Consider the following 57,671-nt stretch of genomic DNA (forward strand, 5'->3'; position numbering starts at 1 on the left):
GGCTTTTGCTACTGCTGGTGGAACTTCTGTAATTAATCTGTTATCAAATGGTTTAGGAATTATATACTCTCTACCAAATTGAATATTTTTTTCGTTATAAGTAATATTAACGTGTTCTGGAACGGATTCTTTAGCTAAATCTGCTAAAGCATGAACCGCAGCCATTTTCATTTCTTCATTAATTTTAGTTGCTCTAACATCTAAAGCTCCTCTAAAAATAAATGGAAACCCTAAAACGTTATTTACCTGATTTGGATGATCTGATCTTCCAGTAGCCATTATAACATCCTTCCTGGTTTGTACAGCCAAATCATAACCAATTTCCGGATTTGGGTTTGCCATTGCAAAAACAATTGGATCATTTGCCATTGTTAATAACATTTTAGGCGTAAAAACATCGGCAATAGATAAACCTATAAAAACATCTGCACCAGTAACCGCTTCTTCTAAAGTGTAAATGTCTCTATTTGTAGCAAATTCGGCTTTTTGTGAAGATAAATTTTCAATATCTTTTCTAATAACTCCCTTACTATCACACATTACAACATTTTCTTTTTTAGCGCCTAATGCCAAATATAGTCGCGTACAAGAAATTGCTGCTGCTCCTGCTCCGTTTACAACTATTTTTACTTTTGAAATATCTTTTTCAGCAATTTCAATAGCATTTTTTAAAGCAGCTGCAGAAATTATTGCTGTTCCATGTTGATCGTCATGCATAACAGGAATATCCAACTCATCTTTTAACCTTCTTTCTATTTCAAATGCCTCAGGAGCTTTAATATCTTCTAAATTTATTCCTCCAAAAGTTGGAGCAATATTTTTTACGGTTTCAATAAATTTATCAACATCTTTAGTATCAACTTCAATATCAAAAACATCAATATCTGCGAATATTTTAAACAATAAGCCTTTGCCTTCCATTACTGGTTTTCCTGCTAAAGCTCCAATATCTCCTAATCCCAAAACAGCGGTTCCGTTAGAAATAACTGCAACCAAATTACCTTTACTTGTATATTTATAAGCATTGTTTGGATCTTTTTCAATCTCTAAACAAGGTTCTGCAACACCCGGAGAGTAGGCTAATGATAAATCTTTTTGTGTTGCATATTTTTTTGTAGGAACTACTTGTATTTTACCAGGAGTTGGCGTTGAATGGTAAAGCAACGCTTCACTTTTTTTTCTTGAATCGCTCATAAAAATTGTTTTAACAATTGAGTAAACAAATTTACTAATTAATTATAAAAACAATCTTTATTTATACTATTTACTACGAAAACGTAATAAAGGTTACATATTAGTAATTATTGTGATATTTTGATTTAAAATAAATAATTTTCTGTTGATTTATCTATTTTTAAGTAAATTAAAAAAAATACAGTTTTTAAAGGTATATTTTTGAAGAAAGTTAAATTTTAAATTTGAAACCCTTTTAAAAATTGAGCTATTACATTTTCTGAAATTTCAGGATTTGCTCCTTCATTTTGTGCTACAATAGCTCCAATTGCACAGGCAAAGTTTATTGCCTTTTGCGGTTGTTTCTCAGTAAATAATTTAATAACTAAAGATGCTAAAAATGAGTCGCCAGAACCAACTGTATCAACTACTTTCACTTTAAAACCACTATTGTAATAAAACTTATTTTCTGTATATAAAACTGCTCCGTGCGAACCTAATGTAACGCAAATAGTATTTGTATTTGTTGTTTTAGCAATAAACTTAATGTTTTGTTCTAAAGATTTATAGTCCGACTTTAAATATGCTGCAATTTCAAAAAGTTCATCATCATTAAATTTAATAAAATCTGCTTCATTCATTAAGTCCTTCAAAGTATTTTCAGCATAATGAGGTGCTCTTAAATTCACATCAAAAATTTTATACTTTGCAACTTTTAACAATTGCTTTAATGTATTTCTTGAAACAGCATCTCTAGATGACAAACTGCCGTATACAAAAAAATCAGCTTCTTCTACTTCTGAAATACTATTTGCTGAAGCTTCAATTTTATCCCAGGCCGAAGGGTAATTTATATTATATGACGCATTTCCTTTTTCATTTAAAATAACATTTACAATACCAGTAGGGTAGTTTTCCTTTACTTGAATTGAAGCTGTTTTAACACCTCTTTTTTGAATATAATTTACTAAAGTTTTACCATCACTATCGTTTCCAACTGCAGAAATCATAGAAACTTCAGTTCCAAAAGAATTTAATCGAGCTGCAACATTCAATGGCGCTCCTCCTATTTTTTTATGCCCTTGAAAAACATCAAAAAGGATTTCTCCAAAACATACCGCATGTAGCTTTTTACCTGTCATTTTACCTAACTTTACTTCATTCAAAACTAAGACTTATTTGAAGTTATTTTTAATCTCATTGCTAAAAATGCTGCAATCATAAAAAACACTCCGCCAAACATAATGGCATTAACGGCACTGTTTCCTAATAAGTGCTTTACAATTGGGCCAAAAGATAATGTTTGAATAAACATTGGTATTACAATCATCATATTAACTATACCCATATAAACTCCACGTCTTTTTTCAGGAATTACTTTTGAAACCATTGCATAAGGAATACCCATCATAGCAGCCCAACCCACTCCTAATAAAATCATAGGTAAAAGCAATAAATATTGATCTTTAATATATGGTAAACTAAGCATGGCCATTCCGGTTAAAAACAAACTCCCAACATATACTTTTTTATTACCAAATTTTGAAGCAACTGGAACTAATAAAAGAGCAACAATCATGGTTACAAAATTATATGTTCCATTCATTAAACCTGTTTGAGCCAATGCTTGTTCTGAAAGTAATTGAATGTTTTGTACAAATGATGTATCTTCTACACTTATTTGAGCGCCTGTTTTACAGGCATCCATTATAGTATCAAACTTTTCTGTATCACTTTCACTAATGCCAAACATACTTGTTCTTAACATTGGTGTAATAAATTGCCAATATACAAATAACGCATACCATTGAAAAAGGTAAACAGCTGATAATCTCCATAATAATTTTGGCATACTACCAATTGCTTGAAATATTTCAACAAAAGGCTCAAAAACACGACTCATAAAAGCTGAATTCTTTTTCCGCTCTTCCATTTCTTGAATTTCCTCGTTTGAAGGTGGAATTTCAGGAGTTTTTAAAACCGACCATAAAATGGTACCTATTGAAGCAACTGCACCTAAAAAGAATGAATAATAAACCCATTTTGGTATTGCAGATATAACTTCAGTATCTGTAGTACATAAACTTGTGGCTTCTGTAACTGGAACACTAAACCAATCTTGAAACAAAAACAACGAAAAATTAGCAAGGGTAATTCCTGCTCCAACAAATAAACTTTGCATTTGAAAACCATAAGTTAATTGATTGTCTGGCAGTTTATCACCCACAAATGCTCTATAAGGCTCCATAGCAGTATTATTTGCAGCATCTAAAATCCAAAGTAAACCTACTGCAAACCACAACTCTGAACTAAAAGGAAATATAAATAAACATAAACTTGCAACAATAGCTCCAATTAAGAAAAAAGGTTTTCTTCTTCCCCAACGTGGCGACCATGTTTTATCTGAAATTGCACCAATTATTGGTTGAATTAATAAACCTGTTACCGGACCGGCAAGATTTAATAAAGGTAAATCCTCATGGTGTGCACCTAAAAAAGAAAAAATAGGATTTATGGCTGTTTGTTGCAATCCAAAACTGAACTGAATGCCAAAAAATCCAACATTCATATTCCAAATTTGCCAAAATGATAAATTGGGTTTTCTAATTTTCATGAGTATTCTTTTTTAGTGTTTAACTATTTTTAAACAATTATTTGATTAAGATGAGTACTTAATTTTTATCGACATTTTATTTAGGTCAATAAATAATTCTGCCCAATCATTTATATTAATCCATTTTATATGCAATAAATTTTCAGCAGTTTCTATAAGTTTAAAATCTCCATTAAAAGCTTTATGAGTATTTCTTAACATCATTAATTCCTTTAGCTTTTTAAATAATGGTTTATCTACGTTTTGTGTTATTTCTTCTTTTGAATAATAATGCCTATTAATATCTCTTCCAACATTTGTTTTTACCAACAAGTCCATATCATTTTCACCTGCAAATAAACCAACATAATAAACTTGTGGTATTCCTGGAACAAAAAACTGAATAGCTCTTGCAATAAAATATGCATTTTCGTCTCGTCCTAACGCATCAAAATAGGTGCAATTTACCTGGTATAAATCTAAATTAGAAGCTGCTGAACCAGTTGCTTTTAAGCTATTCCCTAAACTATTTTTATGCATTTGATTCACAATTTCATTTAAAATAACATCTTCAATTAGTCCTTTTTTTTCACCTTCGCGAGCTACATCTACAATTCCAATACCATCATGTGTATCCAACACTGTAATAGCATTTCTTGGACTAACCGCTAACCAATTTTTAAGGCTCTTTGCATTTTTATTAAACAATGTATCTAAAACCAATACTGGTAAGGCAAAATCATATACATAATCTACTCTTTTAGCAATTTCAATTTGTGTTTTATAATGGGAATGAATTTCCACTAAAACTTCTATACCTTTTTCTTTTGCTTTTTCGGTTAGTTGTCCTATAAAATCGTAAGTTTCATCAATCATAAAACAAGATGTTCCCTTTTGTTTAATAGCATAACCTGCTGCATCTAAGCGAATCATTTTAACTCCTCCTTTTTCAAAAGTATTTAATATTCCTTCCAAATATTTAATTCCAGCATCACTTTTTACATCAATGTCAATTTGATTGGTAGTAAAGGTGGTCCAAATTAACTTACTTGATCCATCGTTTAATTTAAACTTTGTAAAAGGGAATCCGGGACGTGGCCTGTAAATACTTAATAAATCTGCTCCCGTTGCTCCATTTGGGAAAACGGTATCAAAAGTTAAGAATAATGAAGCATATTTAGATGCTTTTCCATTTTTAAGATAATCTTGAAATTGAACAGACTTTGCTGATACATGATTCACAATTAAATCGGCCATAATATCTACTTCTTCACTCAACGCATTCAAATCGCTCCAATCACCTAATCTTGGATCAATTAATTCGTGATCTATAGGATCAAAACCGGCATCTTCCCCATCAATTGGGTAATAAAAAGGTAAAATATGTAAGCCTCCAAAAAGTCCTTTAAGTTCATTATTAAATAATGAATTTAAATCTTGAATATTTTCACACCCTAATCTATCTATATATGTAATTAATTGTATTTTATTTTTCATTTAATCTTTTTTATAACTAATAAAATCAGCCATTTTAACTATTAATTTTAATAGTTGTAATTTCAATTTAGTATTAAAATTTTAACCGATTCAAATGTAAAGATATTGTGATTCTGAAATCTTAATTTAATGCTGAAATCGATTAAAATTGAGCCGAAAACGGTTTCGATTTATTCAATAATTTAAAACAATTCATCTGGATCTACTAAATCATCCAATTTATTTATTAATCTCTTGGAAAGAATTGAAATTCCATATTGGTAAGAGGCATTCATCCAACCAAAACCACCATCTGGAATATAGGCGAAATTGGTGCCTACATTTCCATATTCCGTATCCACTTTATGTGTACAATTAACTACATCGTACTTTTCAGCAATAGTACCATTATAATTAACTGCATTTTTGGTAATTACCCACAACCACCTGTAAACCAACTCTTGAGCTTCCTCTTTAAAGTTATAGTGCAATAAACCTTTCCAAATCATTATTTGATGTGGTGCCCATCCGTATGGATAATCCCATTGTCTTCCTGGATTATTTGCATCAATTACACCGCGCGATTTTTCTGTACAACTTACAACTCCTCCTTTGCAGGTTAATAATGGTAATAAATTTTTGACTAATAATTGAGCTTGTTCTATAGAAGCTGACTTTGCCCAAAGTGGGTAAAATGAAGTTGCAGACTCAAAATTTGTGAAATTATTTAATTTAAAATCGTAATCAAAATACATACCTTTTTCTTGATTCCACAAATTTTCATTCATTCTTTTTTTACGAACTTCAGCCTTGTCTAACCAATATTTTTTGGTGTATTTTTTATTATTTATACTTGTAAATTCTCCCTTAAAATAGGTTTCAATCATTTCTGCAAAATCCACTTCATATTTATACAATAATGCATTTAAATCTACCGTATTTAAATGTGCACATTTATTAACCAACCTGTTTGAAGTATCATGCCCACTTTCTCTTAAACTTCTATCGTGTAAAAAATATTCATCTAATTCTGGACAATCAATTTCACGATTTTTATATTTGGTTTCAAATGCTTCGTACGAAATTTGAAATTTCTTTGCATACTCTCCAATTATTTCTTTAAAATGCCCTTCTTCAGTTTCAAAAACAAAACCAACTCCTTCAGCATAATACCTATTTAAACCATTTGAGGTCAGCCTTTTTCCTTCAACCATCCATACATTTTCATACTCGTTAATGGCTGTACTTAACTTTTCAGAAATCCAAGAAATAGTAGGATTTACAGCTTCAACATATTCTTTAATCATTGAAGAATAAAAAGGCGGTTGTGTACGTGTTAAATAATAGCTTCTGTTGGCATTTAAAATTTTACCATAATGATTGATTTGATATTCAAAATTTTCAATCATTCCTTTAGCTAAATCATATTTTTTGTCAATTAACAAACCAACAGATTCAAAATAGCTATCCCAGCCGTACATTTCATTAAATCTTCCGCCTGGAACTACAAAAGGCTCCCCAACTATTTCATTGTTATTTTCAGTTAAAGCTAATGCTAATAAACCAGGTTTGTTATTTATTGTTAGCGCAAATTGTGGAGTTATATTTTGCGGTAATTTAACAACCTTTATTTTAGTTATTTCCTTGGCAAAATTTGTATAATAATCAAAAGCTTTTTTATCGTTACTCGGAACATAAATATAAAAGAAATCCTGTTCCACTTTTTCATCAAGGAGCACTTTTAGCAATCCCTTTTTATCCATATTTCGGGTTAAACTATCCCAATATACTTCCCTTATTAAACGCGAAATTCTATGCGAAGGTTTTTCATAAATATAATCTAAAGAAATTAATGCAGATGAAGTATTTCCCTTTCTAATTGACAATGCCAACTCTTGTAATAAATTAGATAAAAAATAAGTATCCTCAATACAAAATATTTTTCCATTAACTTGTTCAACCTCAAAAACCTTATCACTTAAATCATCAACTGTAATTCTCTTGTCTCCATCAATATCTTCTTGAGCCAACAATTTTTTTAACGTTGCTGTCGGATTAATTTGTAAAACCATATTTTGTCTGTTTTGTTAATTTATATAGTATTACAATTGAAATAAGTAACAATACCATTGGAATTAATGTGTAAAAGAAAGCTTTTTCAGCGCCTAAATTTTTGAATAACCAACCAATAATTGTTGAACCAGTTGTGCCGCCTAATGCTGAAAAAACAACAATTAAACCAGTCATTGGGCTGTGTAATTTTTTAGGTAACGCACTTAAAACTGAAGAATTTAATAAAGGATAAATTGGCGCAATAAAAAGCCCAACTATTGGAAATGCAAAACCAATTAACGGAATATCAAAAATAGATTCAATAGCTGAAACTTCAACTTCAATGGTTTTTGGAAGCACAAAAATTACCATTATCATGGCTATAATTATGCAAAAAATTAAAATATATACCCATTTAATGTGTTTTGAAATTATTCCTGCTCCTATTCTTCCAACTGCTAAAGACAGTGCAAAAATGCTCGACATCATAATACTTACATTAGGAGGTAATTCTAAAACTCGCTTATAAAATGTTGGTAACCAAGTCATTATTCCTTGTTCAACCATTACAAATAAAAAGGCACAACAAATAAAAATTAGAATTAATAATTTTGCACATAGCAACATCATTTGTTTTACATCATCAATTAAATCTACCCCGGGAATTTCGTGACCTTCATCAAATTTTGTAAAATATAATAATGCAAATGAAACTAGGGTAAGAATTGCTAACAGAATATATACATTTATCCAGGCATCTGGGTTGGAATTTGAATTAAAAGCTGGAAATAAAAAATAGGCAAGTGCAATTCCAACCATAAAAACACCTTCAATAGAGCTCATAAAACTATTATGTTCTTGGGTACTGTTTGTTACTAAACCTATTACGGAATATACAGAAACTTTTATAAGCGCAAATGATACACCTACAGAAGCAAATAATATTTTAGCAGACCAAAATGAATTTCCAAAGTACATTACCAAACAGGCCAAAGTTGATAAAAACAAGCCAATTAACATGGTTTTTTTATACCCAATTCGTGGCAAAAAAGATGCAATTACAAAAGAAACAATAGCAATAGGAATATCTTTAAACCATTCTAAAGAACTTGCCTGAACTTCATCTACACCAAAATTTTCTAATGATTTTAAAATTACAATTCCTACACTATTTAGCAGAATAGCAAACACAAAGTAATTTAAATACAGTGATATTTTAATACCAATATTTTTCATTTATTTGAAATTAGTTGATTGATTTTAAAAAAGAAATTCATAAAAAAGTATACAAAAATATGAGGTACTATTTTACTATGAATCATTTTTCAATTGTAATTTAGTTAGACAGGTTATTGAATTTCTTTTCTTTTTAAACGAAATCGTTTTCGAAATATTCGAAAACGATTTCGTTGTATTTTTAAGATAGCGCTTTATAATTTTAAATTTTATTTCATTTTTACATTTAAAATGTTTTATTTTAGATAAAAACTTATAACTTTAGAAGATTAATTAACCCTTTTAATGAAGCCAATTACTCTTAAAGATATTGCACACGAATTAAACATTTCTGTCACTACTGTTTCAAAAGCACTTAAAGGATACAGTGATGTAAGTCGTGTAACCAAAAAAGCCGTAAAAAAAATGGCTAAAAAGCTGAATTACACTCCCAATTCAGTTGCGGTAAATTTAAGAACTCAAGAAACTAAAACAATTGGTGTAATTATCCCTGCAATTGTTCATCACTTTTTTTCAAATGTTATTGATGGTATTATTAAAGAAGCAAAAAAACAAGGGTATTTAGTAATTACACTTCAATCTAACGAAAAATTAGAATTTGAAAAAAAACAACTAAAGCTATTGCAACAACATAGAGTAGATGGAATTTTAATTTCTTTATCAAACGAAACTTACCAATTTGACCACATAAATGCTATTCTACAAAAGAATATTCCATTAGTAATGTTTGATAAAATTGGAAAACTTGTTAATTGTTCTAAAATATTAATTGATGATAAACAAGCAGCTTATGAGGCTGTAAGTTATTTAATTGATAAAGGTTATAAAAAAATAGCACATTTTAGAGGAGCTCTTAAACCTCAAAATTCTATCGACCGCTTTTTAGGGTATAAAAAAGCATTACAAGATAATGGGATTGAATATGATCAATCTTTAGTTTATATATGTGATAATAATGATGATTTTAATAACGGTTATAAATATGCTAAAAAAATGTTTGAACAACACAAAAATGTTGATGCCGTTTTCACAGTTACAGATGTTGTAGCTTATGGAATTCTTAAATATTGTAATGAAAACAATATTAAAATACCAGATGACATTGCAATTTTTGGTTTTAGTAACTGGTTTATGTCTTCTATAGTAACCCCAAAAATATCATCTGTAATTCAACCTAGTTTTGAAATGGGGAAAAAAGCCACCAAGTTGTTAATTAAAGAAATAAAAAACAAAAAAAGTAAAACCCCTGTAACCTTTAAAAAAGTAGTTTTACCAACATCTTTAGCAATACGAGAATCTACCTAATTAATAATATACGTTTTCTTTTCTTTTCCAATTCCTTTTAAAGTTAAGGATTTCCATTGTTTTGGAAGAATTGCATTTTTTTGAATAATTCCATCTTCAGTAATATGCAAACCACCAAAACCAAATAAAACCGTTTGTAACATTCCACCTGCACCTGTTACAAAATAAGGATTATTACTTGTTGCAGCCTCAGAAAGAGCTCCAAAAGGTTGGCGTTTATTAGCTTCATAACTTTCCTTAAATAAACGAAATGCATTATCAACATCTCCCATACGAGCATAAATTACAGCAAAAACAGATTTTCCCATAGCTGGACCCTCTACTGCAATTTTAGGTTCATAATATTTTAAATCTTTTAAGAGCGTTTCTTTATCCGCTACAATACTTAAAGGATATGCTAATAAATTTACGTCGGCTTGTTTTATAATTTCACCATTATAAGTACTATGCTCTTTTGTAGTGCCATCAGAAAATTTATGAATTTTAATATTATCTGCTACATTTTTCCAAGTTGTATTTTCTTCAATTCCCAATTCTTTAGCAGCTAAATTTGCAAATTGTAAAGCCGTTATTGCAGAACCATTTGTAAATGCGTTATCATCAATATTTTGAGCAAACTCATTTGCTCCAACTACATTTTTAATAGAATAGGATTCATCTTCATTTTTAGTAACTCTGCTCACCCAATAATCTGCTACTTCTTTTAACATTGGATAACCTCTTTCAACCAACCATTGTTTGTTTTTAGTAACTCGGTAATAATTCCAAAATGCAATGGCAACATCGGCAGTTATATGATGTTCAAATGTTCCCGTTAATGCCCATGCCGGAGTTGCTTCTTCACCAGTATCGTCACTTTCCCAAGGAAACATAGCTCCTTTAAAACCAAAGTTTATTGCTTTCTTTTTAGCAACTGCCAACCTATCTGATCTATAATTCACCAAAGATCTTGCAATATCTTGATTTAGAGCTAATAATGGCGGATACATCCACAATTCTGTATCCCAAAAAATATGGCCGTTATACCCTTGTGAAGATAATCCCATTGGAGAAATACTTAAATCTGAATCTCCTCTTGCAAAGGAATACAAATGATACAGCCCTAAACGTATGTCTTGTTGCGATTGTAAATCGCCCTCAATAATAATATCTCCTTCCCAAAGTGTTTTCCATAAAGCTTTGTGTTGCTTTAATAAATCTTCTTTTGGAGTTAATAAATTAAAAATTACAAAACGCTCCGATTCTGATTGTGGATCAAAAAAATCTTGTGTAGAACATGCTGCTGCAGTCCAAGCAAAATCTAAAGAAGTTCCTTTTTTAATTTCTTTTTCAAAAGAAAGTCTGTTATCGTATTCCGATACTTTTGTATGTGTTAATTCAGGTCGTTGATTTATTCTGGAAGAATTTATAGCGTGCCAAATAAATGTTGCTGAAGTACCAACCGTATGCCTTCCTTGTCTACTTTTTGCAACCGTTTGCAGCATGGGCATAGTTGTTTCTAAATCTTGTAAAACCCTAAAAGTACTCATCGGATTTTGATATTCTTCTGGAGTAATAATTTTACCTGTAACCTTGGTTTTTATAGTTTTTTTAGCATTTATTTTAACATCAATATATCCAGTATAAGGTACATTTCGTAACGCGTAAAGGGTATATGAAATGGTTGCTTTATCCTTAAAATTGAATGAAGTAGTAAATGCTGCTTCTTTCATATTTAATGTTTGCTTCCAGTTAGTAATAGTTGCTTCTGTTATTTTTTCACCATCAATTTCAACTTCTAAATTGCCAAAATTCATACCTAATAAAATTTTGCTAACACCTAATGGAGATTCTTTATCAAACACATTATTTAAAATAATTTGTTCAATTTCAAAAGGTTTTTCTGAAGGCAACATTCCTATTCTACCATTTGCAACAACAATTCCTGTATAGTTCTTGTTATTTGTTGTTGAAATATTCCATCCATCATTTTGACCTATAATTGAACTTGAAATTAAAAAAAGTACTATGAATAAATTATTTTTCATTTTTTGATGATTTTTAGGTTCTTTATTAAAAGAATTCAATTTTTGTTTGATTAATAACTTCTAAAATACAGCATTTAAAAAACTAATTAAACTAATAAATTTAATTTTGCTTTTTACAATACCGAAATCGATTTTGATTATAAATTGTGTTTAAGAAAATGATTTTTGAAATAAAATTACCAAATAGAATTAAAACCGTTTTTAATTGCTTGGTTGTAATTTTCCATATCAAACTCATATAATATAGGTGCTTTGTGCTTCACACCCATTCTGCGCTTATTGGTATCTTTTAAAATATTGTAATTCAACATTTTACGACTAAAATTTCTGCGATCCAGTTTTTTCTCCAAAACAGTCTCATACAAGGCTTGCAGCTCTGGCATAGTAAATTGTTTTGGTAATAAATTTAAACCAATAGGTTCTGTATTTAATTCCTTCTTTAAGGTTTGATGTGCTTTTAAAATAATTTCTTTATGATCAATAATCATTTTTGGAAGGTTATGTATGGAATGCCATTCACACGCTTCAGAAATAAAATCAACAGTAGTTTCTTTCACTTTAGAATATTCAACCAACGCATAATAACCTACAGTAATAAATCGCTGTTTAAAAAATGCTATTCTTTTTGTTGAAATAATTCCGTTTTTTATAAGCTCAGGGGTATGGGTATTTAAATTTCTTTCAAGATTACCAAATAAGTAAAACTGCTTTAAAAAAACATTTTCAAGCCCAATTCTATTTTTTAAAACTGCATGGGCTTCTGCATTTACATCTTTATCAACATTCACAAAACCACCAGGAAGTGCCCATTTTTCTATACTTTTTAGTTTTAAAAGTAAAATTTTAAGTTCGTTATTATCAAATCCAAAAAGCACACAATCTACTGATAAGCCTGGTTGTAAATTAGTATCATTAAAATCTTCTAAATCTCTCATTTGAAGCAAATTTAAGTTAAATACATTTTTTTAAGCACTAATTAAAGAAATTTATTTTATATTTGTGTCATATTAACACAATGAAAATAACCATAATGAAAACTTACCAAAAAATTATAGTAGTATTACTTGTTGTTTTTAGCCTAAACATACAAGCGCAAACAACATTTATTGATTTAAATAAAAATGGCGAAAAAGAAATTTATGAAGACCACAATGCTTCTTTAAACGATAGAGTTAACGATTTACTTCCAAGAATTTCTTTAGAAGATAAAGTAAACTTAGTAGTAGGAACTGGAATGAATGTTCCAGGAATATCTACAGCTGAAGCAGAAGAAAAAGTAAAAGGAGCAGCAGGAAACACCTACTCTTTAAAAGACTTAGGGATTCCAGCAATTGTATTAGCTGACGGTCCAGCTGGTTTAAGAATAGAACCCATTAGAGATTCTTTAAGTTCTAAAAAGTTTTATTGCACAGCATTTCCAATTGCCACTTTATTAGCTTCAACTTGGGACACTCAATTGGTTGAAAGTATTGGAGTTGCTATGGGACAAGAAGTAAAAGAATACGGAGCAGATGTTTTATTAGCTCCTGCTATGAATATTCATAGAAACCCTTTAGCTGGTCGTAATTTTGAATACTTTTCTGAAGACCCATATTTAAGCGGGTTTATGAGTGCATCAATTGTGAAAGGAATTGAATCTAATGGTGTTGGTACATCAGTAAAACATTTTGTTGCCAATAATCAAGAAACCAATAGAATGCAAGTAAATACAATTGTAAGTGAACGCGCTTTAAGAGAAATTTATTTAAGAGGTTTTGAAATGGTTGTAAAAAATACACAACCTTGGACAATCATGAGTTCATACAATAAGGTTAATGGAATATATGCTTCTGAAAATAAAGAATTACTTACTACTATCCTTAGAGATGAATGGGGTTTTAAAGGTTTAGTAATGACCGATTGGTTTGCAGGTTCTGATGCAGTTGCCCAAATGAAAGCTGGAAATGATTTATTAATGCCAGGTGTCCCAGCACAAAAAACTGCAATTTTAAATGCAGTAAAAAATGGAACTTTAGATGAAAGCATATTAGATGAAAATGTAAAAAGAATTTTAAATATTGTTTTACAATCACAAGCAATAAAAGCATATAAATATTCAGATTTACCAAATTTAGAAGCGCACGCAAAAATTGCAAGACAAGCAGCCAGTGAAGGTGCTATTTTATTAAAAAATGAGAATACCTTACCCTTAAATAAAGAAGTTAAAAAAATAGCAGCTTTTGGAAATGGTTCCTACAATTTTATTGCAGGTGGTACAGGAAGTGGTGATGTTAATGAAGCGTACACTGTTTCTTTAGTTGAAGGATTAGCAAACGCTAACTACATAGTAGACCAAGATTTAAAAAATATTTACGAAAAATATATTTCAATTGAAGAAGCAAAATTACCTAAAAAGAAATTTTTCTTTGAATTATTACCTCCAATAAATGAAATGACGCTTAGTAAAGCTGAAGTTATTGAAAAAGCAACAGAAACAGACATTGCATTTATAACTATTGGAAGAAATTCTGGTGAATTTCAAGATAGAAAATTAGAAGGTGATTTCTATTTAACTGCTGCTGAAAAAGAAATGATAAAAGTAGTTTCAGAAGTGTATCATTCACAAAATAAAAAAGTAGTAATGCTTTTAAATATTGGAAATGTAATTGAAACTGCAAGTTGGAGAAATCAAGTTGATGCCGTGGTATTAGCTTGGCAAGGCGGACAAGAAGCTGGAAATGCTTTGGTTGATGTTATTTTAGGAAATGTAAATCCTTCTGGTAAATTACCTACAACATTTCCAATAGATTATACAGATATTGAAAGCGGAAAAAATTTCCCAGGTAAAGAACTTCCAAATACAGAAGAAGTAAAAATGGGAGCGATGTCTATGGGAAAACCGTCAGAAGTTATTTATGAAGAAGGCATTTATGTTGGCTACAGATATTTTAATACGTTTAATGTAAAAACTGCATATCCATTTGGTTTTGGACTTTCATATACCAATTTTTCATATGAAAATATTTCAATAAATACAGGTGCTGAAAATAATGCCGCAAATGTATCAATTACCATAACAAATACAGGAAAAGTAAGTGGTAAAGAAGTAGTACAATTGTATGTTGATGCTCCAAAAAGCATTTTAGACAAACCAACAATGGAACTAAAAGCTTTTGCTAAAACCAAACTACTAGCTCCTGGAGAAAGTGAAACATTACAATTTGTTTTAACTAATAAAGATTTAGCATCTTTTAACACAAAAAGAAATAGTTGGATTGTAGATGCAGGAACCTATACCGTTAAAATTGGAAGCTCAAGCGAAACAATTAACGCTTCTTCAACATTTATGTTAAGCAATGAAATTATGGTAGAAAAAGTGCATAAATCATTGACTCCACAAGTAGAAATTAAAGAATTAACTTCAAAAAAATTATAAATAAAATAGTAATTAAGTTTTTAATAAACTGCATCTTTTGTTAGGTGCAGTTTATTATTTTAAACCCTTTTTAAAATGAATATTATTCAGTTTTTTCGAGAACTAAATCTGTATTAATATTATTATATGCTAATTTTAAGTTAAGTAGCACGCTGATTATAATAACATTTTTAACTATATACTGCCCAACAATAGAAAATGATGTTAAGGAAGTATTAAAGGTTAGTTCTGGAAAAAATATAAACGGTAAAAATGTACAAATCATATGAAAAAGTGCTAATTGGATGACTACCTTTTTCTTAATTTGAAAAATGAAAGCAACGCCTATAATTGTTTCCATAATTGCTAATGAAATTAGTGCAAATTTACCGCTTAATAACCCAAACGTAAGATTATTTATTGTTCGCTCAGCCAAATCTTCAGCTGGACTTAAACTTGGAAAAAACTTTAAAACACCAAAGGCAAAATAAACAATACCTATAGTAATTGAAAGTGATTTAAAAGTTGTACTTTTTTGATTCATTAATTAACTTTTGAACAAAACTAAATATATTTAACATATATAAAATTCAATGTAAAGTAAAAAAGATTAATGAAAAGTTAATGTTATTAATAAAAAGAAAATAAAGGGCTTTTGCGCAAGTTCTTTAGTAGTTTTATACCTTTAAAAACTGTATTTTAAATTCAATTATTAATAAATAACATCATTTTGAAAAAAAAGAGTATTTATATTGTCATTTTTATGGTTTCTGTAATAGGGCTAATAGTTATTCAATACAACTACCTAAAAATTGGTTTAAATCTGGCTCAAGTTAAATTCAACCAAAATATTGGAAAAACAATAAAAACTGTAAAAAGTGAACTAACAAACAACAATAAACTTACATTTTTATTAGGAACAGCACTTACAAATGATGACACCTATTTTAATACTGAATTAGATAGCGTAAAAAATGCAGCAGGATATTTTTTAAGCAGCTTTTTAGAGGATCGACTTTTAGAAAATGGCATTAAAACCGACTTTTCATATAAACTGTTTGTTAAAGATTCTGATTTAAAAATACAGTCTATCAACTACATTGAAAATGAGGACAAATTAAAAAAATACACTATTGATCTTCTAGGGTATTTACCAAATTTAGCTGATAAAAATGTAGTTTTAGAATTGAAATTTAACAATATTAACGAGTATTTTTTATTTCAATTAAATGGGTTAAATATACCAAGTGTTATCTTTTTAATAGCCATTATTTTTGTAGTTATTTGGGTTTTAAAATCGCTTTATTGGCAACAAAGTATTATTACAATGACCAACGATTTTATAAATAACCTTACACACGAACTTAAAACTCCAGTTTTTTCAATTGGTTTGGCAACAAAAATGCTTCAAGAAAAAGAAACTGAGGAAACAAAAACCTATTTAGAAATTATTAAAAGTCAAAATGATAGATTAAAACAACATATAGATAAAGTATTACAATTGGCTAGTTTAGACAAAAAAACTAATGCATTACAATTTACTGAAACCAATTTTAAGCCTCATCTAAAAAAATTATGTGAGGAATTTAGTAACATTTCAAAAATGGAAAATGTATCATTTACTTACAAACTTACCGATATAGATTATACGTTAAATTGTGAACCAATACATTTAATAAATGCCATTAATAATTTATTAGATAATTCAAAAAAATATAAAGCCGAATCACCAAAAATTGAACTTAAAAGCATTGTAAAAAACAACAAATTACACATTTCAATTAAAGATAATGGAATTGGTATTCAAAAAAAAGATCAAAAAAACATATTTAAAAAGCATTTTAGAGTTTCATCGGGCGATTTATATACCGTAAAAGGATATGGATTGGGTTTAAATTATGTAAAAAAAATTGTAACCTTGCATAAAGGAACCATTGATTTAGAAAGTGAATTACACAAGGGAACATTAATTACCATAAAATTACCCATTGTTAAAACTTAATTAAGGTATGAAAATGTATAAATTACTTTTAGTAGAAGACGATGCTTCACTAGGATATTTGCTTAATGAATATCTTAAAATGAAGAATTTTACTGTAATTTGGGTAAAAAATGGGAACGATGCTTTAAAAGTTTTGGAAGAACAACAATTCGATTTATGTATTTTAGATGTTATGATGCCAGATATGGATGGCTTTAAATTGGCTGAAAACATCAATCAAAAAAATATTTCTATTCCGTTTTTATTTTTAACTGCCAGATCTTTAAAAATTGATGTTTTAAAAGGTTTTTCTTTAGGAGCTGTAGACTATATTAGAAAACCAATTGATGAAGAAGAACTTGTAGTTAGATTAAATAATTTACTTCATATTTTAGCTAAAAAAAACACCTCCCAAAAAGAACTTTATAAAATTGGCTTCTACACCTATAATCCTCTTGACTTTGAGTTAAGTTTTGAAAGTGAAAAATGGCAGCTAACCTCACGAGAAAGTGAACTTTTGGTATATTTACTAAAAAACAAAAACCATATTTGTAAACATAAAGATATTTTAAATACTATTTGGGGTAAAAATGATTATTTTAATAGAAAAAGCTTAAATGTATTTGTAACAAGGCTAAGAAAACTATTAAAAAACGACCCTTCAATTAAAATTGAAAATATTCACAACCAAGGTTTTAAATTAATGAGTGAATAAAAATCAGCTATTTTAAAGAAAAAATAATTGATTGATATGGTTGTAATAAAACAGTTTGATCTTTAGTATTATAATTTGGATAATTATTAATTGCTACATTTTTAATTAAAAATGTAGCAGGTATTTCTAAGCTTGCTTCTTTATCAGAAAAATTTAAAATCACCAACATTTTTTGATTATCCAAAATTCTAGTATACGCATAAACCTGCTCATTCTCGGGTTCAATTAAAGTATAATCACCATAAATTAAAACCGGATTTTCCTTTCGCAGATTTACCATTTTTTTGAAATAGCTAAGCACTGAATCTGGATTTTGCTCTTCCGCTTCAACATTAATTTCTTTATAATTTTCGTTTACTGGCAACCAAGGCTTCCCAATTGTAAAATTTGCATTTTCGGTAGTATCCCATTGCATTGGTGTTCTTCCATTATCACGTGAACTAAACTTTAAGTTTTTCATAAAAACTGTCATATCTTCCCCTTCTTTTAATGCCTTTTTATAACCGTTAATTGCCGCAATATCTTGGTATTCCTCAATAGTTTCAAATCCAATATTTGTCATTCCTAATTCATCTCCATAATAGCAATATGGTGTACCGCGCATACTTAAAATAAAGGTATTTAACATTTTAGCTGAAGTAGCACGAAACTCATTACTATCATTTGCAAACCTGCTTACTAACCTTGCTTGGTCATGATTTGAAAGAAATATAGATAACCACCCTTTTTTAGCAAAAGCGCTATCCCATTTAGAAAAAACATCTTTAAAATGCTTTAAACTGTATCCTTCAGGTTTTGCAATATCTACGCCATCAAAAGCATAAGCCATGTTTAATTCTTTTCTATCTTCATCAACTAAGTTGTGTGCATCTTCAAAATTTCTACCTGCGCCTTCAGCAACGCTCATAACATCATATTTGCTAAAAACCTCCTCATTCATTTCTTTTAAATAACCATGTAAATTACCTTGCATTGCATAATATTTTATAAAGTTTTTTTGAAGGTCTTCCTTAGGAAACGCAGGAAATGTAGTGTCTTTAGCAGCAAATTGAAAAGCATCTAATCGAAAGCCATCTACACCTTTTTCCGCCCAAAATTTCATAATATCATATACTTCTTGTCTAACTTTTGGGTTTTCCCAGTTTAAATCCGGTTGTTTTTGAGAGAAATAATGCAGGTAATAAGCATCTGTTTGCGCATCGTATTTCCAAGCATCACCATTTTCATCAAACAAGCTGTATCTATAATTTGGTTTCCCTTTTTCCGCTGGCCACCAATGGTAATAATCTCGGTATGGGTTTTCTCTTGAACTTCTTGATTGTTTAAACCATTCGTGTTCATCACTACTATGATTAACTACAACATCCATTATTAATTTTATACCTCTTTCATGCATTCCTTTCAACATTAAATCAAAATCTTCCATAGTACCAAAATCAGTCATTATATTTCTATAATCACTTACATCATACCCATTATCATCGTTTGGAGAACTATAAATAGGGTTTAGCCAAACTGCATTTACACCAAGGCTTTTTATATAATCTAACTTTTCAACAATTCCTTTTAAATCACCAACTCCATCCCCATCAGTATCTTTAAAACTTCTTGGATAAATTTGATATACAATAGCTTCTTTCCACCACTTTTTATTAATTGAAGTATCTTCCGCCATTATTTCAGTTTTTGTTTCATTGCAGCCAATTATCAGCAACATAATTAGAGTAAAATATAGATTTTTCATGGTGTCCAAATACAGTTTAAATTATTGAATACTCTAAGTTATAATATTTTAATTTTTATATGAAATTGAAATTAACAAATGTGTTGTATAATTAGCCGAAATCGTTATCGATTTAACTTAAAAACAAACCCTTTATTTAAATAATATAGATTGTTAAATGAACTCCTGTAAACAAAAAAACTCCCATTTTTAGAATATAAAATGGGAGTTTTTTAGTTAGTTTTAAACTTAATTATTACTTAGTGTCTTTTAACTTTTCAACAACAAAATGTCCAACTTTTTTACCTTGATCTAAACCATTATCTATAGCAGCTCTATAATGAATACCACCATATAACCTACTTATTGCTGCTTCAGCTGAAGCAGCATAAAACGATTTAAAACTTCTAACTGGCAAACCAAAAGGCACCTCAACATCATCATCAAAATTAAAATTATCACCAAAAAGCTCGGTTAACATCACCGATGCGGATCCAGAAGCAACTGAGTGCCCGCTAGTATATTCAGGAAAAGGTGGTGTTTGTAAAATTGGCAACCAATCTGGATCAATATTCTGATTTATTAATGTTTCTGGCCTAATAAGATTGGATCTAAATTTTTCATCCCAACAGCTAATAAAAGCATCAGCAATTGCGATAGAGGTTTTTGTGTAAGCATTTACAGTTTGTGCTACATTTGAATTCGCTTTTTTTGAAGCAATTTGGGTAATACCAATCCAGTGTGCACCTGGAGATATTTTTTTGGTAGCAAACATAAAATGACCCCTGGTTACAGATACAAAAGGATTACAATCCCAAAACTGTGCTATTTCAATTTCTTCAGTTTTATCACCTCTTTTAGTTATATCCTGGCTCACATTATATACTTCCATAAGTTCTTCATAAAATTTAGAACCTTTTTCCAGCGAAAATTCAGGATGTCTTTCTGGTTTAAATTGTGCTGCGGAATCTAATAAAAATGGTCTAATTTTATTCCAATGCGGCTCAATGCCATCCATATAACTTGGCGGTGTTGGTTGCCAACGTGATGGATCATCCGTATCAACTGTAAACTTAGGCATAGTTCTGGTTTGGTTGTAATTGTCCTTATCCATCCACCCCTTTATATGTTTTACAACATTTAGCGCATAAGTTTTAGATTTGTTATATTCTACTTCATTTACAGTTTCCCATTGCGCATATAAACTATCTTGTAATACAGCCATGCGATCTTCAGAAAAAATTAATTTTTTACTTATTTCCATATGTGCAATAAGTGCTGCCAATTCTAAATTTACTTCTTTTAAATCTGCTGGTGTAGGAATAGGTGTAAACTCATTTAGTTTTCCATTTAACGATTGAAATTCGGAACTATTTTGAGCTAAAATTTCATAGGCTGCAATATTTGGATATGCGTAAACTCTACTTGCTACAGGAGGTGAAAAAATATCATGAATCATAATATTTGTAACCTTATTAACAGATTCGTGAAAAAGTTCAGGAGTTACTGTTATGTGCTCAGCTGGTTTACCACAACTAATTAATACAGCAAAAGCAACGAATATTAGCTGAATTTTTGTGTTTAAATATTTCATTATTAATTTATTATTTTTCTGAATTTACAATTATTGATTTACCGTTATTTGATACAATTAAAAAAGTATTTTCTTTTAATTTCACAATTTTTCTACCGCTAAAATCTTTCGGCAGATTTAATGATTTTACATTATTTAACATGTTGTTTTCAGAAAGTGTAATTACACCACCTGAATTTGATGAACATTCGCCCAACTCTGTTACAAAACCATAATAGTTCCCTGTAAAAAGGATTTCATTATTAGCTATTAAAACATCTTCAATAGTACTTAACTGAGCCTCTTTTGGCAATGGTTTTGGTGTAAATATAGTTCCATTATTTACATATATCATAGAGCGTAACTCATAAATATATTTGGTTTCTAAAATTTCTGAAGCTGGTTTTTCTGTAAGATCTTCAAGCTTTTCTACATTTGAAAACTTACTATAATTAGTAAATCTCTTTTTTAATGAAGGTAATTGCTGCACCAATTTATCTTTTGAAGCAAATGGTACATATTTTCCAAAATAGTTGTAAAAAATAAGTTGATCTAGTTGCTCGTTGTTATCAAAATCATCTAAATATATTTTTACTGGAGCTGTTTCAGATGCCTTCCATTTAAAGTTTAAACCTGTATTTCCTGCAATTATATCTAGTTTTCCATCATTATTAAAATCAGAAACTTTGATTACGTTCCACATTCCATTGGTTTTATCTAAACCAAATTGTGTTGTTTTGTTCTCAAATTTTCCTTCTGTTGTGTACGATAAAACTGTTATTGGCATCCAATCTCCAGCCATAATCAACTCAACAAATCCATCATTATCTATATCTACAAATTCACTGGAAGTTATCATTCCAAACCTCCTTTTTTCAACAATTTCAAAGCTGTTATTTCCTTTATTTTTTAAAATAAAACTAAATGGAGACAATCCATAGGCGCCTGGAATTGAACGATTTCCAATAAATAAATCTTGCAATCCATCTTTATCAAAATCGAAGCTTGAAACCGAACCTCCATTAGTTGTTAAAAGATTTGAATTTAGCCTGGTAAAGTTTCCTTTTCCATCGTTTATATATACTCTATCTTCTAACATTGGATCGCCTTCTTTAAAGTCGTTTCCACCACTTAATGCATAAATATCTAAATCGTTATCCGCATCAATATCAAAAGCAATTGCATCAACATCTTCATACTTATTATCCTTTAAAAAATCGGGCGTTTCTTTAATTGTATAACCTCCATTTTTATTTTGAATATATAAAACGGACGTTTGATTTCTTGCACCACCAATAAATAAATCACTTAAACCATCGGCATTAAAATCTGCCTGAACCACAGAAGGTCCTTCAATAGAAAGATTTTCAGGAATTAACCCTTCTCTTTCATAATCTAAATACTTGTTCTCTTTGTGCGTATAATTAAATGTTGTAAACTCCTTTTTGGGTTGGATTTTATAATTATATTTTGAAGTATTTTCTTTTGAAATAGTAATAACTGAATTTAGCTTTACATTACTATTTACTGTTTGTGTACCATTGTTCCAAATAACTTTTATAGAATCTACAGCTGTTAAGTTATTTAAACCAAAATGAACTTGCCTGGTTGAGCTAGATAAAAACCCTTTTACAGTTGTTTGCTCTTTATAAAATTGCTTTCCATTAGCATACACATATACTTTTGCTCCGTTAGTATTTAAACTTTTATTTGCCTCTAAAAGATTAACGGTTATATAATTATGCTTTTCTAACTGCGCTTCCTTATTTTCTAAAACTGTTGCTTTTTCATTTAAATTATTTACAACAATATCTATATCACCATCCAAATCTAAATCGGAATATGCAGCACCATTTGAATATGAACTTGTATTATTTGGATCAACTATTGTTTTTTTAAATGCTAAATCACCATTATTTTGAAATAAAACATTTGGCAAATTTATCATTGGCATAGTATTAATTAACTTTTGCTCTAAAGTATCTTGTGAAGTTTTATTGTATTTAGCAAAATCTAAATTACTTAAGTAGTTTATATAATCTAAATCGTTAGGTCTTTTATAAATACCGTTTGTGATATAAATATCATTTAAACCATCATTATTAAAATCAAAAATTAGTGGAGACCAACTCCAGTCTGTTGCATGTGTTTCAGCAATTAAAGCGGCATCAACAAAATGATCTCCGTTGTTTATTTGCAAATGATTTCTGGCATATTGCTGTTGAAATCCAAATGATTTTTTAATTTGATTTACTTTATCGGTATCTTCTCCACCTGATTTTAAAAATACATCGGTTTTATAAGGCATCATATCTAAACTCACTACATCTAAATTTCCATCATTTGTTATATCTGCAATATCTACACCCATAGTAAATCTTGAAGTGTGATTAAAAAATTCTGCACTAGATTCTGTAAATGTTTTATCGCCGTTATTTATGTACAGGTAATCATTTTCATGAAAATCATTTCCAATATAAATATCTATAAAACCATCATTATTAACATCAGATGTTGCTATAGCAAGTCCATAACCTAAAGGGCTATTGTAAATATTAGCTTTTTTAGTAATATCAATAAATTTTATATTCCCATTTTCTGAAATATTTTCATATAAAATGTCACCAGAAAGTGTATCTGATTTCATTCTTAACTCTGAATTTCCATAGGAATGTGTTGAGTGTACCGAATGGTTTAATAAATACATATCCATATCTCCGTCATTATCATAGTCAAAAAATGAAGCTTGGGTTGAAAATCCAGAAAAATTAAGTCCGTAATCGGCTGCTTTTTCATTAAATGTATTATCTCCGTTATTTATAAATAATTGGTTAGTTGCTTTTAAGCCTTTATATTTACCAACTTTACAAACATAAATATCTAAAAACCCATCATTATTTATATCAACCATTGTTACACCGGTTGACCAAGTAGCATCCTGACTTATTTTGCTACTTAATGAAATATCTTTAAATTTTAAATTCCCTAAGTTTAGGTATAACTTATCAGGTTTTTGATTTCCTGAAAGGTAAATATCATCCAATCCATCATTATTAATATCTCCCAGCGCAACTCCTCCTCCGTTATAATAATACAGATATTCTATAATATTTAAGTCGCCACTTGGTATTAAATCATTTGAAAAATCAATTCCTGAAACACTAGCATCAATAGTTAAAAACGGTGCATTTTCTGCTATATTTTTTTCTACAAGTGTTTTGTCTTGCTTTTTTGAGCAACTTACAATTAATAGAAAAATAAAGACTATTCTTTTCGCCATATTAATAATTATAAACCTCTAATGAGTCGTTATTTTTAGTTATAAATAGTTTGTTTTTAATATTTTTAATAGCTCTTACCTGACCTCTAATATTTAATCCTTTTCCAGTTTTATGAGACTTGAAATTAGCATTTCCAATATTTTCTAAATAGGTTCCAAAAGAAGCATCGTATCTTCCAAACTCAGGCATTACTCCATCTAGATTTCCACCTAAAATAATATCCTGATCCCCATCACTGTCAAAATCAGCAGTTGAAATCGCATAAATTGGTGTAAGTTGTGCGTTAAATGGCAACTCTTTTACTTCAAAAGTAAAATCACCATTATTTATAAGCACAACAGAACTTAAGATGTTTGCTTCTAAAATTAAGCTGTTATCCAATTGTTCTTTTGTAAAAATTGAATCTATAGAGGCATTTTTAAAGGACTCGTAATCTGGGTATTTTTTACTTAAATATTTTAATTGATCCACCAAATTATGTCTTAAAGCATACGGATATTGTTTCCCGTTTTCTGCTGTAAAAGCTAATATTGGATCTAAAAAGCTATTCCCATCATAATCATTAGCAAACAATTTTATAGGCTCTTTTTCCGAAGCTCTAAATCTACTATTTAACCCATGATTTCCAACAATTAAATCTAAATCACCATCGTTATCTAAGTCACTTTGTTCAATAGTATTCCACCAACCTTTTAAATTTGATAGATTATTGCTTTTAGATTTTTTAAATATACCCTTGTTATTTTCAAATACTTCAATTCCCATAAACTCACCAACAACTACCAAATCTTTAAAATTATCGTTGTTTATGTCAATAAAAATAGCATCTGTAATCATTCCTAAATTTTTAAATTCAGGCGCAAACTCATTCGATTTTTCAGTAAAGTTTCCTTTACCATCATTTATAAGTAAAAACCCTGATCCAGGATTTCCGTAAGCATTTGGAATAACTCTTTCTCCAACAAATAAATCTAAATCATTATCATTATCAATATCTGCAACTGTAACCGTACTACTGCTATGGTAACCTTCTAAAGTTGGTAAAAGTTGTTTAGATATTGTAAAATTACCACTGCCATTGTTTATATAAAGTTTGTCCAAATAATTAGGGCTGAATTTAGAAAACTCTACTCCACCACTACATACATACAAATCTAAATCTCCATCTCCATCTGCATCAAAAAAGGCACTTTCAGCATCTTCTGTTACTTTATTAAGTTCAAAATCACCAATTGTTTGTTTAACAAAATAATTATTTTTTTGAATGAATAATGTTCCTGAAGTATTTTTTGAACCTCCAATAAAAATATCTTCTTCACCATCATTGTTCACATCAGCAACAGCCATTTTCGGTCCTTCAGTACTTCTCATAAAAGGTGTTAATCTTTCTATGTTAAAATCTATATAATTGCTTTCTTTATGAACAAAATTTATAATACCCTTATTTTTAGTAAAAAGTGGTTTTTCATTATTTTTAGCTACTACATTATTTTCATCTAAAACAGCATCTTTTTCATTTAATGTAATGGCTGTATTCACGTCAACATTAACCAATTGTGTGATTTTTCCAGAAGGCCAGGTTACTGTTAACGTTAAACTGTCTTTATCTTTAAACCCAAAATTAGGCCTGTTATCCATTGATGATTGAAAACCTCTTGCTGGTTGTTGCTCTAGATAATAAACATTTTCTTTGTTAGTTAGTTTTAGTTTTGCACCAATGGCATCTTTATTCAATCCTTCACCTTTTAAAATAACTTTTAGATAATTAGTATTGGTATTATCTAAATTATTTTTATAAATAAAAGCCTCTGCATTCACATTATTAACTACCAAATCCATATCGCCATCATTATCCAAATCTCCATAGGCCGAGCCGTTTGAAAAACTTTCTGTATTTAAGCCATTATTTTGCCTTTCAAATTTTAAACCACCCAAATTAATATAAGCATGATTTTTCACTTTGTTTGATGGAATAATATCTATTAATTTTTTATAGTCTAATTCATTATTTTTAAAAATAGCTTCAATAACCTCTTGATTTGCAATGTATTTTAAATAATCTTGATTTGTTAAATCTTTATAAATACCATTGGCAACAAATAAATCTTTTAAACCATCATTATTCATATCAAAAAGTAAGGCTCCCCAACTCCAATCTGAAGCTTCAACACCACTAAATCTACCAACTTCACTAAACGTTAAATTGCTGTTGTTTAGTTGCAACATATTTCGGGTAAACTGATGGTAATAATCGTTTTTTAAATTGTATTGGTATTTGTTCCAATCTTCAAAAGTGGTGACTGTTTTTAACCTATCGTATTCGCTTGGCAGCATTTCGGTTACAAAAATATCGTTGTATCCATCATTATTAACATCTGCAGCATCTGCACCCATTGATGCTCCACTTATAGAATTTATTGTGCTTGTTAAACACTCTTTAAAAGTTCCATTTTTTTGATTGATGTATAAATAATCTCTTTCAAAAAAGTCGTTAGAAACATAAATATCTAGCCAATCATCATCATTCATATCACCCACTGTTACTCCTAATCCAAAACCAATTATACTTCCATAAATACCTGCTTTTTCACTAACATCAATAAATTTTCCATCTTTATTTTCAAACAATTTATCGCCACCTAAAACATCTCTTTTAGGACGTTCGTTTTTTGTTAAATTAAAGCTCCCAATAGATTGGTAGGAGTTATTTAAAAGATAAACATCTAAATCACCATCTTTATCATAATCAAAAAAAGATGCATGTGTTGAGAAACCTTTGTCATCTAAGCCTAATTCTGAAGCCTTTTCTGTGAAAGTTAAATCTCCATTATTTATAAAAAATTCATTTTGTTTATTATCTCCTTGTACATCACCAGAATTACAAACATAAATATCTAATAAACCATCCGCATTTATATCAACCATAGAGACTCCTGTTGACCAAGCTTTTGAGCCACCAACACCAGCCTTTTCAGTTATATCTTCAAATTTAAAATCCCCTTTATTTAAATAAAGTTTATTTTCATTTAAGTTAGAAGTCAGGTAAATATCTTCAAATCCATCGTTATTTATATCTCCAATAGCTACACCTCCACCATTGTAAAAATTCCGATACTTGTAAACATTAAATTCGTTTGTAGAAACCAAATTATTACTAAAATTAATTCCTGTACTGGTAGCAGAAAGCAATTCAAATTGAGGTGCTGTTTCTTGTATTATTTCTTGTTTTTTACTACAAGAAACTAAAAATGCAAGTAAAAAGATACTATAAATATATTTCATGTTTTTTACTTATTAATATTGTTGTACTTATAAGCTAAATCTTCAATTAAAACGGATACATCTCTATCAGATTCTTGTGCTAACTGAATTTGTCTGTTACCGTCTACTTTTACCAAAATATTATTTTTGACTTTAATAAATGGGTTTCCTGGATACCATTTCATTAAAGTATCTTTAACTTTTGGAAGTAATTTATCGGCCAATAAATCATCATTCCAAGGAGCCCAAGCCACAAATGAAAACTTAACATCCATTGCAGTAATTATATTTTCAGGATTAAATTTTGCATAAAACAACATTCTGATATCTTCTGTTGAATTTGTTGTATCTTGAGATTTTAGGATTGTTTGAACATAATTATTTGAGGGTCCGTGAGTTGCAATTCCCTCTTCATTAAGCCCCCAACATATTTTAAAAAAATCGCTTTTGGTTTGTCCAAATTTTAAATTATGAAAAATTGAATCATATTGCTTACCACTTGCCAGTTCTTTTTTAACAAGTTTTGTATAATCTGACTGACAGGAAAATACGGAAAGAATTAATAAAAAAAGGAATACCTTGTTTAAGCTTATTAATTTCATATATAAATTTATTTTTATGTGTGTTTAGTGAAATGTTTAAAGTTAATTATTATTAGTAATTATAATTGCTTTTTAATCTCATAAATTTTTAAACTGTCGTTATTAATTGTTGTTAATAAATAGTGTTTGTTATTAATTAAACTAATATTAAAATCTCTTATTTGCCCTTTTATATTTAAAGGAGTTATTGTATTAAAATTTTGATTTTTATCTCCAAATAATAACCATCCTTTAGATGCGTCTTGTCTTCCAAATTGTGGCTTCACTAAATATTGATTTCCACCAAAAAAAACATCTAAATAACCATCATTATTTACGTCAATTACTTCAATGGCTTCAACATTTGAATATTGAATTTCATTGGGTAATTTTAGAGATTTAAACGTGTTATTATTATTAATAAATACAGTAGTGTTTAGTATATCAATATCTAAAACAGTTGCTTTTTCTATTTGTTCTTTTGTAAAAATAGTTTGCATTGTTGCCGTTGCATAATCTTTATAAAATAATAGATTTTCTTTTACACTTGCCAGTTGCGATACTAGTTCATCTCTATCAACAATTGGGTAATATGTATTATTTATTTTGTGACAAATAATTTGTTCAATAGTTCCATTATTATCAAAATCTGAAACATACATTCTTGTACCTTCTTTAAAAAAAGTATTTGTTCCTTTATTTCCAGCAATAAAATCTAAATCTCCATCAGCATCAATATCAACAACTTTTAGTGTTTTCCAATAACCTTTTGTTTTAGTTAATCCAAACTCTTCTGTTTTATTTTCTAAAATTCCTTTATTATTTATAAAAACTGAAATAGGCATCCATTCTCCAACAACTATCAAATCTTTTACACCATCGTTATTCAAATCTTCCCAAGAAGCGTCTGTTATTAACCCAATATTCTGCAAGGCTTTTTGATTTGATATTTCGAATTTATTATCGCCTTTATTTTCCAATAAATAGCCACTTACAGGCAATCCATATGTTTCAACTTTAAAGCGTTCTCCTATAAAAATATCAGTATCTCCGTCTTGATCAAAATCATAAACCGCAACTGTTGAAGTGCTTATTGGTGAATTAAATTTTAATGCCTCAACATTTATACTGAAGTTTTGCTTTCCATCATTTATATATAATCTATCATTTAGTGAAAAGTCAAATTTAGAAAATGATTTTCCACCGCTAGTAACGTATAAATCTAAATCACCATCATTATCACTATCAAAAAATACTGCATCGGTATCTTCAGACTTTGAGTTTAAATCAAATGGTTGGGTAATTTCTTTGTATGAATTATCTGGTTGAGAAATAAATAATTTTCCTCCTTGTCCTTTAGCTCCTCCAATATAAAAATCTGGATTTCCATCATTATTTATATCCGCACTAGTTATATTAGGTCCTTCATTATTGTACATTTCCGGCAACAATTGTTCTCTATTAAAGTCAACCGAATTATTTTCCTTATGTTTAAAATTGAAGAGATTTGTTGATTTATTTAATGGGTTAAGTTTTATTAAGCCATTATTTATGTTTTTTATGGAGTCATTTTCTGGTTGATTAAACGTGTAGGTTTTATTTGTTGTTAAATTTTTAATCTTTGATTTAAAACCATCTGGCCATGTAATTAATAAACTATCTATGTTATTCGTATTGTTTACACCAAATAATAAGTTGCTTGAAATTGAACTTTCAAATCCTCTTGACGGAAAATTTTCTAATATGCTATATTGATTTTGGTTATAAAACAGTTCTGCTTTAGCTCCAATGGCTTGGGTATTTTTAACTGCACCTTTTAATTTTATAGTAATACTTTTATATTGAGCAGTATCCGTTTTGTTTTCATAAACAAAAGCAGGCATATTTACATTATTTACAACCAAATCTAAATCTCCATCATTATCTAAATCTCCATAAGAACTTCCATTACTAAAACTTGGTTTTGCCAATCCCCATTTATTTGATTGTTCTACAAACTGAAAATTTCCTAAATTTTTATAGGTTGCATTTGGCACTGGTTGCGATGGCATAAGGTCTATTAATTTATTCATGACTTGTTTGTCATTTTTAATCATATCCTTAATTTTCTCTTCATTTGCCATATAAACCAAATAATCTCTATCTAGCAAATCTTTATAAATACCATTACTAATAAAAACATCTTTTAACCCATCATTATCAGCGTCAAACAATAAGCTAGCCCAACTCCATTCTGAAGCTGCGACATTTGAAAAACGGCTTACTTCTACAAAGCCATTGTCTCCTATATTTCTATGTAATGCATTTCTAGAAAATTGGTGGTGATACCCATTTTTAACTTCCATATCGTACTTATTCCACGATTCAAAAAGTGTTTTTGTACGTTGTCTTTCTAATGTTTTTGGCAACATTTCGGTTACCATAATATCTGTTTTAGAATCGTTGTTTAAATCAGCTGCATCTGCACCCATTGACCCCATTGAAATAGATCCAAACTGATTTTCTAAATCTTCTTTAAAAGTGCCGTTTTGTTGATTGATATATAAATAATCTCTTTCAAAAAAATCGTTTGACACAAAAATATCTGGCCAAGTATCATTATTATAATCGCTTACGGTAATTCCTAAACCAAAACCAATGGCACTTGAGTATATATTAGCTTCTTGAGTTATATCAACAAAAAAGTTATTTTCATTTTTCAAAAATTTATTACCTGAAGTAGTAGGTGTATTTCTTTGATCCTTAATCAAATCGTAGTTTCCAACAGCCCTAATAGAATTGCTTAACAGGTAACAATCTAAATCACCATCTTTATCATAATCAAAAAAATTAGCCTGTACAGCTAAACCTGTAATATCTAATCCATATTTTCTTGATTGTTCAGAAAAGGTTAAATCTCCATTATTTATAAATAATTCATTATGCCTGTTATTTTTTTTACTTGGAGGACCAGCTTTACAAACATAAATATCCAATAAACCATCATGGTTAATATCCACAAAAGTAGCTCCTGAGGACCAAACATTGTCACAGGCTACTCCCGCATTTTCTGTTATGTCTTCAAACTCCCAATTTCCTTTATTTAAGTATAATTTATTGTTAACTAAATTTCCTGTGAAGTAAATATCCAATAAATTGTCATTATTTATATCTCCAATCACAACACCTCCACCATTATAAAAATTTCTGTAGGTATAAGGGTTTAGTTCTTCTGTATATTCCAAATTATTTTCAAAATTGATACCTGTAGCTTTATCTTTTAAACTAAACAAACCAGTATCAGAAACTTCAGAATTACAAGATATTAAAATGAAACTCGAGACTAAAATAAACAACAATTTCTTCATCAAAATATAATAAATTAAAAAAGGATACTATTATAAATAAAAGTATCCTTTTTTTTTAAAACATCCTTAAATATTTAAATTAATATCCAGTATTTTGAGTTAATGTACCTCCACTGGCATCAATTTGTTCTTGTGGGATTGGGAATACATTTCTAAATGGTTGTGAAGCTGGTTTTTCCCACCACGAATCGTTAAATCTACCAAAACGGATTAAATCTTGACGACGTGTAACCTCCATAAACATTTCTCTACCTCTTTCAGCTAAAAAACTATCCTCATCAACAGAAGACAATGCTGGTACTCCAGCTCTAGCTCTTATAGTATTTACATCATTTAAGGCCATACTCCAGTTTCCTGAAGCTCTAGCATCTGCTTCTCCACGAATTAAATATAAATCTCCTAATCTAATTATTGGATAATCATTATCCATATTATCTCTTTGACCTTGTCTAAAACTAAATTTACCTAAACGTGCACCACCTTTTCTAGATGCATTTGGTTCAAGCTCATTAATATCAACTGTGTAATCTAAAGCTAAATCCCCTCCAGTTGCAGCATAATCTAATATAACTGAACCTTCATAATCAGCCTGTGGACCAACAATAAAGTTAGCTGTTTTACGGCTATCAGAATTATCATAAGAATTGTAAAAATCTTCTAAGGCTGAATATCCATTCCAAGGTTGATTTTGTAAATTCCAAGTAAACTGACTAGAATAATGTAGAGTCATTTGCGCAAAGTTCATATTCCCACCAGTAACATTATCATAAGCAATTGACCAAATAATTTCAGGGTTATCTTGATTATTAGGTGCAAATACAGCTGCATATCCTGATAATTCATCTGGATCTGAATCCACACTAGGCCTTTTTCCTGGATTTGGAACAGAGTAACTTGAATCACTTAAAATATAACCACCGTTATCAATTGCATAACCTGCAGCAAGTGAAGCCTCTGTATATCTAGGAGTACCCGTATATACTTCAGCATTTAAATACAATTTAGCTAATAAACCTAAAGCAGCAAATTGATTAATTCTATATTGAGTTTGTGCAGTACCTAATGGGCTTGAAGACAAATCCATTGCAGCAGTTACACTTGTAATACCTAAAGATGCTAACAATTCACTTTCAACAAAGCTAAATACATCAGCTCTTGATGATTGAGGTGCATCTGCACCTGGTGTTGTTACAAGTTTTACTCTACCATATAAATCTAATAAACGGTAGTAAAAGAACGCTCTTAATGCTCTTACCTGAGCAGTTTGGTTAGCATCTAAACCTGCAGAAGCCAACGCAGTGTTACAAGCTCCAATAGCAGCATATTGTGCTCCCCAAGTTCCATTAATTGGTCCATTTGCAGGACCATAAGTATGTCTGTGCATATCAATCCAGATACCACCATCATACCAGTCACCACCCTTTTGAGTAACAGCCATTTCATCTGTAGATACAGATTGAATTGACCAGTATCCTCCATGGTTTGCAGAACCTGATTCTCTTAATTGGTTATATGCTGAACTAACCGCATCAGCAGGACCTGAACCTCCACCATCAAAGCTTCCAAAATCTGGTTCCTCTCCGTTGAATGAATTGCCAACTTCACCAACTAAAACTTCATCTAAATCTGTACACGCACTAAAAGCAATTAGTGCACAACACATTAAAAATAATTTATATATATTTTTTTTCATTGTTTTTTTTAATTAAAAGTTAACATTTATACCAAAAGTAATAGTTCTAGATGCAAAATAATTGTATCTTCTGTCTATACCTGGTGTTAATGGATCTGCTGTTCCTCCTAAGAAACCACCATTATCTACAGAACCTCTATCTTGTAAAGATGGTTCTGGATCTGCACCCGTATAATTAGTAATTGTAAATAAATTTTGACCACTTAATGACAATCTAACATCTTTAAAATATTTGTTATCTTCAGAAATATCAAATGTATAACCTACTGAAAAATTATCTAGCTTAACAAAATCTGCTTTTTCAACATATAAAGAACTAAATTTTGCATTTGTAATTGTTGGTTCAGCTAATTCTGTATTTACAAAATTATAAGACCCTTGACTACCTACTCTTGGCTCATAAAATACTCTAAAGTTATTTACTAAACTATGTCCAAATGCTCCTCTAAAAAATGCATTCACATCCCAATTTTTGAATGTAAGTGTATGAGACCATCCTAATTCAAAATCTGGAATACCTTTTCCTAATTTAGCCAAATCACCATCAATAACTCCATCTTCATCAGCATCAATAAGATTTCCTATTATTTGAGATGTTTGAGAAGCATCTGTATTACCATCACCATTTACATCTGCAAATACTTGGCTACCATTAACTACTTCACCTGTCCAAACAGCTCCATAAATTTGACCAATTTCTTCACCTGGAGCAACTAATATTACTGCAGTATCATTTTGTCCCGGAGCACCTAAGTTACCTCTTAATGTTGTACTGTCAAATGAATCTAATGTTGTTTTATAACTAGATAATACTAACCCAGAATTATATGTTAAGTTTTCTTTTTTAACAATATCAAAATTTACAGCTAATTCAAAACCTTTGGTTGATAAATCACCTCCATTTTCAACACGTGATCCTGTTGGATATACAGCAACATCCACTGCTCTTTCTAAGATGAAATCTGAAACTTTACGAGTATATAAATCTAAGGTTGCATTAAAACGACCTGCAGAATATTCAATACCTAAGTTAGTTTCTGCTTTCTCTTCCCATTTTAAATCTGGGTTTGCATCTGTATCTTGATTAGTACTTAATAAATCTGCTGCAGGACTATATCTAGCATAAGCTAATCCATATTGCCCAGGTAATGATCCTGTAACTCCATATCCTAAACGAACTTTAAATAAGTCTGTATTATCTAATTGTAAGTATTTATTTAAATCAACACCTAAACCAAACGCAGGAAATGTTCCCCATTTGTTATTTTCTCCTAATTTAGTTGACCCTTCTCTACGCACAGATGCATTAAAGTAAATAGCATCATCAAATGTACCACTTACTCTACCAAAATATGCAATAATTCTTTGTTCTGGAGATCTATCACTACTAATATCAATTTGACCAGCGTTAATTTGATCTTGAGACCACTCTAAAGCATCTAAATATTCTAAATCATCATTTGGAAAATCTCCTGCAGATAAGAAATAGTTGTTATAACTTTCTTCTTGCCAAGAATAACCACCGGTAAATTTCATATCTAATTTATCAGAAGCTTGAACATCATAATCACCGTAGATTTCAAATAATTTAAATCTGTCTTCTCCAGAAGTTAATCTTGCCAAACCTTTACGAGTTGGACTTGTAGCATTTCCTCTAAATAATGAAGTTGTTCTATAGTACTCACTATTTGTGTATTTTTTACTTTGTTCAGAATATAATGCATTTAAAGCTAAATTATCCGAAAGAGAATATTTAAATTTAGCACTATAAGTAAATTCGTTTCTACTACCTTTATTAATGTTTTGATTAATTATTGAAACTGGATTAAAACTATCAAACAATCCTAAAGTTTCAAAATATCCTCCATAAGGTTCTGCATTGAATGGATAAGGTGAACCAACACCATAAACTGGAGCAGTAGGATTATAAAGAACTGCATAACGTAATGCTTCATTAAAACCAAAGTCAGAATCTCTTTTTGTATAAGAAGCATTAAAATCTACTTTTAATTTATCATCTAAAATTGTAGTCCCTGCATTAAGTCTTGTATTAAACTGGTTAAAACCACTTTTATTTAAAATACCTTGAGCATCTCTAAAGTTTGTAGAAACTCTAAATTTAGTTTGGTCATAACCACCAGCAATAGAAACATTATGAATGTTTGAAACAGCATCTCTTGTTACCAAATCAGTCCAATCAGTTCTACTTCCTAAGTCTGTACCTCCTGCAGCAGCAAATTCATCTCCTGTTAATGTATCTATACTATTATTAATAGAAGCAACAGCAACAGAACCATTATAAGAAACTTGTGTGCTTCCAGATTTACCCGCTTTTGTTGTCACTATAATAACACCACTAGAACCACGAGAACCATAAATAGCAGCAGCAGAACCATCTTTTAAAACAGTCATGCTAGCAATATCACTAGGGTCAATATTATTTAAAGAAGCTCCAATTACACCATCAATTACAATTAAAGGTGATGAATTTGATCCAACAGTAGAAATACCTCTTAAACGGATAACTGCATCATCATTTGGATTACCTCCTTTATTATAAATACTTAAACCGGCTACTTTACCTTGAAGTAATTCAGAAGGATTGTTAATTGTACCCTTATTAAATTCTTCTTCTCCTACTTGAGTTACAGAAGAAGTAATTTCTTTTTTGGTTGTACTACCATAACCAACTACAACAACTTCATCAAGTTGTGCAGCATCTTCAGCTAACACTACATTAATAGTAGATTGTCCATTAACTGGAACATTTTGAGTTGCAAAACCAACATAACTAAAAGTTAGTATTGCATCAGAAGCCACATTATCAATAGAGAAATTTCCATCAAAATCTGTTTGAGTTCCTTTATTTGTTCCTTGAACTAAAATGTTTACACCTGGTAAAGGTGCCCCATTAGAATCTGTAACCGAACCACTTATTGATTGTTGTACAGGTTTTATTGCGTCGTCTTTTGTCTCCAACACAGTTTCTGTGTTAAATGAATAAGTACTTGCATGAACTTCAAAAAATGAAATTGCAATCAGCATTGCAAAAATTCTCATTTTTAAACTCCAATTAGCAGGGCGACGTAGCACCCCATTAGTCATGATTTTTTTCATACGTTTGATATGTTAGTAGTTTAATAATTTTTTGGATCTTTTAGAATGAACTCTAAAATTTTTCATTTTTTTTAGATTTCCTTCGTTGGTATAATTAGTTTGTTTTTCATGAGGTTTAGTCATAGGCGAAATTAAATTTAATATTCTTTGAGTTTAGTTAATTAATTAATAGGCAAATTCTTGTATCACTTTAAAAGTGTAATGAAGAAAAAAGTATCTTCTTCAATTGTCATCAAACTTATTCTTTAATAAGTGTTTTTTTTAAACTTCTAAACCAATTTTTTAAGTAAAAAAAATTAACATTTATTTAAGAGTTCCAAAAAAAAAACAATATCAATGAATTAACTTCTTTTTTTTTGCCGAAAACGATTTCGATTATACCGAAAACGATTTCGATTTTCGTCAATTTCATTGATTTTTAATGTATATTTAACAAGTATATACATTAAATTAACCTAAATAGTGTTATTTTTTATCCAAAACAAAATTATAACTGAATAAAAACATATACATTTAGAGCCTAATAATTGTTTAATAGAATGAAACCAATAACTTTAAAAGACTTAGCACTTAAATTAAACATCTCAGTTACAACAGTTTCCAAGGCTTTAAAAGGTTATAGCGATGTTAGCAAGTCTACTCGAGATGCTGTTTTTGCTTTAGCTGAAGAAATGAATTATACACCTAACTCTGTTGCTGTAAATTTAAGAACAAGACAAACAAATACTATTGGGGTAATTATTCCAACAATTGTTCATCAGTTTTTTTCTAAAGTAATAGATGGTATTATTGAAGAAGCAGAAAAAAAAGGATATTTGGTTATTACACTACAATCAAACGAATCAGTAAAACTAGAAAAAAAACAAATAGACTTACTTTTAAATAAAAGAGTAGATGGAATTTTAATATCTCTTGCAAATGATCAAAAAGAAATTAAACATTTACAAAAAGTAATCAATAAAAAAACACCACTTGTTTTATTCGACAAAATTTCAAAATCATTAGTATGTTCAAAAGTTGTTATTAATGATCGTGAGGCAGCCTACAATGCAGTTACTCACTTAATACAATCTGGTTGCAAAAAAATAGCACATTTTAGAGGGCCATTAAATCCACAAAATTCAATTGACAGGTACTTAGGATACAGAAAAGCTTTAGAGGATAATAATATTAAATTTGATAAATCTTTGATTTATACCTGTGAAGATGTCTCTTTTGAAGAAGGTTATAAATTTGCAGAAGATATTTATGAAAAAAACAAGGACATTGATGCTGTTTTTGCTATAACCGATTTAGTTGCTGTTGGTGCAATTGCATATTTTAATGAAAATAATATTGCTGTTCCAAATCAAATCTCAGTAATTGGTTTTAGTAATTGGTTTATGTCTTCAGTAATTTCACCATCATTAACTACAGTTGACCAACCTGGTTATAAAATGGGAAAAAAAGCATTGAAATTATTGTTTAAAGAAATGAATGCTCAAAAAAAAGGAAAAGAATTTATACCTGAAACAATTGTGTTACCTACTAAAATAATTAAAAGAAATTCAACCCTTATTTAATCTTTTAAAAATTGAATATTTCTATTTAAACCTGAGAATTTTGTGCGTTTTACAGCCGATTTATTAAACACGGTTTTAAAAACTGTTTCAGTAATTTCTTGCCAATCATTTTTTGTCATTAATAATAAATCAGGATGTGAATTAAATTTTTCTTCGGAATGTGGTTTTGAAAAGCGATTCCACGGACAAACATCTTGGCAAATATCACAGCCAAACATCCAATCTTCAAATTTTCCATGCATTGAAGGCGGAATTTCATCCTTTAATTCAATAGTAAAGTATGAAATACATTTACTACCATCAACAGTATTATTTTGTAAAATTGCTTCTGTAGGACAAGCATCTATACATTTTGTACAAGTTCCGCAATGGTCTGTTGAAAAAGGATTATCATATGCTAGTTCAACATCTAATATTAATTCAGCTAAAAAGAAAAAAGAACCTTTATTTTTTTGAATTAACAACGAATGTTTTCCTTGCCAACCTAAACCAGCCTTTTGTGCCCAAGCACGTTCTAAAACTGGTGCAGAATCCACAAAAGCACGTCCATTAATTTCACCAATAGTTTGTTTAATAAAAAAAATAAGTTCTTTTAGTTTGGCTTTTAATACGTGATGATAGTCTTCACCATAAGCATACTTTGCAATTTTATACGTTGAATCATCTTGAATTTCTTTTGGAAAATAATTAAACGATAAGCTAATTACCGTTTTTGCATCGTCAACTAATAATCTGGGATCAAGTCTTTTGTCAAAATAATTTTCCATGTATTGCATTTTTCCATGGTATCCATTTTTTAACCATTGCTCTAAATTAGAAGCTTCTTCCTGTAAAAAATCTGCTTTGGCAATGCCACAACTCTCAAAACCCAAACGTTTTGATTCTTGTTTAATTAAATTAGAATATGTTTGTAGTTTATTCACCTAAACAAAAATAGAAAAACCTTTGAAATATCTTTTATAAGAATCTTTACTCCTTTATTTTAAAGGGCGTCTTTTTATCATTCCTCCCTTAGTATCTTTAATACTATTCATAATAATAAAAGCTGAAGAATCAATTTTATCAATTTCTGTTTTTAATTTTGCGATTTCTAATCGTGTAATTACTGTGTAAATAATATCAATTTCTGTCAAAGCATTACCCTTTTTACCAAAACCTCCCTTACCTGCATAAATAGTAACACCTCTCCCTAAACTTTCAGTAATCATTAATCTTATTTGTTCGCTTTCTGAAGAAATAATTGTTATTCCAGTATATTCTTCAACACCTTCAATAACAAAATCTACTGTTTTTGCCGCTGCCATATAGGTTAGCATGGCATATAATGCAATTTCAATTGACAAAATATAAGCCCCAAAGGAAAAAATTAAAATATTGAATAGCAATATAATATCACCAATGGTTAAACCTGTTTTTTTACTTAAATAAATTGCTAAAACTTCGGTTCCATCAATAACAGCGCCTCCTCTTATTGCCATTCCAATTCCTGCACCTAAGAAAAAACCGCCAAAAACAGCAATCAATAATTTATCTGAAGTTACTAATGGATATGGTATAAAATGTACAATTAAAGCTAGTCCAACAATTGCCAAAATACTTTTTAATGCAAATTGTTTTCCTATTTGTGAATAACCTAAAATTATAAATGGAAAATTAACAACAATAATTAAAATTGATAGTGAAAATTTTGTAGTTTCAGATATTAATAAAGAAATTCCCATAGCGCCTCCATCAATGAATGAATTCGGTAATAAAAAACCTTTTAAACCAAAACCTGCAGAAATAATTCCAATTACAATAAAAAACGAATCGCTTAGGAAATGTGAAATACGAACTTCAAAAAGTTTTACTTCCTTTAATAATTGTTTTTCGTTGGTTTGAGAATGTTTCTTTTTAAAATTAGCCTTAAATCTTTCAATAATTAATTGTTGAAAAATGTTTCTCATATAATAAAACTTGATTTTTAGTTAGTTTTTCGAAGGTAGCTATTTGTTTTATTTTTAGTGAAAATAAAATATTATTTTTTTATCATTTTTCAAAAAAAATCCCGCACAAAGCGGGATTTTTTATCTCTATTTTTCTTCTTTTGGAATATAATAACAACCGCCAGGAGATTTATCTGGTGTAAATGCTCTATTAAACCAAAGCGGTCTGCGTTCTCCGTTTGGTCCAGGAGCAGGACGTGTCATTGCCAACCATTCTTTGTATATTTCATGAGATTTATTTGTATCCACAAAAATATCCCCATAGTTTTCACCTTGCTTAGGTTTTTCAATACGCACACGTTGATGCCAGCAATGCATACCACTTATAGGATCTGGATGTACTGCGTGTGTTATATTTTGATGTACACCTCCATCTTTCCAAAATATTCTTTTTGAATCTTTATCGGAAGATTCAAAAGGTTTAATTCCAGAAATGGTATTCATTTTCCACCCACCTTTTCCATCACCTTCAATATTTACGGTATTGGTAGCCCATCGGTTTCCAATTTTATCTTGTGGTCTGCGCCAACGCCCAATATGATGCGAACAAGCTACTACACCGGGTTTCATACTTTGGGTTACCCAAACTTTGTCAATAAAATAACCTATATCGGTATTCATTTTTACCAAATCTCCTGTTTTAAAGTTCCATTTTGCGGCATCATCAGGGTGCATCCAAATTGGATTTCTATTGGAGATTTCAACCAACCATTTAGCATTTCCAGAACGTGAATGGATTAAAGTTGGTAATCTAAATGTTGGAACCAATACATATTCACCTTTTGATTTATCTAAATTATCATTATGAATATGGCTTTTAATATATTGTGGTGTAGCATACTCTGGCCATTTCCAATCTACCATTGTTTGCGAATAGAATTCATTTTTACGCGATGGTGTTGGAAAACCAACCACAGCCTTTCCATTTACCATTACTCCAATTGGATTCCCATCTTTAGTAATTACGTCAGTAATTTTATCAACTTTTGTTCCTTTTAATTCTTCTTTAGTAAGTGGTGTTTCGTTTTTCTTGTAAGATTCACCTTTTTCAATTTCAAAAGCACCATATTTTTGCATGTATTGTAGTTCGGTTAAACCTTCAGCTTTTGCTTTTTCAGGCAAGCCTTTTACACGTTCAAAAATGTATTGATAATATTCATTAATGGTGATTTTTTCTCCTGGTCGGTATGGTGATTCAAAAGTTTTACGAATTCCCATACTTCCATCAGGATCAATTCTCCAACTTAATTCAATCCAAAATTCATCTTCTTCCCAAACCTCGCCCGGATTTGCCTGATAGGTGAATTCAACAGGTTTTCCGTTTCTTCGAGCAGCCTCTCTTAAAACTGGCTGACGAAATGCTACCCACGTTCCACCGTGTGTTGCATAACTATTTAAATCATGGCGTTCAGAAGCTAACCCCATTGGTAACACAAAATCGGCATAAAAAGCAGTTTCATTCCAAGTTGGTGTTAATGCTGTATGCAAACCAAATTTGGTTTCATCAGAGAACATTTCCATCCATGTAAATCCATCAGGATAGGTCCAAACTGGGTTGAATACTCTTGAAAAATAGACATCCATTTTTCCCCTGCCTTCTTTTAAGAAATGTGGCAATAACTGACTCATTTCAAAAAATGCTAAAGGATATTCTTTTGGAAAATGTAATTCGTTCCAAAATTTTTGAGGTTTTGGTTTATTCGGTTGAGTTGGACCAAATTTATTCCAAGAGTTTGGAGAAGTTCCTCCTTTTGCACCAACAGCACCAGTAAGTGCAGTTAAAAAATGTAAACAACGTGCAACAGCCCAACCACCTAAGTTTGATGCTCCTGCAGCTCTCCAGTTATGCGATGCAAAACGTTCACCTGCTTCGCCAATTTTTTGAGCAATTTCACGAATCATTTCAGCTTTTACTCCAGATTCTTTTTCAGCAAATTCAGGCGTAAATTCTTTATATTCATCAATCATTGCTGCAATATAATTTTCAAAAGTAACTTCCTTGTCGGAATGTCTTGCTTTTAAATATTCTTGCCAGTTTGTCCAATTTTCAAGGTAAGCTCTATTGTACAATTTATTTTGTAAAATATACAAAGCCATAGCTAATAAAACCGCAGCCTCAGTTCCCGGATATGATGGCAACCAATAATCTGACATACTTGCTGTATTTGACAAGCGAGGATCCATTGTTGCTAATTTTGCCCCTTTCATTTTACCTTCAATAATACGTTGCGCATGCGGGTTGAAATAATGTCCGGATTCTAAATGTGCAGATACTAATAAAATAAATTTCGCTTCTGCATGGTCTGGTGAAGGTCTATCATACCCATACCATAAATTGTATCCAAAACGTGCTCCGGAAGAGCATATATTTGTATGTGAATTATGACCATCTATTCCCCAACCTTGCAAAATCCAATTCATAAATTTTTCATGTCCTGGTCTTCCTACATGGTATGCGATTTCATTTTGCCTGTTTTCTTTTAATGCTTTTCTAATTCTTGCAGCTATGGTATCTAAGGCATCATCCCAAGTAACACGTTCCCATTCTCCTTCGCCTCGTTTTCCTTTTCTTTTTAAAGGAAATAAAATACGATCCGGATCGGTAATTTGATTGATAGTTGCAGGCCCTTTGGCGCAGTTTCTACCTCTACTTCCTGGATGATACGGATTCCCTTCAAACTTCTTAACTTCTTGGGTTTCTTTATCAATAAATGCTGTTAATCCACAAGCACTTTCACAGTTGAAACAAGTTGTGGGTACAATTTGATAGGTTTTTTTCTCTTTTTTAGGCCAAACTTTTGGATTGTATTCTACCCAATTATCCCATTTTTCTGGTGGAGGGAAGTTTTCATACATCTGAGCAACCTCTTCATCTGTAAAATGACGCATATCATTTTCAAACTCTTGGTAGCCTTCTTTATGCAAATTAGGTATAATTCCTAATTTTTCAGCAATTCCTTCTATAAACGATGGTTTTTTATATCCCATGACTTTCTGTTTTTAAATTAAGCTAATGGAATTCTTTGAGGTGCTTCCACCCAAATTTTCTCGGTAGCAATAATTCCAATTAATACTAAAACTGATGAACCAACTAATAACGGAGTTGAATTTCCAACTATTAAAAACACCAATGGAATGATGTTTCCAACCATAACTGTTACCACCCAAAATAGATTTTTATACCTTCCTTTTGTTATCATTTTTACAACTGTTTTGGCAGAAGTAGTTGGGTGTGTTATTGTTAATTCAGTAATTAAGGTAAACAGATTAACTACTAATGCAATTAGCATTGTATTTTTTAAAATAACCATCCAATTTTCATTTCCAAAAATTAAAGACGCTATTACAAATATTGCAGTTCCTGCCATTATACTATGTACTAACATATGTAATGGTAATGTTGGACTTTGCCAAAAATCACGTCCTTTTGCTTGTGCAAATAAAAATGCTGTGTAAATAGCAAGTAGTACTGCAAAAACTGCTGTTACCCATAATAAAATGGTTTCCCCTGCTTGTATTTCAAAGAATGTCATTGCTCCCCAAACAGTTACTAATAATCCAAAAACAGTAATTGTATAACCACCTTTTACTAACCAAGAATTCCATTGTGGACGTAATAAAACGTTTAAAAATCTATCTGGTCTATCTAAATCCATCACCAAGAACAAACCTGTTAAAGCTAAAAATACTAATGAAATTCCTGCTGACCATAATTTTGCTGTTGAAGAAACTTCATAACCTAACATAATTGCAATAAACGGAATTAAGAAAGCTCCAGCAGCTATTGCTTTTGTAAACACATACGCTGATACTTCCCAGCCCCAAAGTATACCTTTATCTGGGGTGTCGTAAACTCTACGCGCTTTTCCGGTTAAAACATCAATATAATTAGGATTTTCTGTTTCTTTTCTTTGATAAGCAGCCTGAATATCATTATCAATTGTCATTTGCAATAAATCCACATCATCATTTGTATGCATCATTTTTTCAGCTGCTTTTGCAAAATGCCCAACACCACGAGCTTGAGAATTCCACAAGCTTGGTCCAGACTTATCAGTTGCTTCAGGGTTTAAAGAAGCATCATCCGCATCAATATAGAATAAATTAGGATTGGTACCTTTTTCAGGTTTACGCACTTTTACAGCCTGACGTGCCAATAAATGCGAAATTTCTGTTGTAGGATTGTCCATATCGCCCGCAATAATAGCGTGTTCCGGACAAACGGTTACACACGCTGGCTCTCTACCAACATCAACTCTATGTGCACAATAATTACATTTTGCTGCTGTATTAGTATCAGGATCAATATACAAAGCATCATAAGGGCAAGCTTGCATGCAAGACTTACAACCTATACAACGATTGTTATCAAAATCAACAATACCATCTTCACGAGTATACAATGCTTCAACCGGACAAATTTCTACACAAGGCGCATCTGTACAATGATTACAACGCATTACCGAAAAAATTCTACGGGTATCGGGGAACTCTCCCTTTTCGACTTGCTTAACATACGTTCTGTTAACTCCAACTGCAACATCATGCTCCGATTTACAAGCCGTAGTACAAGCATGACAACCAATACATTTACGGTTGTCAATTATAAAACCATACTTCATTTTTTATAAAAAATTTTGAACTTCAATCAAAGTTAGGTAATAGAAATATTAGTTTTGTAACTAATATCACATAAGCTGAATTTTAAATTTATTTAAAATGAATCTAAATAGAAATCATGTACTTTTGTTGAAAATGGAATAATTATTATGGAAATTCAACTCTTATTTTTTGGGATTGCGACAGATTTGGTTGGTAAAAATACTATGCTTTATAAAATTGAAGAAAATTCAACTATTATAGAATTAAAAAAGTCGCTAATCTCTAATTTTTCAGGATTAAAAAACATAAATGAGTTCGCAATAGCTGTGAACGAAGAATATGCTGATGATGATTTAATTATAACTCACAGAGATGTAGTAGCTATAATTCCACCTGTTAGTGGTGGTTAGTCTCTCAAATATTTTTTATCAATATAAAAAGTACCAAATGGTATTATTGAAGCTAATAGTACTGTTAAAGTTGTTTTAGATTTCCATTCCAGTTCAGACTTTAACATAAATGCCAAAATAACATATCCAATAAATAAAATTCCGTGAGGCATTCCCAACATTTTCACGTAGGTATCAATTCCTAATAAGTACTTAATGGGTGTTGCAATAAATAACAATAATAAGTAAGAAACTCCTTCCAGTACACTTACAATTCTAAAGGTATTTTTCATTTGATCTATAGTTAATAGTAGTTTGGCGAAAATACTGTTTATATTTCTTAAATTTGCTGAAAATCTTGTTAAAAATGACAATAAATACCTCTATTAAAATAACATCAGAAAAATTAAATTTAAATGAATGTTACAATTTTGTGCAAGATGCATCTTGCGGAGGAATTGCCTTGTTTGTAGGAACCGTTAGAAATGCAACAAAAAACAAGGAAGTTATCTTATTAGATTTTAGTGGTTACGAACCAATGGCGATTAAGGAAATGCAAAAAATTGCAGACCGCGCTTTGGAAAAATTCGATATTCACAAAATTTCAATTCATCATGCTGTTGGTGAGCTTAAAATTGGTGATATTCCTGTAATTATTGCTGTATCTTCTGCACATAGAAAAGCTGCTTTTGAAGCTTGCGAATTTGCTATTGACACCTTAAAAGAAACTGTACCAATTTGGAAAAAAGAACATTTTGAAGATGGTGAAGTTTGGGTGAATTCGCATCCGTAGTTAATTTAATCCCTTTGAAAATTCATATATTCCAATTCGTTTAGATATGCCCATTCTTCAAACAGGTAACTCTAATTAATGTTTTCAAATTTTAATTAATTGATTTTCAACAAAATTGATAAAAGTCATTTAACACAAAAAATAATAAAGCTATATTTGAGATTCAAAATTGCTATTTTATTTTTTGGTATGAAAAAAAACTACTTAACCTCCACTATTTTAATCCTTTTTTATATTCTAACTCTAAAAGCTCAAACATCTGATGAGTTATGGACTCCAACAACAGAATTAAATAAAAAAGAATCAAACAAAATTAAAAATGTTTCCGAACCTTCTGAGTATAAATTATTTAATCTAAATTTTGAGTTACTCAAAAGCAAACTAAATACCTCTCCTAAAAGAAGTGTAAAGTCCAAAAAAGCCGGAACAATAATAACTTTTCCAAATGAGCTTGGAGAATTACATAAATATGAAGTCTTTGAAGCTTCTGTAATGTCTGATGGACTACAAAAAAAGTTTCCAAATCTTAAATCCTATATTGGTAAAGGACTTGATGATCCAAGTTTACTGATAAGATTAAGTTTAACTACTCAAGGACTAAATGTTGTTATACTAAATAGCCCTAGAGGAACTATTTATATTAATACTTATACTAATGATATAAAATCATATAAAATATATTCTACTAAAAGTTTACCTAAGACTGAACCTTTCGAGTGCGAAGTTGTAAATGCTAAAGAAAATGAGCAAAGAAAATCAAATGGTAACTCGAAAATTTCCAATTCAAATAATGGCTATTTTCGAACTATCAGGTTAGCTGTAATTGCAACTGCGGAATACTCTAATTGGCATTTACAATATCAAGGAATAGATAATAATAAAACTGAAATTGAAAAAAAGGAAGTTGTTTTGTCAGCAATTGTTGCATCTATGACAAAAGTTAATGCAGTTTTTGAAAGAGATATTTCATTATCGATGGTTTTAGTTGAAGATTCAGAAAAAATAATTTTTTTAAATAGTTTAACTGATGAATTAACCGGTGATGATAAGTATAAACTATTAAATGAAGGTAATACAATTGTTAAAGATATAATTGGATTTGAAAACTATGATATTAGTCATGTTTATTCAGCTTTTGATCTTGGTGGTGTTGCTATGCAAACATCTATTTGTAATATAAATAAGCCTAACGGAGTATCTTCTAGTTCGTCTCCGATAGGAAATTATTTTGAAAATGTAATTATGCATGAGATCGGTCATCAATTTGGAGCTAGTCATACTTATAATAAGTGTTCTAAAGGTTTTACAGATTATTCAATTTCAAATTTGACATCAGTTGAGCCAGGAAGTGGGAGTACAATAATGTCCTATGGAGGGGTATGTTGGGGAGACGATAATGTTGTAAAAGACAGAGATATCTATTTTCACGGTATCAGTATTCAACAAATGATTGCTAAGTTGAATTCAGATAATTCAATTTGTATGGAATCATCACTTATAGAAAATTCACCTCCAGTGATAATAGATATAGCTGATTATACAGTTCCAATATCTTCTCCAATTAAGTTGGTTGGGGATGTTTCAAATGCAAATTCAGATAGCTATACCTATACATGGGAGCAATTTGATGCTGAAATTGGTATTTCACCTCCAGAATCAACCCAAATCGAAGGCCCAATTTTTAGATCATATCCACCAACAAATTCTGGTAAAAGATCATTACCTAATAAATTATCTAGCGCAATTGGTCAAAGGTCAAATAAATGGGAAGTTCTTCCTTCAGTTAGCCGAACTGTAAATTTTGGATTAACTGTAAGAAATAACAATTTAAATTTTCCTCAAACAGCTTTTATGCAAACAAAAATAATTTTTGATGAAAATTCAGGCCCTTTTGAAGTAACATCTCAAAATAATTCAGAGAAATGGAATATTGGAGAGACTAAAACTATAACTTGGAATGTAGCCAATACTGATAAATCACCAATTTTATGTTCTAAAGTAAATATACTTTTCTCACCTAATACTGGTTCAACTTATACAATAGCCCTAGCTTCAAATATTGAAAATAACGGTTCATTTGATATTATAGTTCCAAACTTATCTACATCAGGTGGAAAAATAAAGGTGGAAAGTGTTGGAAATATCTTTTACTCTGTAAATAAAGGGTATATAAGCATCAATCCTCCTGTAGGGAAAATTTTTGTACCTGATGATATTTTTGAACAGTATTTAATTGAAAATGATTATGATACATCTTTTGATAATTATATATACAAAAATAAGGCAAAAAGCATAAATTATCTCTTATTGAATGAATTGGATATTTATGATTTAACAGGAATTGAAGAATTTGATAACTTGATAGAACTTGTATGTTTTTCAACTCAAATTACTTCATTAGATTTATCTAATAAATCAAGGTTAGAAAGTATTTATTTAATAAACAATAACATAAATTATTTGAATCTTTCAAATTGTACAAATCTTAATAAGATTAATGTTGAAGCTAATAATTTATCTGAAATTAATGTTTCTAATTTTGAGTTACTTGAAGATCTTGACATAGGTGGAAATAATATAAATACTATTAATGTTTCTAAAAATTTAAATTTAAAAATACTTTCTGCCAAATCCACGAGTATTGAGAATATTGATGTTTTAAATAATAAACTTTTGACTCACTTGTCCGTTGGAGGTTCTTTTAAAAATATTAATGGTATCAGTAAGATTTCTGAAATTGATGTAAGAAATAATTCATTATTAAATGATTTGAGTGTCTCTCATACAAATATTACTTCTTTGGATATTACTAACAACAAATTATTAGAAAATTTGAGCCTTGCTAACACAAATATTACATCTTTAGATATTTCTAACAATCCATTATTAACTCATTTAGATGCAACAAATAGTGATATATCAATTTTGGATATTTCATCAAACACTAAAATGAAATCCCTTCATTTAAGTCACACAAAAATTAATGAAATAGATGTTTCTGAAAATTTATTGTTAGAAAATTTTAATGCTATTCAAAATCCAAATCTTAAATGTATTAAGGTTAATCAAAATCAACTTAATAATATTCCAATTGGATGGAATGTTGATAATAATGTTTCTTATTCCCTTAATTGCTCAGATAATGATAATGACGGTATTATAGATGATAAAGATCAATGCCTTGAAACTCCAACTGGAGAAACCGTTAACGAGAATGGTTGTTCGCAAAGTCAAATTGATGATGATAATGATGGTATCATGAATGATGAAGATGTATGTTCTGATACTCCAGAAGGAGAAACAGTAAACGAAAATGGCTGTTCTCAAAGCCAACTAGATGATGATAATGACGGTGTGATGAATGACAAAGATTTATGCCCTGTAACACCAACTGGAGAAACTGTAAACGAAAACGGTTGTTCTCAAAGTCAAATCGATGATGACAAAGATGGTGTGATGAACGATAAAGATTTATGCCCTGAAACTCCAGAAGGAGAAACAGTAAACGAAAACGGCTGTTCACAAAGTCAATTAGATGATGACAATGACAGTATAATGAACGATAAAGATTTATGCCCTGAAACACCTGAAGATGAAATAGTTAATACAAACGGCTGTTCGCAAAGCCAACTAGATGATGACAATGACAGTATAATGAACGATAAAGATTTATGCCCTGAAACACCTGAAGATGAAATAGTTAATACAAACGGCTGTTCGCAAAGCCAACTAGATGATGACAATGACGGTGTAATGAACGATAAAGATTTATGTTCAGAAACACCTGAAGGAGAAACAGTAAATGAAAACGGCTGTTCGCAAAGCCAACTAGATGATGACAATGACGGTGTAATGAACGACAAAGATTTATGTCCCGATACACCAGAAGGAGAAATTGTTAATTTTAATGGGTGTATAGTATTGCCTTCAAACAATTTCAAAATTGAAACTATTAATGAAACTTGTCCAAATAAAAATAATGGACAAATTAAAGTATCGGCTACAGCAACTTATGATTATTTAGTAACTATAAATGGTAATGAATATAATTTAAGTAATGATTTAACAATTGAAAATTTAGAACCGGGAACTTATGATATTTGTATAATCGTACCAAATATAACTTCCAAACAATGTTATTCAGTTGAAATAGAAGAGGGAACAGAAATCTCAGGAAAAACAACAAGTATATCATCAAATAAAGTATCTATTGACATTGAGCAAGGAACTGCACCATTTAACGTGTTAGTTAATGGAAATGTAATTTTAAAAACAATGTCTTCCTCTTTTGATTTAAACATTAAACATGGAGATTTGGTAGAGATACAAACTGATAAAAATTGTGAAGGAACTTTCTCAAAAACGATTGATCTATTTGAAGAGGTTACTGCATATCCAAATCCTACATCAGGAATTTTTGAAATAGCCTTACCGGTATCATTAAAAGAAATTAAAATTGATTTGTTCACTTTGAGCTCACAACTTATTTCTTCCGAAGTTTACCAAGTAATTAATGGAAAAGTACAATTAGATATTCAAAATAAACCTAATGCAGTATATCTAATAAAAGTTCATTTAGAGAGTCCTGTTTCAGTTAAAATTATAAAAGAGTAGATATTTTTAAAATGAAAATTGTTTAGGGGTGAACTCACATCCTTAATAATTAAAATTTATTGAACATATTTATCTATCCCTTCAAATAAACTAAAAACTGAAATTAAAGGATATTTTTCTTTTAACTTTAACGTAACATCATAACTTGTAATTCCTTTTTTACAAACAATAACATAGTATTTTTTAAAATCTGGAATAAAATCTTCTACATTAAATGTTTTGTAGGGAATTTTTTGATCTACTTCAAAAGGAAGTTTAGCATTTATATCATTTACAACACTTACAATTTTAATATTTTCATCATTTAACCTACTTTTTAATTCATCACAAGAGATTAAAAGCGAACTATCCTGTGTTTCACATTGTTCACTCAAGTAATTAATTTTTTTGAAAATATCTTTAAAAATCAACGACTTATTTCTTTTTAATTTTATTTTTAATTGTGAATTATCTAAAACATTATAAATTAAAAGTTGATTTATTAATGGTTTTCCTTTTTTAGTAATTAATTTAATTACTTCATTTACTTGTAAAAGTGCTATAATTCCAACTATCGGATTTAAGGTTCCAGCTTCTTCACAATTAGGAATATTGGTTGCTATTTTTGGAAACGCATCTCGTAAATTACAAGAATAATCACCTTCACCATTTAAAATGTTAAATGTTGCAACATAACCGTCAAATTTATATAAAGATCCATAAACCAAAGGTTTTTTTGAAATTACACAAGCATCATTTATTAAATATTTTATGGGTAAACTATCAGTACCATCAACTATAACATCAAAACTGGAAATTAATTCTAATATTGAATTTTTATTAACTGCCTTATTTGAATACGAAACTTTTGTAAATGGAGCTCTTTCTTTAACTGCTTTTGCAAGCATTTCAGCTTTCGGTTTATTAAGATCTTCAACTTTATAAAAAACCTGACGATGTAAATTTGAAACGGAAACGGTATCAAAATCAACCAAATGAAGTACTCCAATACCACTTGTTGCTAAATAAATTGCAACTGGACTTCCCAGTCCTCCACAACCAATAACCAACACTTTGGCTTTTTGAAGCAATTCTTGTCCTTCTTTACCAATTTCAGATAAAGTAGTTTGACGTTTAAAATATTCTTGGCTTGAAATATCCATTACTTTTTTATAACCGTTTTCCCAAAGTTATTTAAATAATACTTGGAATCATTTTTTTTAATGTATTTATTTAATTTTTTTAAATATTCAAAATACTGAAGATCTCCAAAACCATATAGGGTTTCTTGTTGTTGCCAAATTAATAAATTACGAACTATTTCATTTTCAGTTAAAGCTTCTGCATTTATAATTTCTAAAATTTTATACTGAATTTCATTCAAGCCATTTTCTGATGGAAATCGCTTTAAATGTTGATGAATTGCTTTTTGAAAATACGAAAATTTTTTACTTTTATTGAAGTTGAATTCTTGTAACTTTTCAAAATTATTTTCAACATATACATTCCAACATTCAGTGGCATATGTTAAATTACTTTTAGAAATTCTAATCTTATTTTCATAAAGATTTAGGTATTCTATTTCAGAAAAATCAGACAAATAGTGCAATTTTTCTTTACCTTCTACTTTTCCGGTACACACCAAACAGTAAAGAATATCTTTTCTAAAACTCTTCAATAAAAAAGAACATAACGCCATTAAATTTACCTGGCAAAACAAATCGAATTCGAACCACAAAACAACTTCGCTATAGCCTTCTAAATCTTCAATTTTTATTAGCTCTTTAATAGTTTTGTCGAAGTATTCTAATTTAGAAACACCTAATTCTGTTTCAAAATAAGCATAGCGTTTTAGCCAAAAATCATCGCTACCAACATCAAAATGCAAAGGTCCTTCACATAAAATTTCTCGCCAAATAATAATATCACCTTTTAAGGTTGTTTTTTCTAAAATATTGGCAGTACTATCTCCATTTACTATATGAAGTATGTTACTCATTAATTTCTTTTTTGGCTGCTTTAAATTCTTCTGGAGTATTAATATTTCTTATAAAACAATCGTCAACTTCTACAATTTCCACATCAGAATTTATCAAAACTTTACGTGGGCAAGAATAACCTTGCGCTAAATAATTTAATAAGAGTGTATAACTTTTTGGTTCCCAAATGGTAATTAAAGGCTCGGGAAATTGTTTATCTTTTCCTTTTATTGTAGTTGCAGCTTTTGATGGATTTCTATGTTTTAACAATAATTGAATTACTTCATTAGTTACAAAAGGTAAATCGGTAGCTATTACCAACCAAGCTACATCAGGATTTTCTTGAAACGCAGAACAAATGGCTCCAAACGGTCCTAAACCTATAAACTTATCGATTATTTTGTTTTCAATGCTAATTTCTTGTGCTGCTCTAACCGATAAATACGTTTTTAAATTGTTGTTTTCTAACAATTCTATAGCAACATCACGTTGGTTTTTTCCATAAAAATTAAGAGTTCCTTTATCCGTTCCCATTCTGGTACTTTTTCCACCAGCCAACACCAAACCGTTTATTGGAGCAATTTTTTGTTTGATAAGATTTTCTATATGTTTTGAAATTTTTTCAACCTCATCAATAGAATAACACATCAGATTTTTTATTTGAGGATATTTTTTTACTAAAAAGTCAAAATAAATTGAGTCTTCTGCCAGTTTAATTATAAATTGAACATTGTTTAACTGATCCAATCTTTTTAAAACTGAAGCTTCTTTTTGATTGTCTAAAATTAAAATTTGTTTGGCTCCTTGGTAATGATTTCCATTTATAAAAACAAAATCGTATTGAGCAAACTGCACACGTTGATTGAATTTATTTACTTCAGAATGCATTAAAATTTCAGCAGTTCCTTTATTATGAAATGTAAATTTTTCAACGGTTTGTTTTTCAATAGCATTGTTATGTGAAGCATCAAAATAAGCCAATTTATACACGGATAAATTGTTAGAAACCTGTTGTACTAAATTTGATATAACATTGCATTTTGTTCCTAAAATTGAAATTTCGTTAGGTGCAAAATTATCGTTATCTCTTAATTTTAATTTTGCGTGTTTTTGATGTTTAGCCATTTTTAATGTCGCTTTTACCTCCAGATTTTTCGAGCAGTTTTACTTCTTTAATTACCATTTTTTGTGAAATTGCTTTACACATATCATACACCGTTAAAGCTGCAATATTTGCTCCTGTTAAAGCTTCCATTTCCACACCTGTTTTCCCTTCAATAGCAACCGTACACAAAATTTCAATATGCTCGTTATCTATTACTTCAATATCAACATCAACTCCGTTAATTATTAATGGATGACACATTGGGATTAATTCTGATGTTTTTTTAACCGCTTGAATTCCTGCAATAATTGCCGTTTGAAAAACTGGACCTTTTTTAGTAATTAACTCATCATTAGTAAAATGAGCAATTATTTCAGTTCCCAAAAACATAGTTGCTTTAGCCATAGCCTTACGTTTGGTGATTTTTTTATCACCAACATTTACCATTTTGGGATGATTTTTTTCTCCGATATGTGTGAATTTATTTTCCATAAGTATGAGATTGCTTTACTTTGTTCGCAATGACAGGTTATTAAACGTTTCACTTTGGTGGTTGAGCGGCATCGAAATCACTTTATAAAATTTTAGTATCACTTCAACTCCGCTTAGTGACCTTTATTAAATTATCTATAATTAATTAAAGGAAATACTTCTCCTTTGATAAAATTACTACGATTGTCTGGCAATTCCAAAAAAGCATCTGAATCTACCAAGTTTGCCAAATCACCAGAACCTTTACCAGCTATTGGAGTAGCATATAATTTACCTTCATTTTGAGCTAATTTTACTTGTAAAAAATAGGTTAAATTAGGTTTAAAATAAAAGTCTTCACTTAAAATTCCTTGTTTATTATTTTCAAAACTCAACCCAACTGATTTATAATACCAAGGATAAAAATACTTTAAACAACTTACAAAGGTTGAAACTGGATTTCCAGGAAAAGCAAACACAATTTTATTGTTTTTATCTTGTTTAGTTATCGCCTTTTTACCAAACCAAAATGGCTTTCCCGGACGTTGTTTTACTTTATGAAATAATTTTTCTACACCTAAATTAGCTAAAACTTCAGGAATAAAATCGAATTTACCTTTTGAAACTGCCCCGCTAAAAAGCAGCACATCATAGTTATTTAAAAACGAAGCAATTTTGGTTTCCAATGTTTTTTTATCATCTAAAATATGAGCTGTATCTGCTTTAATATGTAATTTTTCCAACAATGAAACTAATGTAAAAACATTGCTTCTTCTAATTTGATGTTCAGCAGGAATTTTAGCTACTTCCACTAATTCATTACCTGTAGAAACAATCATTACTTTTGGTTGTTTTGCTACTTTTATTGTTGACTTTCCAACCGTTGCAAAAACACCAATTTCAGCAGCAGAAATTAACGTGTTTTTTACAATTAAAACATCCTTTTCTTTTCTATCTAAACCTTTTAAATGAACATTCTGGAAGCTTTTTACTGCATCTAAATGTACCGTTGCAATTCCATTTTTAATCTCTAATAACTCGTATTGAATTACAACATCCGTATTATTTGGAAGCACTGCACCAGTCATAGCTTCAATGCAATTAGCTGGATTTTTTAGTGTTAATTGCGGACTTCCGGCAGCTTGAATTCCCTCTATTTTAAATGCTCTTTGTCCTTTATTAAAAGCCTCAGAAGAAATAGCAATTCCATCCATACTTACACGGTTAAATGGAGGAAAATCTCTATCTGCAACAATGTTTTCTTTTAAAACACGTCCAACTGAATTTATAAAATCAACCTCTTCTATTCCAAAGTTTTCAGAATTATTTAAAATTATATTTAAAGCATCTTTTACGGTAGTTAATTCCATTATATTATTGTTTTATTGCTTGAAAGAAAGCTTTTAATTTGGATTCATCTAATTTTCCATGTGTTCTAACACCGCTGCATAAATCCAATCCATAAGGTTGTACTTTTTGGATGGCTATTGGAGCATTCAACGGATTTAATCCTCCAGCTAAAAATACGGGAATATTCACACTTTCAACTATTTTTTTACTTATTTCCCAGTTGTGAACTCTTCCAGTCCCTCCCAATTCTTTGGTTTTCAAATTTGGGTTACCACTATCTAATAAAATAGTATCCACATTTTTCGAAATTTGCAGCGCCTCATCAATTGAGCTCTCATTTAAAACGTGCAAAACTTGTACTATTTTAACAGTAGGTAATTCGTTTTTTAATTGTTGATGTGTTCCTTCAGTTAAAGCATCAACAATTTGAATGGTTGTTGTATTTACTTTTGAATGATGTTTTAAAATCTCTTCAACTTTTGTTTCACTGGTTAATAAAAAAGTTTGAATATGTTTAGGAACCTCACAAACTATTTCAGCAATTAAACTATCTGAAATAATACCTGGCCCGCTTGGCATATTTCCAACCAAACCCAAAGCCGAAGCTCCAAATTTAATGGCTAAATTGGCTTCCTGAACACTACTTATACAGCAAATTTTTACGTGTGTTTTATTCATTAAATTAACCTCCTATTGTAGACATACTTTCTGAAACATCATTATCTCTTGATGCTTCAGCCACAAAACCATTTTCTGGTTTGTGATGCACGGTGGAAATAAATAATTGTTTTAACTCTTCATCACTTGCACCATTTCTAATAAAATCTCTTACATTAAAAACACCTCCATCAAACAAACAGTTTTTAAACATACCTGTAGCTGTAATACGAATTCTATTACAATCGTTGCAAATAGTTCGGGTAAATGCTGGAATTATCCCAAAAGTTCCTTTATAATTTGGAATTTTATAATTTCTTGAGGTAGATGTTTTTTTTGAAAATACGTTTTCAATATCCTTATAATTATCTTTTATAAGATTTATAATTTTATTGAAATCCCAAACCTCCTCCATAGCTCTTTGTCCTTTTCCATTGAATGGCATTTCTTCAATAAAACGAACGGCAATGTCTTTTTCTTTTGACAATTCAACAAAATCGATGATTTCATCGGTATTAAAACCTGATTGAACTACAATATTAAGTTTCAATTTCAGTTTACTTTTTTCAAGTTTTAAAAGCGTATCAAACACATTTTCATACACATCTCTTCTTGTAATTTTTGCAAATTTTTCTTTTTGCAAACTATCTATACTTAAATTGATTGCATTTATATTTAACTCTTCTAATTTTTCAATATGATTAGAAATTAATGCGCCGTTTGTAGTAATATTTATTTCTTGTAATTTATCATTAAAAGACAGTGATTCTAAAAAGTTTACAAAATCTCTGCGCACAAAAGGCTCACCCCCAGTTAGTCTTACCTTATCTACACCTAATTCTGAAAGTACTCTAATAATTCTGTACATTTCTTTGTAGGAAAGTAAGTCTTTTCTGTCTACAATATTAATGCCTTGGGCTGGCATACAATATTGGCAACGTAAATTACAACGATCAGTAATTGCTAACCTTAAATATGAAATTTTTCTACCAAATTTATCTCTTAACTGCATTAATTGAGTGTAATTTTATTTCTTCCCAAAGTTACAATATCTTCTTTTTCCAACTTTTTCAATACTCTTGAAATTGCTTCTCTTGAAACTTTTAAATCTCTAGCTAAGTCAAAATGTTTTTTATTTATTGTGTTTTCCTTATAAATTAAACTTGTATGTTCAATATATTTTAACACTCTAAACTCTAAATTTTCAAATGCAATATCATTAATAACTTCGAGTAAAAAATAGGTTTGCGTTTGATTTTGTTTTAAAAAATAGGATCTCCAGGAGCTGTATTTTTCAAACCACGAATTTACAATTTTTACTGGTATTGCAATGTAAGTAATATTGCTTTCAGCCTTAATTCTAATTTGGCTATTTTTATTTTCTAAAGCATAAGAAATTGCAATGGAGCTAGTTTGATTATTTGATAAATAATGCAAAAAAATACCGTTTCCTTTTCCATCACGTCTCATTACTTTTGCAACTCCAGAAATAATAATAGGAATAAATTTAATTTCTCTTCTTATTTCTAAAATTATTTTATCAGGTTCGGCGTGCTTTAAAATTGCGTATTTACATAGTTCATTTTGTAATTGCTTCTCAAATATATCTGAAAAACAATTATCAACTATTTCGTTAATCTTCATTTTAAAAAATCAA

At 29.8% G+C, this 57,671-nt stretch carries 38 protein-coding genes (1 of these 38 running past the window's edge); 8 read left to right on the forward strand and 30 right to left on the reverse strand.

Going from position 1 to position 57,671, the window contains the following annotated elements:
- The 6 genes from BX611_RS02885 to BX611_RS02910 all read right to left on the reverse strand — a co-directional run.
- A protein-coding gene (locus BX611_RS02885; RefSeq protein WP_115877977.1) for an NADP-dependent malic enzyme crosses the window boundary here: on the reverse strand, window positions 1-1,194 show its 5' portion. Its footprint begins 1,083 nt before the window's first position; the window shows 1,194 of its 2,277 coding nt (coding positions 1-1,194); the start codon lies at window positions 1,192-1,194; the stop codon falls past the left edge of the window.
- A 218-nt stretch (window positions 1,195-1,412) separates the two neighbouring features.
- Window positions 1,413-2,339 carry a carbohydrate kinase family protein gene (locus BX611_RS02890; RefSeq protein ID WP_317047869.1) on the reverse strand — a complete coding sequence of 309 codons (927 nt, stop codon included), beginning with the start codon at window positions 2,337-2,339 and terminating at the stop codon, window positions 1,413-1,415.
- Window positions 2,340-2,341: 2 nt separating this feature from the next.
- Window positions 2,342-3,787: an MFS transporter gene (locus BX611_RS02895; protein WP_115877979.1), complete on the reverse strand. Its 1,446-nt coding sequence runs from the start codon at window positions 3,785-3,787 to the stop codon at window positions 2,342-2,344.
- Window positions 3,788-3,832: 45 nt separating this feature from the next.
- Window positions 3,833-5,263: a sucrose phosphorylase gene (gtfA, locus tag BX611_RS02900; protein ID WP_115877980.1), complete on the reverse strand. Its 1,431-nt coding sequence runs from the start codon at window positions 5,261-5,263 to the stop codon at window positions 3,833-3,835.
- A gap of 182 nt (window positions 5,264-5,445) precedes the next feature.
- On the reverse strand, window positions 5,446-7,314 hold the full coding sequence (locus BX611_RS02905; RefSeq protein ID WP_115877981.1) for a trehalase family glycosidase: 1,869 nt from the start codon (window positions 7,312-7,314) through the stop codon (window positions 5,446-5,448).
- Window positions 7,298-8,530 carry an MFS transporter gene (locus tag BX611_RS02910; protein ID WP_115877982.1) on the reverse strand — a complete coding sequence of 411 codons (1,233 nt, stop codon included), beginning with the start codon at window positions 8,528-8,530 and terminating at the stop codon, window positions 7,298-7,300. The genes BX611_RS02905 and BX611_RS02910 overlap by 17 nt, the downstream gene beginning before the upstream one ends.
- Before the next feature lie 285 nt (window positions 8,531-8,815).
- Here BX611_RS02910 and BX611_RS02915 point away from each other — a divergent pair, with 285 nt between their 5' ends.
- Window positions 8,816-9,835: a LacI family DNA-binding transcriptional regulator gene (locus tag BX611_RS02915; RefSeq protein ID WP_115877983.1), complete on the forward strand. Its 1,020-nt coding sequence runs from the start codon at window positions 8,816-8,818 to the stop codon at window positions 9,833-9,835.
- Here BX611_RS02915 and BX611_RS02920 read toward each other — a convergent pair.
- Window positions 9,832-11,862, reverse strand: a complete 2,031-nt coding sequence (locus BX611_RS02920) for a glycosyl hydrolase family 95 catalytic domain-containing protein (RefSeq protein ID WP_115878935.1) — start codon at window positions 11,860-11,862, stop codon at window positions 9,832-9,834. The two genes, BX611_RS02915 and BX611_RS02920, sit on opposite strands and share 4 nt — an antisense overlap.
- 176 nt (window positions 11,863-12,038) lie before the next feature.
- Complete coding sequence (locus tag BX611_RS02925; RefSeq protein WP_115877984.1) at window positions 12,039-12,797, reverse strand: NUDIX hydrolase; 759 nt, start codon at window positions 12,795-12,797, stop codon at window positions 12,039-12,041.
- Window positions 12,798-12,892: 95 nt separating this feature from the next.
- Here BX611_RS02925 and BX611_RS02930 point away from each other — a divergent pair, with 95 nt between their 5' ends.
- Window positions 12,893-15,277 (forward strand): glycoside hydrolase family 3 C-terminal domain-containing protein, encoded by a 2,385-nt coding sequence (locus tag BX611_RS02930; protein ID WP_240324944.1) that lies wholly within the window; start codon window positions 12,893-12,895, stop codon window positions 15,275-15,277.
- Between the two features lie 82 nt (window positions 15,278-15,359).
- Here BX611_RS02930 and BX611_RS02935 read toward each other — a convergent pair whose 3' ends face one another.
- Complete coding sequence (locus BX611_RS02935; protein ID WP_115877986.1) at window positions 15,360-15,800, reverse strand: doxx family protein; 441 nt, start codon at window positions 15,798-15,800, stop codon at window positions 15,360-15,362.
- A gap of 186 nt (window positions 15,801-15,986) precedes the next feature.
- Here BX611_RS02935 and BX611_RS02940 point away from each other — a divergent pair, with 186 nt between their 5' ends.
- Together BX611_RS02940 and BX611_RS02945 are read left to right on the forward strand one after the other, a co-directional pair.
- Window positions 15,987-17,258 carry a sensor histidine kinase gene (locus BX611_RS02940; protein ID WP_240324943.1) on the forward strand — a complete coding sequence of 424 codons (1,272 nt, stop codon included), beginning with the start codon at window positions 15,987-15,989 and terminating at the stop codon, window positions 17,256-17,258.
- A gap of 7 nt (window positions 17,259-17,265) precedes the next feature.
- Window positions 17,266-17,952, forward strand: coding sequence for a response regulator transcription factor (locus BX611_RS02945; protein WP_240324942.1), 687 nt, complete (start codon window positions 17,266-17,268; stop codon window positions 17,950-17,952).
- A gap of 7 nt (window positions 17,953-17,959) precedes the next feature.
- Here the strand turns inward: BX611_RS02945 and BX611_RS02950 are convergent, their stop codons facing one another.
- The 8 genes from BX611_RS02950 to BX611_RS02985 all read right to left on the reverse strand — a co-directional run bounded on the left by BX611_RS02950 (window position 17,960) and on the right by BX611_RS02985 (window position 36,528).
- A complete protein-coding gene (locus BX611_RS02950) occupies window positions 17,960-19,696 on the reverse strand; it encodes a glycoside hydrolase family 13 protein (protein WP_317047870.1) in 1,737 nt (578 codons plus the stop codon).
- 235 nt (window positions 19,697-19,931) lie between these two features.
- Entirely contained in the window at window positions 19,932-21,269 is a 1,338-nt protein-coding gene (locus BX611_RS02955; protein WP_115877989.1) for a vanadium-dependent haloperoxidase, read from the reverse strand.
- Between the two features lie 10 nt (window positions 21,270-21,279).
- Complete coding sequence (locus tag BX611_RS02960) at window positions 21,280-24,528, reverse strand: VCBS repeat-containing protein (protein WP_115877990.1); 3,249 nt, start codon at window positions 24,526-24,528, stop codon at window positions 21,280-21,282.
- Window position 24,529: 1 nt separating this feature from the next.
- On the reverse strand, window positions 24,530-27,811 hold the full coding sequence (locus BX611_RS02965) for a CRTAC1 family protein (RefSeq protein WP_115877991.1): 3,282 nt from the start codon (window positions 27,809-27,811) through the stop codon (window positions 24,530-24,532).
- A 5-nt stretch (window positions 27,812-27,816) separates the two neighbouring features.
- Window positions 27,817-28,392 (reverse strand): hypothetical protein, encoded by a 576-nt coding sequence (locus BX611_RS02970; RefSeq protein ID WP_115877992.1) that lies wholly within the window; start codon window positions 28,390-28,392, stop codon window positions 27,817-27,819.
- 59 nt (window positions 28,393-28,451) lie between these two features.
- A complete protein-coding gene (locus BX611_RS02975; RefSeq protein ID WP_115877993.1) occupies window positions 28,452-31,718 on the reverse strand; it encodes a VCBS repeat-containing protein in 3,267 nt (1,088 codons plus the stop codon).
- Window positions 31,719-31,797: 79 nt separating this feature from the next.
- Window positions 31,798-33,411 (reverse strand): RagB/SusD family nutrient uptake outer membrane protein, encoded by a 1,614-nt coding sequence (locus BX611_RS02980; protein ID WP_115877994.1) that lies wholly within the window; start codon window positions 33,409-33,411, stop codon window positions 31,798-31,800.
- Between the two features lie 12 nt (window positions 33,412-33,423).
- Complete coding sequence (locus tag BX611_RS02985; protein ID WP_240324941.1) at window positions 33,424-36,528, reverse strand: SusC/RagA family TonB-linked outer membrane protein; 3,105 nt, start codon at window positions 36,526-36,528, stop codon at window positions 33,424-33,426.
- A gap of 539 nt (window positions 36,529-37,067) precedes the next feature.
- Between BX611_RS02985 and BX611_RS02990 the strand changes: the two genes are divergently transcribed.
- Entirely contained in the window at window positions 37,068-38,090 is a 1,023-nt protein-coding gene (locus tag BX611_RS02990) for a LacI family DNA-binding transcriptional regulator (protein WP_115877995.1), read from the forward strand.
- On the opposite strand, the gene queG is transcribed toward BX611_RS02990, so the two are convergent.
- The 4 genes from queG to nrfD form a co-directional block, all read right to left on the reverse strand.
- Window positions 38,087-39,013, reverse strand: a complete 927-nt coding sequence (gene queG, locus BX611_RS02995) for a tRNA epoxyqueuosine(34) reductase QueG (protein ID WP_115877996.1) — start codon at window positions 39,011-39,013, stop codon at window positions 38,087-38,089. The two genes, BX611_RS02990 and queG, sit on opposite strands and share 4 nt — an antisense overlap.
- 54 nt (window positions 39,014-39,067) lie before the next feature.
- Window positions 39,068-40,036 carry a YitT family protein gene (locus BX611_RS03000; RefSeq protein ID WP_115877997.1) on the reverse strand — a complete coding sequence of 323 codons (969 nt, stop codon included), beginning with the start codon at window positions 40,034-40,036 and terminating at the stop codon, window positions 39,068-39,070.
- A 126-nt stretch (window positions 40,037-40,162) separates the two neighbouring features.
- A complete protein-coding gene (locus BX611_RS03005; protein ID WP_115877998.1) occupies window positions 40,163-43,063 on the reverse strand; it encodes a molybdopterin-dependent oxidoreductase in 2,901 nt (966 codons plus the stop codon).
- Window positions 43,064-43,080: 17 nt separating this feature from the next.
- A complete protein-coding gene (gene nrfD / locus BX611_RS03010) occupies window positions 43,081-44,697 on the reverse strand; it encodes an NrfD/PsrC family molybdoenzyme membrane anchor subunit (protein WP_115877999.1) in 1,617 nt (538 codons plus the stop codon).
- A 147-nt stretch (window positions 44,698-44,844) separates the two neighbouring features.
- Between nrfD and BX611_RS03015 the strand changes: the two genes are divergently transcribed.
- A complete protein-coding gene (locus BX611_RS03015) occupies window positions 44,845-45,087 on the forward strand; it encodes a MoaD/ThiS family protein (protein WP_115878000.1) in 243 nt (80 codons plus the stop codon).
- On the opposite strand, the gene BX611_RS03020 is transcribed toward BX611_RS03015, so the two are convergent.
- Window positions 45,084-45,359: a DUF3817 domain-containing protein gene (locus BX611_RS03020; RefSeq protein ID WP_115878001.1), complete on the reverse strand. Its 276-nt coding sequence runs from the start codon at window positions 45,357-45,359 to the stop codon at window positions 45,084-45,086. The two genes, BX611_RS03015 and BX611_RS03020, sit on opposite strands and share 4 nt — an antisense overlap.
- Before the next feature lie 74 nt (window positions 45,360-45,433).
- Here BX611_RS03020 and BX611_RS03025 point away from each other — a divergent pair, with 74 nt between their 5' ends.
- A complete protein-coding gene (locus BX611_RS03025) occupies window positions 45,434-45,859 on the forward strand; it encodes a molybdenum cofactor biosynthesis protein MoaE (protein ID WP_115878002.1) in 426 nt (141 codons plus the stop codon).
- A 189-nt stretch (window positions 45,860-46,048) separates the two neighbouring features.
- Entirely contained in the window at window positions 46,049-50,473 is a 4,425-nt protein-coding gene (locus BX611_RS03030; protein WP_115878003.1) for a reprolysin-like metallopeptidase, read from the forward strand.
- Between the two features lie 56 nt (window positions 50,474-50,529).
- Here the strand turns inward: BX611_RS03030 and BX611_RS03035 are convergent, their stop codons facing one another.
- From BX611_RS03035 to BX611_RS03070, 8 genes are all read right to left on the reverse strand, one after another.
- Complete coding sequence (locus BX611_RS03035; protein WP_115878004.1) at window positions 50,530-51,615, reverse strand: HesA/MoeB/ThiF family protein; 1,086 nt, start codon at window positions 51,613-51,615, stop codon at window positions 50,530-50,532.
- On the reverse strand, window positions 51,615-52,451 hold the full coding sequence (locus tag BX611_RS03040; RefSeq protein ID WP_115878005.1) for a DUF1835 domain-containing protein: 837 nt from the start codon (window positions 52,449-52,451) through the stop codon (window positions 51,615-51,617). Before BX611_RS03040 ends, BX611_RS03035 begins: the two co-directional genes overlap by 1 nt.
- Window positions 52,444-53,556, reverse strand: coding sequence for an NTP transferase domain-containing protein (locus BX611_RS03045; RefSeq protein WP_115878006.1), 1,113 nt, complete (start codon window positions 53,554-53,556; stop codon window positions 52,444-52,446). Before BX611_RS03045 ends, BX611_RS03040 begins: the two co-directional genes overlap by 8 nt.
- Window positions 53,549-54,028, reverse strand: a complete 480-nt coding sequence (moaC, locus tag BX611_RS03050) for a cyclic pyranopterin monophosphate synthase MoaC (protein ID WP_115878007.1) — start codon at window positions 54,026-54,028, stop codon at window positions 53,549-53,551. The genes BX611_RS03045 and moaC overlap by 8 nt, the downstream gene beginning before the upstream one ends.
- 131 nt (window positions 54,029-54,159) lie before the next feature.
- On the reverse strand, window positions 54,160-55,377 hold the full coding sequence (locus BX611_RS03055; protein WP_115878008.1) for a molybdopterin molybdotransferase MoeA: 1,218 nt from the start codon (window positions 55,375-55,377) through the stop codon (window positions 54,160-54,162).
- Between the two features lie 4 nt (window positions 55,378-55,381).
- Window positions 55,382-56,035 carry a phosphoribosylanthranilate isomerase gene (locus BX611_RS03060; RefSeq protein WP_115878009.1) on the reverse strand — a complete coding sequence of 218 codons (654 nt, stop codon included), beginning with the start codon at window positions 56,033-56,035 and terminating at the stop codon, window positions 55,382-55,384.
- 4 nt (window positions 56,036-56,039) lie between these two features.
- Window positions 56,040-57,026, reverse strand: a complete 987-nt coding sequence (gene moaA / locus BX611_RS03065; protein WP_115878010.1) for a GTP 3',8-cyclase MoaA — start codon at window positions 57,024-57,026, stop codon at window positions 56,040-56,042.
- A complete protein-coding gene (locus BX611_RS03070; protein WP_115878011.1) occupies window positions 57,026-57,658 on the reverse strand; it encodes a Crp/Fnr family transcriptional regulator in 633 nt (210 codons plus the stop codon). Before BX611_RS03070 ends, moaA begins: the two co-directional genes overlap by 1 nt.
- Between the last annotated feature and the right edge of the window lie 13 nt (window positions 57,659-57,671).

The organism is Lutibacter oceani (assembly GCF_003384935.1).
In the GTDB taxonomy this organism is placed as follows: Bacteria; Bacteroidota; Bacteroidia; order Flavobacteriales; family Flavobacteriaceae; genus Lutibacter; species Lutibacter oceani.

Excerpts from the sequence above, each read along its gene's own strand:
- BX611_RS02955 (WP_115877989.1), bottom strand. The coding sequence starts at position 21,269 with ATGAAATATTTAAACACAAAAATTCAGCTAATATTCGTTGCTTTTGCT.
- gtfA (WP_115877980.1), bottom strand. The coding sequence starts at position 5,263 with ATGAAAAATAAAATACAATTAATTACATATATAGATAGATTAGGGTGT.
- BX611_RS02935 (WP_115877986.1), bottom strand. The coding sequence starts at position 15,800 with ATGAATCAAAAAAGTACAACTTTTAAATCACTTTCAATTACTATAGGT.
- BX611_RS02965 (WP_115877991.1), bottom strand. The coding sequence starts at position 27,811 with ATGAAATATATTTATAGTATCTTTTTACTTGCATTTTTAGTTTCTTGT.
- BX611_RS03070 (WP_115878011.1), bottom strand. The coding sequence starts at position 57,658 with ATGAAGATTAACGAAATAGTTGATAATTGTTTTTCAGATATATTTGAG.
- BX611_RS03040 (WP_115878005.1), bottom strand. The coding sequence starts at position 52,451 with ATGAGTAACATACTTCATATAGTAAATGGAGATAGTACTGCCAATATT.
- BX611_RS02990 (WP_115877995.1), top strand. The coding sequence starts at position 37,068 with ATGAAACCAATAACTTTAAAAGACTTAGCACTTAAATTAAACATCTCA.
- BX611_RS02920 (WP_115878935.1), bottom strand. The coding sequence starts at position 11,862 with ATGAAAAATAATTTATTCATAGTACTTTTTTTAATTTCAAGTTCAATT.
- BX611_RS03060 (WP_115878009.1), bottom strand. The coding sequence starts at position 56,035 with ATGAATAAAACACACGTAAAAATTTGCTGTATAAGTAGTGTTCAGGAA.
- BX611_RS03045 (WP_115878006.1), bottom strand. The coding sequence starts at position 53,556 with ATGGCTAAACATCAAAAACACGCAAAATTAAAATTAAGAGATAACGAT.
- BX611_RS03055 (WP_115878008.1), bottom strand. The coding sequence starts at position 55,377 with ATGGAATTAACTACCGTAAAAGATGCTTTAAATATAATTTTAAATAAT.
- BX611_RS02975 (WP_115877993.1), bottom strand. The coding sequence starts at position 31,718 with ATGAAGAAATTGTTGTTTATTTTAGTCTCGAGTTTCATTTTAATATCT.
- BX611_RS03000 (WP_115877997.1), bottom strand. The coding sequence starts at position 40,036 with ATGAGAAACATTTTTCAACAATTAATTATTGAAAGATTTAAGGCTAAT.
- BX611_RS02915 (WP_115877983.1), top strand. The coding sequence starts at position 8,816 with ATGAAGCCAATTACTCTTAAAGATATTGCACACGAATTAAACATTTCT.
- nrfD (WP_115877999.1), bottom strand. The coding sequence starts at position 44,697 with ATGAAGTATGGTTTTATAATTGACAACCGTAAATGTATTGGTTGTCAT.
- BX611_RS03005 (WP_115877998.1), bottom strand. The coding sequence starts at position 43,063 with ATGGGATATAAAAAACCATCGTTTATAGAAGGAATTGCTGAAAAATTA.
- BX611_RS02960 (WP_115877990.1), bottom strand. The coding sequence starts at position 24,528 with ATGGCGAAAAGAATAGTCTTTATTTTTCTATTAATTGTAAGTTGCTCA.
- BX611_RS02980 (WP_115877994.1), bottom strand. The coding sequence starts at position 33,411 with ATGAAAAAAAATATATATAAATTATTTTTAATGTGTTGTGCACTAATT.
- BX611_RS03030 (WP_115878003.1), top strand. The coding sequence starts at position 46,049 with ATGAAAAAAAACTACTTAACCTCCACTATTTTAATCCTTTTTTATATT.
- moaC (WP_115878007.1), bottom strand. The coding sequence starts at position 54,028 with ATGGAAAATAAATTCACACATATCGGAGAAAAAAATCATCCCAAAATG.
- moaA (WP_115878010.1), bottom strand. The coding sequence starts at position 57,026 with ATGCAGTTAAGAGATAAATTTGGTAGAAAAATTTCATATTTAAGGTTA.
- BX611_RS02930 (WP_240324944.1), top strand. The coding sequence starts at position 12,893 with ATGAAAACTTACCAAAAAATTATAGTAGTATTACTTGTTGTTTTTAGC.
- BX611_RS02895 (WP_115877979.1), bottom strand. The coding sequence starts at position 3,787 with ATGAAAATTAGAAAACCCAATTTATCATTTTGGCAAATTTGGAATATG.
- BX611_RS02945 (WP_240324942.1), top strand. The coding sequence starts at position 17,266 with ATGAAAATGTATAAATTACTTTTAGTAGAAGACGATGCTTCACTAGGA.
- BX611_RS02910 (WP_115877982.1), bottom strand. The coding sequence starts at position 8,530 with ATGAAAAATATTGGTATTAAAATATCACTGTATTTAAATTACTTTGTG.
- BX611_RS02970 (WP_115877992.1), bottom strand. The coding sequence starts at position 28,392 with ATGAAATTAATAAGCTTAAACAAGGTATTCCTTTTTTTATTAATTCTT.
- BX611_RS03020 (WP_115878001.1), bottom strand. The coding sequence starts at position 45,359 with ATGAAAAATACCTTTAGAATTGTAAGTGTACTGGAAGGAGTTTCTTAC.
- BX611_RS02985 (WP_240324941.1), bottom strand. The coding sequence starts at position 36,528 with ATGAAAAAAATCATGACTAATGGGGTGCTACGTCGCCCTGCTAATTGG.
- BX611_RS02905 (WP_115877981.1), bottom strand. The coding sequence starts at position 7,314 with ATGGTTTTACAAATTAATCCGACAGCAACGTTAAAAAAATTGTTGGCT.
- BX611_RS02950 (WP_317047870.1), bottom strand. The coding sequence starts at position 19,696 with ATGAAAAATCTATATTTTACTCTAATTATGTTGCTGATAATTGGCTGC.
- BX611_RS03015 (WP_115878000.1), top strand. The coding sequence starts at position 44,845 with ATGGAAATTCAACTCTTATTTTTTGGGATTGCGACAGATTTGGTTGGT.
- BX611_RS03025 (WP_115878002.1), top strand. The coding sequence starts at position 45,434 with ATGACAATAAATACCTCTATTAAAATAACATCAGAAAAATTAAATTTA.
- BX611_RS02925 (WP_115877984.1), bottom strand. The coding sequence starts at position 12,797 with ATGAGAGATTTAGAAGATTTTAATGATACTAATTTACAACCAGGCTTA.
- BX611_RS03035 (WP_115878004.1), bottom strand. The coding sequence starts at position 51,615 with ATGGATATTTCAAGCCAAGAATATTTTAAACGTCAAACTACTTTATCT.